This window comes from Pantoea sp. LS15 (assembly GCF_012241585.1).
In the GTDB taxonomy this organism is placed as follows: domain Bacteria; phylum Pseudomonadota; class Gammaproteobacteria; order Enterobacterales; family Enterobacteriaceae; genus Enterobacter.
In genome coordinates this window covers 1-57,671 of the sequence record NZ_JAAVXA010000011.1, presented here as the reverse complement: position 1 = coordinate 57,671, position 57,671 = coordinate 1, and the positions used below count along the sequence as shown (strand labels likewise).

48 protein-coding genes and 2 pseudogenes (1 of these 50 running past the window's edge) are annotated in these 57,671 nt (G+C 55.3%); 28 read left to right on the top strand and 22 right to left on the bottom strand.

What is annotated here, in order from left to right:
- The 12 genes in view from HED65_RS16070 to acpT are tightly spaced (at most 3 nt apart) and all read left to right on the top strand, a layout consistent with a single transcriptional unit that may run on beyond the window.
- Positions 1-912, top strand: partial view of an AMP-binding protein gene (locus HED65_RS16070; protein WP_114979320.1) — the 3' portion only. 438 nt of this gene lie to the left of the window's left edge; the window shows 912 of its 1,350 coding nt (coding positions 439-1,350); its start codon lies off the left edge, out of view; its stop codon occupies positions 910-912.
- Positions 899-1,252: an ApeI family dehydratase gene (locus HED65_RS16065; RefSeq protein WP_114979319.1), complete on the top strand. Its 354-nt coding sequence runs from the start codon at positions 899-901 to the stop codon at positions 1,250-1,252. The genes HED65_RS16070 and HED65_RS16065 overlap by 14 nt, the downstream gene beginning before the upstream one ends.
- The gene (locus HED65_RS16060; RefSeq protein WP_114979318.1) at positions 1,243-2,934 is read left to right on the top strand and encodes a glycosyltransferase family 2 protein; all 1,692 of its coding nucleotides are present in this window, start codon (positions 1,243-1,245) and stop codon (positions 2,932-2,934) included. Before HED65_RS16065 ends, HED65_RS16060 begins: the two co-directional genes overlap by 10 nt.
- A gap of 3 nt (positions 2,935-2,937) precedes the next feature.
- Positions 2,938-3,360: an acyl-CoA thioesterase gene (locus HED65_RS16055; RefSeq protein ID WP_114979317.1), complete on the top strand. Its 423-nt coding sequence runs from the start codon at positions 2,938-2,940 to the stop codon at positions 3,358-3,360.
- Entirely contained in the window at positions 3,357-3,962 is a 606-nt protein-coding gene (locus HED65_RS16050) for a LolA family protein (protein ID WP_114979316.1), read from the top strand. Before HED65_RS16055 ends, HED65_RS16050 begins: the two co-directional genes overlap by 4 nt.
- Complete coding sequence (locus HED65_RS16045; RefSeq protein WP_114979315.1) at positions 3,931-6,252, top strand: MMPL family transporter; 2,322 nt, start codon at positions 3,931-3,933, stop codon at positions 6,250-6,252. Before HED65_RS16050 ends, HED65_RS16045 begins: the two co-directional genes overlap by 32 nt.
- The gene (locus HED65_RS16040; RefSeq protein WP_114979314.1) at positions 6,252-6,830 is read left to right on the top strand and encodes a DUF3261 domain-containing protein; all 579 of its coding nucleotides are present in this window, start codon (positions 6,252-6,254) and stop codon (positions 6,828-6,830) included. Before HED65_RS16045 ends, HED65_RS16040 begins: the two co-directional genes overlap by 1 nt.
- Before the next feature lies 1 nt (position 6,831).
- On the top strand, positions 6,832-8,001 hold the full coding sequence (locus tag HED65_RS16035) for a beta-ketoacyl-[acyl-carrier-protein] synthase family protein (protein WP_114979313.1): 1,170 nt from the start codon (positions 6,832-6,834) through the stop codon (positions 7,999-8,001).
- Positions 7,998-8,471, top strand: a complete 474-nt coding sequence (locus HED65_RS16030) for a hotdog family protein (RefSeq protein WP_114979312.1) — start codon at positions 7,998-8,000, stop codon at positions 8,469-8,471. The genes HED65_RS16035 and HED65_RS16030 overlap by 4 nt, the downstream gene beginning before the upstream one ends.
- Positions 8,468-9,199 carry a 3-ketoacyl-ACP reductase FabG2 gene (locus tag HED65_RS16025; protein WP_114979311.1) on the top strand — a complete coding sequence of 244 codons (732 nt, stop codon included), beginning with the start codon at positions 8,468-8,470 and terminating at the stop codon, positions 9,197-9,199. The genes HED65_RS16030 and HED65_RS16025 overlap by 4 nt, the downstream gene beginning before the upstream one ends.
- Complete coding sequence (locus HED65_RS16020) at positions 9,196-10,425, top strand: beta-ketoacyl-ACP synthase (RefSeq protein ID WP_114979310.1); 1,230 nt, start codon at positions 9,196-9,198, stop codon at positions 10,423-10,425. Before HED65_RS16025 ends, HED65_RS16020 begins: the two co-directional genes overlap by 4 nt.
- Before the next feature lie 2 nt (positions 10,426-10,427).
- Positions 10,428-11,045: a 4'-phosphopantetheinyl transferase AcpT gene (acpT, locus tag HED65_RS16015; protein WP_114979309.1), complete on the top strand. Its 618-nt coding sequence runs from the start codon at positions 10,428-10,430 to the stop codon at positions 11,043-11,045.
- On the opposite strand, the gene arnF is transcribed toward acpT, so the two are convergent.
- Genes arnF through arnB form a run of 7 tightly spaced genes read right to left on the bottom strand, consistent with a single transcriptional unit; the run spans position 10,978 to position 18,368 of the window.
- The gene (arnF, locus tag HED65_RS16010; protein ID WP_114979308.1) at positions 10,978-11,382 is read right to left on the bottom strand and encodes a 4-amino-4-deoxy-L-arabinose-phosphoundecaprenol flippase subunit ArnF; all 405 of its coding nucleotides are present in this window, start codon (positions 11,380-11,382) and stop codon (positions 10,978-10,980) included. The two genes, acpT and arnF, sit on opposite strands and share 68 nt — an antisense overlap.
- Entirely contained in the window at positions 11,379-11,714 is a 336-nt protein-coding gene (gene arnE / locus HED65_RS16005; protein WP_209313423.1) for a 4-amino-4-deoxy-L-arabinose-phosphoundecaprenol flippase subunit ArnE, read from the bottom strand. Before arnE ends, arnF begins: the two co-directional genes overlap by 4 nt.
- Positions 11,714-13,369: a lipid IV(A) 4-amino-4-deoxy-L-arabinosyltransferase gene (gene arnT / locus HED65_RS16000; protein ID WP_114979306.1), complete on the bottom strand. Its 1,656-nt coding sequence runs from the start codon at positions 13,367-13,369 to the stop codon at positions 11,714-11,716. The genes arnE and arnT overlap by 1 nt, the downstream gene beginning before the upstream one ends.
- Positions 13,366-14,268, bottom strand: coding sequence for a 4-deoxy-4-formamido-L-arabinose-phosphoundecaprenol deformylase (gene arnD / locus HED65_RS15995; protein WP_114979305.1), 903 nt, complete (start codon positions 14,266-14,268; stop codon positions 13,366-13,368). Before arnD ends, arnT begins: the two co-directional genes overlap by 4 nt.
- Positions 14,265-16,247, bottom strand: coding sequence for a bifunctional UDP-4-amino-4-deoxy-L-arabinose formyltransferase/UDP-glucuronic acid oxidase ArnA (arnA, locus tag HED65_RS15990; RefSeq protein WP_114979304.1), 1,983 nt, complete (start codon positions 16,245-16,247; stop codon positions 14,265-14,267). Before arnA ends, arnD begins: the two co-directional genes overlap by 4 nt.
- Positions 16,244-17,227 (bottom strand): undecaprenyl-phosphate 4-deoxy-4-formamido-L-arabinose transferase, encoded by a 984-nt coding sequence (arnC, locus tag HED65_RS15985; protein WP_114979303.1) that lies wholly within the window; start codon positions 17,225-17,227, stop codon positions 16,244-16,246. The genes arnA and arnC overlap by 4 nt, the downstream gene beginning before the upstream one ends.
- 1 nt (position 17,228) lies before the next feature.
- The gene (arnB, locus tag HED65_RS15980) at positions 17,229-18,368 is read right to left on the bottom strand and encodes a UDP-4-amino-4-deoxy-L-arabinose aminotransferase (RefSeq protein WP_114979302.1); all 1,140 of its coding nucleotides are present in this window, start codon (positions 18,366-18,368) and stop codon (positions 17,229-17,231) included.
- A gap of 364 nt (positions 18,369-18,732) precedes the next feature.
- On the opposite strand from arnB, the pseudogene HED65_RS22730 reads away from it, so the two are divergent.
- Positions 18,733-18,855: pseudogene (locus tag HED65_RS22730) on the top strand (LysR family transcriptional regulator); the annotation flags it as partial.
- A gap of 32 nt (positions 18,856-18,887) precedes the next feature.
- A complete protein-coding gene (locus HED65_RS15970; RefSeq protein WP_114979301.1) occupies positions 18,888-19,682 on the top strand; it encodes an SDR family NAD(P)-dependent oxidoreductase in 795 nt (264 codons plus the stop codon).
- A gap of 5 nt (positions 19,683-19,687) precedes the next feature.
- Here the strand turns inward: HED65_RS15970 and HED65_RS15965 are convergent, their stop codons facing one another.
- On the bottom strand, positions 19,688-20,215 hold the full coding sequence (locus tag HED65_RS15965) for an NlpC/P60 family protein (RefSeq protein ID WP_114979300.1): 528 nt from the start codon (positions 20,213-20,215) through the stop codon (positions 19,688-19,690).
- Positions 20,216-20,454: 239 nt separating this feature from the next.
- Here HED65_RS15965 and HED65_RS15960 point away from each other — a divergent pair, with 239 nt between their 5' ends.
- A complete protein-coding gene (locus HED65_RS15960; protein ID WP_114979299.1) occupies positions 20,455-21,114 on the top strand; it encodes an HAD family hydrolase in 660 nt (219 codons plus the stop codon).
- 43 nt (positions 21,115-21,157) lie between these two features.
- Here the strand turns inward: HED65_RS15960 and HED65_RS15955 are convergent, their stop codons facing one another.
- The 3 genes from HED65_RS15955 to HED65_RS15945 form a co-directional block, all read right to left on the bottom strand.
- Positions 21,158-22,183 (bottom strand): TerC/Alx family metal homeostasis membrane protein, encoded by a 1,026-nt coding sequence (locus HED65_RS15955; RefSeq protein WP_028018065.1) that lies wholly within the window; start codon positions 22,181-22,183, stop codon positions 21,158-21,160.
- Between the two features lie 68 nt (positions 22,184-22,251).
- Positions 22,252-22,650: a potassium channel family protein gene (locus tag HED65_RS15950; protein WP_114979298.1), complete on the bottom strand. Its 399-nt coding sequence runs from the start codon at positions 22,648-22,650 to the stop codon at positions 22,252-22,254.
- 109 nt (positions 22,651-22,759) lie between these two features.
- Positions 22,760-23,953: a BaiN/RdsA family NAD(P)/FAD-dependent oxidoreductase gene (locus tag HED65_RS15945; protein ID WP_114979382.1), complete on the bottom strand. Its 1,194-nt coding sequence runs from the start codon at positions 23,951-23,953 to the stop codon at positions 22,760-22,762.
- A 228-nt stretch (positions 23,954-24,181) separates the two neighbouring features.
- Between HED65_RS15945 and pitA the strand changes: the two genes are divergently transcribed.
- Together pitA and HED65_RS15935 are read left to right on the top strand one after the other, a co-directional pair.
- The gene (pitA, locus tag HED65_RS15940; RefSeq protein ID WP_114979297.1) at positions 24,182-25,681 is read left to right on the top strand and encodes an inorganic phosphate transporter PitA; all 1,500 of its coding nucleotides are present in this window, start codon (positions 24,182-24,184) and stop codon (positions 25,679-25,681) included.
- Positions 25,682-25,765: 84 nt separating this feature from the next.
- Positions 25,766-26,173: a hypothetical protein gene (locus HED65_RS15935; RefSeq protein WP_114979296.1), complete on the top strand. Its 408-nt coding sequence runs from the start codon at positions 25,766-25,768 to the stop codon at positions 26,171-26,173.
- A 43-nt stretch (positions 26,174-26,216) separates the two neighbouring features.
- Here the strand turns inward: HED65_RS15935 and uspB are convergent, their stop codons facing one another.
- On the bottom strand, positions 26,217-26,552 hold the full coding sequence (gene uspB, locus HED65_RS15930; protein WP_028018336.1) for a universal stress protein UspB: 336 nt from the start codon (positions 26,550-26,552) through the stop codon (positions 26,217-26,219).
- A gap of 284 nt (positions 26,553-26,836) precedes the next feature.
- Between uspB and uspA the strand changes: the two genes are divergently transcribed.
- A complete protein-coding gene (uspA, locus tag HED65_RS15925) occupies positions 26,837-27,274 on the top strand; it encodes a universal stress protein UspA (RefSeq protein WP_003861223.1) in 438 nt (145 codons plus the stop codon).
- Between the two features lie 97 nt (positions 27,275-27,371).
- Here the strand turns inward: uspA and rsmJ are convergent, their stop codons facing one another.
- Positions 27,372-28,124 carry a 16S rRNA (guanine(1516)-N(2))-methyltransferase RsmJ gene (rsmJ, locus tag HED65_RS15920; RefSeq protein ID WP_049005596.1) on the bottom strand — a complete coding sequence of 251 codons (753 nt, stop codon included), beginning with the start codon at positions 28,122-28,124 and terminating at the stop codon, positions 27,372-27,374.
- Between the two features lie 7 nt (positions 28,125-28,131).
- On the bottom strand, positions 28,132-30,174 hold the full coding sequence (gene prlC, locus HED65_RS15915; RefSeq protein ID WP_114979294.1) for an oligopeptidase A: 2,043 nt from the start codon (positions 30,172-30,174) through the stop codon (positions 28,132-28,134).
- A 177-nt stretch (positions 30,175-30,351) separates the two neighbouring features.
- Here prlC and HED65_RS15910 point away from each other — a divergent pair, with 177 nt between their 5' ends.
- Both HED65_RS15910 and gorA read left to right on the top strand, forming a co-directional pair.
- Positions 30,352-31,194 carry a 23S rRNA (adenine(2030)-N(6))-methyltransferase RlmJ gene (locus HED65_RS15910; RefSeq protein WP_114979293.1) on the top strand — a complete coding sequence of 281 codons (843 nt, stop codon included), beginning with the start codon at positions 30,352-30,354 and terminating at the stop codon, positions 31,192-31,194.
- A gap of 71 nt (positions 31,195-31,265) precedes the next feature.
- The gene (gene gorA / locus HED65_RS15905; protein WP_114979292.1) at positions 31,266-32,618 is read left to right on the top strand and encodes a glutathione-disulfide reductase; all 1,353 of its coding nucleotides are present in this window, start codon (positions 31,266-31,268) and stop codon (positions 32,616-32,618) included.
- 10 nt (positions 32,619-32,628) lie between these two features.
- Here gorA and HED65_RS15900 read toward each other — a convergent pair whose 3' ends face one another.
- Positions 32,629-36,189 carry a response regulator gene (locus HED65_RS15900; protein ID WP_114979291.1) on the bottom strand — a complete coding sequence of 1,187 codons (3,561 nt, stop codon included), beginning with the start codon at positions 36,187-36,189 and terminating at the stop codon, positions 32,629-32,631.
- 183 nt (positions 36,190-36,372) lie between these two features.
- On the opposite strand from HED65_RS15900, the gene HED65_RS15895 reads away from it, so the two are divergent.
- The gene (locus HED65_RS15895; protein WP_114979290.1) at positions 36,373-36,669 is read left to right on the top strand and encodes a Biofilm associated protein A; all 297 of its coding nucleotides are present in this window, start codon (positions 36,373-36,375) and stop codon (positions 36,667-36,669) included.
- 36 nt (positions 36,670-36,705) lie between these two features.
- Here the strand turns inward: HED65_RS15895 and HED65_RS22540 are convergent, their stop codons facing one another.
- The 4 genes and pseudogenes from HED65_RS22540 to HED65_RS15885 form a co-directional block, all read right to left on the bottom strand.
- Complete coding sequence (locus HED65_RS22540; protein ID WP_411266780.1) at positions 36,706-38,010, bottom strand: Ig-like domain-containing protein; 1,305 nt, start codon at positions 38,008-38,010, stop codon at positions 36,706-36,708.
- 261 nt (positions 38,011-38,271) lie between these two features.
- Positions 38,272-41,382 (bottom strand): annotated as a pseudogene (locus HED65_RS15890) (Ig-like domain-containing protein); the annotation flags it as partial.
- Positions 41,383-41,518: 136 nt separating this feature from the next.
- The gene (locus HED65_RS22725) at positions 41,519-42,604 is read right to left on the bottom strand and encodes a hypothetical protein (RefSeq protein WP_223256830.1); all 1,086 of its coding nucleotides are present in this window, start codon (positions 42,602-42,604) and stop codon (positions 41,519-41,521) included.
- Positions 42,601-46,416, bottom strand: a complete 3,816-nt coding sequence (locus tag HED65_RS15885) for an Ig-like domain-containing protein (protein ID WP_223256829.1) — start codon at positions 46,414-46,416, stop codon at positions 42,601-42,603. The genes HED65_RS22725 and HED65_RS15885 overlap by 4 nt, the downstream gene beginning before the upstream one ends.
- A 212-nt stretch (positions 46,417-46,628) precedes the next feature.
- On the opposite strand from HED65_RS15885, the gene HED65_RS15880 reads away from it, so the two are divergent.
- Together HED65_RS15880 and HED65_RS15875 are read left to right on the top strand one after the other, a co-directional pair.
- Positions 46,629-47,339 carry a response regulator transcription factor gene (locus HED65_RS15880; RefSeq protein ID WP_223256828.1) on the top strand — a complete coding sequence of 237 codons (711 nt, stop codon included), beginning with the start codon at positions 46,629-46,631 and terminating at the stop codon, positions 47,337-47,339.
- Between the two features lie 185 nt (positions 47,340-47,524).
- The gene (locus HED65_RS15875; protein ID WP_114979288.1) at positions 47,525-49,174 is read left to right on the top strand and encodes an alpha,alpha-trehalase; all 1,650 of its coding nucleotides are present in this window, start codon (positions 47,525-47,527) and stop codon (positions 49,172-49,174) included.
- On the opposite strand, the gene HED65_RS15870 is transcribed toward HED65_RS15875, so the two are convergent.
- Positions 49,175-50,764 (bottom strand): STY4199 family HEPN domain-containing protein, encoded by a 1,590-nt coding sequence (locus HED65_RS15870; protein WP_114979287.1) that lies wholly within the window; start codon positions 50,762-50,764, stop codon positions 49,175-49,177.
- Between the two features lie 147 nt (positions 50,765-50,911).
- Here HED65_RS15870 and HED65_RS15865 point away from each other — a divergent pair, with 147 nt between their 5' ends.
- Positions 50,912-51,451, top strand: coding sequence for a GNAT family N-acetyltransferase (locus HED65_RS15865; RefSeq protein WP_114979286.1), 540 nt, complete (start codon positions 50,912-50,914; stop codon positions 51,449-51,451).
- 71 nt (positions 51,452-51,522) lie between these two features.
- Positions 51,523-51,861, top strand: a complete 339-nt coding sequence (locus HED65_RS15860; protein WP_114979285.1) for a lysozyme — start codon at positions 51,523-51,525, stop codon at positions 51,859-51,861.
- Here HED65_RS15860 and HED65_RS15855 read toward each other — a convergent pair.
- Positions 51,840-52,442, bottom strand: a complete 603-nt coding sequence (locus HED65_RS15855) for a response regulator transcription factor (protein WP_114979284.1) — start codon at positions 52,440-52,442, stop codon at positions 51,840-51,842. The genes HED65_RS15860 and HED65_RS15855 overlap by 22 nt on opposite strands.
- A gap of 172 nt (positions 52,443-52,614) precedes the next feature.
- Positions 52,615-53,373: an SDR family NAD(P)-dependent oxidoreductase gene (locus HED65_RS15850; protein WP_114979283.1), complete on the bottom strand. Its 759-nt coding sequence runs from the start codon at positions 53,371-53,373 to the stop codon at positions 52,615-52,617.
- A gap of 119 nt (positions 53,374-53,492) precedes the next feature.
- Between HED65_RS15850 and HED65_RS15845 the strand changes: the two genes are divergently transcribed.
- The 3 genes from HED65_RS15845 (at position 53,493) to HED65_RS15835 (ending at position 57,052) form a co-directional block, all read left to right on the top strand.
- A complete protein-coding gene (locus tag HED65_RS15845; protein ID WP_114979282.1) occupies positions 53,493-54,392 on the top strand; it encodes a LysR family transcriptional regulator in 900 nt (299 codons plus the stop codon).
- Positions 54,393-54,442: 50 nt separating this feature from the next.
- Entirely contained in the window at positions 54,443-55,468 is a 1,026-nt protein-coding gene (gene yhjD, locus HED65_RS15840) for an inner membrane protein YhjD (RefSeq protein WP_114979281.1), read from the top strand.
- A gap of 261 nt (positions 55,469-55,729) precedes the next feature.
- Positions 55,730-57,052 (top strand): MFS transporter, encoded by a 1,323-nt coding sequence (locus HED65_RS15835; RefSeq protein WP_114979280.1) that lies wholly within the window; start codon positions 55,730-55,732, stop codon positions 57,050-57,052.
- The last annotated feature ends 619 nt before the right edge of the window (positions 57,053-57,671 follow it).

The following is a 57,671-nucleotide window of genomic DNA, read 5'->3' as shown; positions in this document are numbered from 1 at the left end:
CAGCGAGTCATTAAGCCGATAATCAGTCTGGATCGTGAAGCCCGTTTACTTGCTGACCGGTTTGGCGAACGATTGACAGGCTGTCGCGTAGTGGCCTCCGTGGTGTTGCATCATCTGTATGGCCTGACGTTTCGTGTCGTCTTACCCATGGCGCTCGGTCTGCCGGCGCATGCCAGCCTGCTCAACTATGCCGAGCAACTCTCAGCCCTGCCCCACGACAAACGCTATCTTTTCATCAGCAGCCCGGCATTCCTCAAGCGGCTGGATACGGCCCTGACGCCTCCTCCCGTTGCCCTGCTTTTCTCCGCAGGTGGCGTACTGCCCTGGCGAGATATCACTGCGTTTCAGGGCTGGCTGAATATCTGGCCTGATGAAATCTACGGCAGCACCGAAACGGGCGTTATGGCCTGGCGTCACCGTCAGGATGAGACGACACTCTGGCAGCCGTTCCCCGGTGTGACGTTCCACGGCGATCGTGTGACGTCGCCACTGATCCACGAGGCGGAGGGAATAGTGCTGGATGATATCCTGCATTTCGCGGCTGACGGGCAGTTCAACATCGTCGGACGCCGTGGTCGGGTGGTCAAAATTGAAGATAAACGCATTTCGCTCGATGAGATTGAACAGCGCTTGCTGGCGCTGGACGGCATCTGCGACGCCGCCGCGTTGGTAGTGATGCACGGGGGACGCCAGAGTATTGGCGTGCTGCTGGTGCTCAATGACGCGGCGCGTTTGCACAGAAATAACGTGGGTAAAAATGCCCAGGAATCAGCCTGGCGTCGCGCCCTTCGTCCCTGCCTTGAGCCGGTTGCCGTGCCCCGCTACTGGCGGATCGTTGATGAAATCCCGGTCAACAGCATGAACAAGCGTGTGACTGCGCAGCTACAGGAGTTATTTCATGAAGATCCATGAAATCGAACGCCACCAGACGCATCCGGAGCATCTGGAGATAACGCTCTATCTGGATCCTGACCTGCTCTGGTTTAAGGGACATTTTGCCGTCCAGCCGCTGCTCCCTGGCGTGGCACAACTCGACTGGGTAATGCATTACGCCATCACCCTGATGGCTCCAGGCTACCGTTTTCACAGCATTCAGAATGTGAAGTTTGCGGCTCCACTGTTGCCAGACAACACAGTGACGCTGGTCCTTGACTGGCACCCTGCCCGTGAGATGCTCAGCTTCAGCTACCAGCGCCATGCGGGCAGTGAACGCCATACCGCCAGCAGCGGGAAGATTCGCCTATGTCAGTAACCTTCCGTCCCTGCGTGTTGATCCCCTGCTACAACCACGGTGCGATGATGGCAACGGTGCTCGCACGACTGGCACCGTTTAACCTCCCGTGCCTGGTGGTGGACGACGGCAGTGAAGAGCACACGCGTCGCACGCTTGCGTACTTAGCGGAGCAGCATCCTCAGGTCACGTTACTACGCCTGGCAAAAAACAGCGGCAAAGGCGCTGCGGTGATGGCGGGACTGAAAGCCTGCGCAGAGCGCGGCTTTACCCATGCGATCCAGGTGGACGCCGACGGTCAGCACGCCATTGAAGATATCCCCCGCTTTCTGGCGCTGGCGCAACGTCATCCTGATGCACTGATTTCCGGTCAACCTGTTTACGATGACTCAATTCCACGCGCGCGTCTCTACGGACGCTGGGTAACCCACGTCTGGGTCTGGATTGAAACCCTGTCCCTGCAACTGAAAGACAGCATGTGCGGCTTTCGGGTCTACCCGGTTGCGCCGGTGATGCAGCTTGCCGCGCGTACCCCGCTCGGCAAGCGAATGGACTTTGATACCGAAGTAATGGTCCGCCTCTACTGGCAGGGCACGCCCAGCTATTTTCTGCCCACCCGCGTCACCTATCCGCCAGATGGTGTATCTCACTTCGATGCGCTAAAAGACAACGTGCGCATCTCGCTGATGCATACCCGCCTGTTCCTGGGAATGTTACCGCGCATCCCTTCCCTACTGATGCGCCGTAGGCCGCAGCACTGGGCGCAACAGCAGGAAGTCAAAGGGCTATGGGGAATGCGCCTGATGTTACGCGTCTGGCAGTTACTTGGGCGCAAGGCCTTCACCCTCCTGCTGTGGCCGGTCACGGCCGTTTACTGGCTTACCGCCCGTTCGGCGCGTCAGGCGTCGCGGCAATGGCTGAGGCGGGTTAAGCAGGTCCTGGTACAGCGACAGCTCCCTCAGCCCCCCCGGCTGCATAGCTTTTTTCACTTCCTGCGTTTTGGTTATGCCATGCTGAACAAAGTGGCCAGTTGGCGCGGCGAGATGCACCTTCATCGCGATCTGGTGTTTGCGCCGGGTGCCAGCGAGGCGCTGGGGCTGGATGACCCTCAGGGTAAATTGCTGCTGGCCTCGCATCTTGGCGATGTGGAAGCCTGCCGCGCGCTGGCGCAGCGTGAAGGGGGGAAAACCATCAACGCCCTGGTCTTTAGCGATAACGCCCAACGCTTTAAGCAGATCATGGAAGAGATGGCTCCGCAGGCGGGTATTCACCTGATGCCCGTCACCGACATCGGCCCGGAGACCGCTATTCTGATCAAAGAAAAACTGGATCGCGGTGAATGGGTGGCCATCGTGGGCGATCGTATCGCCGTCACGCCGCAGCGCGGCGGCAGCTGGCGTGTGATCTGGAGCGATTTTATGGGCCAGCCCGCACCGTTTCCGCAGGGGCCGTTTATCCTGGCCTCCATTTTGCGTTGTTCGGTGGTGCTGATTTTTGCCCTCAGCCAGCAGGGAAAGCTGACCCTGCACTGCGAACCGTTTGCTGACCCGCTGCTGTTACCGCGCGGTGAGCGCCAGCAGGCGCTGCAACACACTGTCGATCGCTACGCCCAACGGCTGGAGCATTACGCCTTACTGTCGCCGCTCGACTGGTTTAATTTTTTCGATTTCTGGCAACTGCCCGAGATCACCGAGAAGGAGTAAAGGGTGCTGACCGATCCCCGCTTTACGACGGAAGTCGAGATGACCATCCCGTTCCACGACGTCGATATGATGGGCGTGGTCTGGCACGGCAACTATTTCCGCTACTTTGAGATCGCCCGCGAGGCGCTGCTCAATCAGTTTGATTATGGCTATCGCCAGATGAAGGCCTCCGGCTATGTCTGGCCGGTGGTCGATACGCGGGTGAAATATCGCGATGCGGTGACGTTTGAGCAACGCATCCGGGTACGGGCGCACATTGAAGAGTATGAAAACCGCCTGCGCATTGCCTATCAAATCTTCGACGCGCAGACCGGTAAACGCACCACCACCGGTTACACCATCCAGGTAGCAGTCGACGAGGCCACCCGCGAAATGTGCTTTGTCAGCCCGGCGATATTGTTTGAACGTATGGGAGTAACGCCATGAAATGGTTGCCTTTACTGGCGTTGATCTTCAGCCCGCTGGTCAGTGCCGTAACGCTGGATGAGCTGCAGCAGCGTTTCACAGAACAACCTGTGGTGCGCGCGCACTTCGAACAGGTTCGCATGATCAAAGATATGCCGCAGCCGCTGCGTTCGCAGGGCGAAATGGTGATCGCCCGTGACAACGGCCTGTTGTGGGATCAAAAAGCCCCGTTTCCAATGACGCTGCTGCTGGATGACAAACGGATGGTGCAGACGATCAACGGCCAACCGCCACAGACCATTACTGCCGACAATAACCCGCAGATGTTCCAGTTCAACCACCTGCTGCGGGCGTTATTCCAGGCCGATCGTAAGGTGCTGGAAGAAAATTTCCGCATTAATTTTAAAGACCTGGGGGAAGGGCGCTGGTCTCTGGTGTTGACCCCCACAACAACACCGCTGGACACCATTTTCTCTACCCTCGATTTGGGCGGTGCGACGTATCTGGAGTCTATTCGTCTCAACGACAAACAGGGCGACCGCACGGATATCACCCTCTCTAATCACCGATTGACACCCGCCAGCCTGACCGATGACGAACGCCAACGCTTTGCCGCACCGTAAATCGCTGCGCCCGGCACTGCTGTGGGCCACGGTATGCCTGATCCTGCTGGGTCTGCTGGTGTCGCTGCTGCCCGGCGCGCGCCTGAACAGCAGCGTGCTGGCCATGTTGCCGACACAGACGCTGGGAGCCGTTCCTCCGGCGCTCAACGACGGGTTTATGCAGCGGCTCGACCGTCAGCTTGTCTGGCTGGTCAGCTCCGGCAAAAAACCCGATCCGCGCGTTGCACAGCAGTGGCTGACGCTGCTGCAAAGCAGCGGAGCGCTGAGCGAGGTCAAAGGGCCAATGGACGCCGCCGGACAAAAAGCCTGGGGTGAGTTTTTCTGGCAGCATCGCAACGGGCTGATTGACCCCGCCACCCGCGCCCGCCTGCAAAACGGCGGTGAAGCACAGGCGCAGTGGGTTTTATCCCAGCTCTACTCGGCCTTTTCCGGCGTGAGCGGCAAAGAGCTGCAAAACGATCCGTTGATGCTGATGCGCGGCGCGCAGCTCGCGCTGGCGCAAAACAGCCAGAAGCTGCGTCTGATGGACGGCTGGCTGGTGACGCGGGATGAAGCCGGAAACTACTGGTATCTGCTGCATGGCGAGCTGGCGGGTTCCTCGTTTGATATGCAGCAAACCCACCGGCTGGTCACCACCCTGAATGCACTACAGGCGACGCTGAAAACACATTATCCGCAGGCACAGCTGCTGTCTCGCGGTACCGTGTTTTACAGCGATTACGCCAGCCAGCAGGCCAAACGGGATATCTCCACGCTGGGTGTCGCCACCCTTCTGGGCGTGTTCCTGCTGATAGTGGCGACGTTCCGCTCCCTGCGCCCGCTGCTGCTGTGTGCGATCTCCATTGCCATCGGGGCGCTGGCAGGCACGGTCGCCACCCTGCTGCTGTTTGGCGAACTGCATCTGATGACGCTGGTGATGAGCATGAGCATCATCGGTATTTCGGCAGATTACACCCTCTACTACCTGACCGAACGGCTGGTGCACGGTGGCGAAAATTCACCGTGGCAAAGCCTGGACAAAGTGCGTAATGCCCTGCTGCTGGCGCTTCTGACAACCGTCGTGGCATACCTGATTATGATGCTGGCCCCCTTCCCCGGGATCCGCCAGATGGCGCTGTTTGCCGCCGTGGGACTGAGCGCCTCCTGTCTCACAGTGATATTCTGGCACCCCTGGCTGTGCCGTGGGTTGCCGGTACGCCCGGTTCCGGCCAGGAGAATGATGTCGCGCTGGCTGACCGCCTGGCGACGTAAAAAAACGCTCGCTGTTGGCCTGCCTGTCACGCTAGCGCTCCTTTCCGCTGTCGGGATTGCTACTTTGAAGGTGGACGACGATATCGCCCAGTTGCAGGCTCTGCCGAAAACGCTTCTGGCGCAGGAGAAAACCATCACCGCCCTGACCGGCCAGCGCGTCGATCAGAAGTGGTTTGTGGTTTACGGCGCGTCAGCCCAGCAAACGCTGGAGCGGCTGGAGGCCTTTACCCCGGCGCTGACTCAGGCGCAAAAAGCGGGTGAGCTTGCCAGTTGGCGAACCCTGCCACTCAACTCAATGAAGCGTCAAAAAAGCGATCTTGCGCTCCTGCACAACGCTGCGCCTGCGGTAACGAACGGGCTGCGCAACGCGGGCCTTAACACCATATCACCGAATCTGGCGGCGATGCCTGTCAGCGTGGAGACCTGGCTTGCCAGCCCGGCCAGTGAAGGCTGGCGTCTGCTCTGGCTGACCCTGCCAGGCGGCGAAAGCGGCGTGCTCGTCCCGGTGGATGGCGTCAAAAACAGCGCGGCACTGAGTGAACTGGCTGCACAGCATGAAGGCGTCGTCTGGGTCGATCGCAAGGCCAATTTTGACAACCTGTTTGCCCTCTACCGCACGCTGCTGACGGGGCTACTGTGCGTGGCGCTGGCGGTGATCGCCTGCGGCGCGATGATCCGTCTTGGCTGGCGCCAGGGACTTATCAGTCTGGTGCCATCGGTGCTGTCGCTCAGCTGCGGGCTGGCGGCGCTGGCCGTCGTCGGGCACTCCGTCAATCTGTTTTCACTGCTGGCGCTGGTGCTGGTACTCGGCATTGGCATCAACTACACGCTGTTTTTCAGCAACCCGCGCGGTACGCCGCTAACGTCGATGCTGGCCATCACCCTGGCGATGATGACCACGCTGCTGACGCTGGGCATGCTGGTATTCAGCGCGACGCAGGCCATCAGTAGCTTTGGTATCGTACTGGTAAGCGGTATTTTTACCGCCTTCCTGCTGGCCCCGCTGGCGATGCCGGTCAAGAACGAGAGAAAACGATAATGAACGCTTTTTACCGCGCCGCCGCGCTGGCAGCGACGCTGCTACTGGCAGGCTGCAGCCATTCAACCGATACTGAAGGGAATCGCCCGCAGGCCTGGCTTCAGCCTGGCACTCAGGTGACGCTGCCACCACCGGGCATTACGCCGGCCATCCGTTCTCAGCAGTTGCTGACCGGTCGGTTTAACGGCCAGACCCAGTCGCTGCTGGTTCTGCTGGACGCCGACGGGCAAAAAGTGACGCTGGCCGGGCTCTCTTCAGTAGGGATCCGCCTGTTCCTCGCAACCTACGATGGCACCGGGATCCACACAGAGCAGTCAGTCGTGATGCCGCAGCTGCCGCCCGCCAGCCAGGTACTGGCGGATGTGATGCTCAGCCACTGGCCACTCAGCACCTGGCAGCCTCAGTTGCCGAAAGGCTGGACGCTAAAGGATACTGGAACCCGACGCGAACTGCGTAACCCCGACGGCAAGCTGGTGACAGAGATTGTCTACCTGCAACGCAAAGGTAAGCGTGAGCCGATCAGCATTGAGCAGCACGTCTTTAAATACCACATCACCATTCAATATCTGGGTGACTGAGATGATTTACATTTCCGCTGTTGGCATGGTCAACGCGCTGGGCAACTCAGCCGATGAGATCGCGGCAAACCTGAACGCCGGGGTTGCGCCGGGTATGCGTCATCGCGCCGGGTGGCTGCAAGGGTTACCCGATGCCATGCTGGGTGGCGTAGAGGGTGAACTACCGCCGATACCGGATAACCTGTCAGCACATCGCAGCCGTAACAATCAGCTGTTGTTGGCTGCGCTGGCACAGATTCAGACTGCCGTCGAGGCAGCCATTGCGCGCGTGGGTCGCGACCGCGTGGCGGTGGTGCTTGGCACCAGCACCTCGGGGCTGGATGAAGGCGATGAGTACGTGCGCCTCTCCCTGAACGGCGAGCGCAGCCCGCAATGGCAGTATCCGCAGCAGGAGCTGGGCGACCCCTCTCGCTTCCTGGCCAACTGGCTGCAACTGGATGGCCCGGCGTATACCATTTCGACCGCATGCTCTTCCAGCGCCCGGGCGATCATCAGCGGACAGCGTCTGATCGATGCCGGACTGGTGGACGTGGCTATTGTTGGTGGTGCAGATAGCTTAAGCCGGATGCCGGTCAACGGTTTTAACAGCCTTGAATCGCTCTCGCCGACGCAGTGCGAACCGTTTGGCCGCGACCGCCGGGGGATCACCATCGGTGAAGCGGCAGCACTCATGGTGCTGACCCGCGAACCGAATCAAGTTGCGCTGCTGGGGGCGGGAGAATCGAGCGATGCTTACCATATCTCTGCCCCACATCCCGAGGGGGAAGGCGCTATTCGCGCGATTACCCAGGCACTGAACGAGGCGGGAATGACGGCAGATGACGTGGGCTATATTAATTTGCATGGCACCGCCACCCCCCTCAACGATCGCATTGAGGCACACGTGATTAACGCCCTCTTTGGCGACCGGGTACCGTGCAGTTCTACCAAACACCTCACCGGCCATACGCTTGGTGCAGCCGGGATCACCGAAGCCGCATTAAGCTGGCTGATCCTGACTCGTGATCTGCCGCTGCCACCGCAGGATTTTTCCCGCTACGCGCCGGACGACACGCTGCCGCCTTGCGGTTTACTGCATCAGAGTGCGCCGCTGACAAAACCGGTGATTTTATCGAACTCATTTGCCTTTGGCGGTAACAATGCCAGCCTTCTGCTGGGGAGAGTGTCATGAGTTATTTATCCCCCAGTGACTACCTGCCTCACGACACGCCGATGATGCTGCTGGAGCGCGTTGAGCGTGTCACCGACAGCAGCGCGGTGTGCAGCGTCACGGTCGACGGGCACGGTGTGCTTGCTCCGTTCCTGAACGCTGACGGCGATCTGCCTGGCTGGTTTGCGCTGGAACTGATGGCCCAGACTGTGGGCGTCTGGTCTGAATGGCACCGTCTGCAAAAAGGCTTGCCCCACAGCGCGCTGGGCATGGTGTTGGGTGCGCGCGAGCTGGTATGCAGCGCAGGGCGCTTTGCCGCAGGCACCACGTTAACCATCACCATCGAACGCCTGATGCAGGATGAACGCTTTGGTAGCTTTGAATGCATTATCCAGACAGATAACGCCCCTCTTGCCACGGGCCGCGTAAATACCTTCCAGCCCAGCGAGGACGAACTCACCTCACTTTTCACTCAGGGAGCTCCATCATGACGCGTTCCGTACTGGTTACCGGTGCCAGCAAAGGCATTGGCCGCGCAATCGCCTGTCAGCTTGCGGCTGACGGATTCACCGTGGGCGTGCATTATCATCGTGATGCTGACGGCGCTCAGGAGACGCTGGAAGCGATTGTTCAGGCCGGCGGTACAGGCCGCTTACTGACGTTTGACGTGGGTAACCGCGAGCAATGCCGCGAGGTTCTGGAACAGGAAATCAGTACGTTTGGTGCATGGTATGGCGTGGTCAGTAATGCCGGGATCGCCCGCGATGGCGCATTTCCGGCGCTCAGCGAAGAGGACTGGGACAGTGTCATCCACACCAACCTCGACAGTTTTTATAACGTCATTCATCCCTGCATTATGCCGATGATAAGCACCCGCAAAGGCGGGCGAATTATCACCCTGTCGTCCGTGTCAGGCGTGATGGGCAATCGTGGACAGGTGAACTACAGTGCCGCCAAAGCCGGTATTATCGGTGCCACCAAAGCGCTGGCCATTGAACTGGCAAAGCGCAAAATTACCGTCAACTGTATCGCACCAGGGCTGATTGATACCGGCATGATCGAGATGGAAGAGGCTGCGCTGAAAGAGGCCATGTCCATGATCCCGATGCAGCGCATGGGACAGGCCGACGAGGTGGCCGGGCTGGCGAGTTATCTGATGTCGGACCGGGCTGGCTATGTGACACGCCAGGTGATCTCGATCAACGGGGGGATGTTATGACACGTCGGGTGGTGATCACAGGAATGGGGGGCGTGACCGCCTTTGGCGAGGACTGGCCGACCATTTCACAGCGTCTGCTTGGCTACGAAAATGCTGTACGCACCATGACGGAGTGGAAAGAGTATGCCGGTCTGCAAACGCTGCTGGCCGCCCCCATCGAGGATTTCACCCTCCCGGCACACTATACCCGCAAGCGCATTCGAGCCATGGGCCGCGTGTCGTTGCTCTCCACCCGCGCCACCGAACTGGCGCTTGAGCAGGCGGGCTTGATCGATGACGCGGTACTGACGCAGGGGCAAACCGGCATCGCCTATGGTTCATCCACGGGCAGCACAGGACCTGTCAGCGACTTCGCCTCCATGCTGATGGAAAAACACACCAATAACATTACCGGCACCACCTATGTGCAAATGATGCCGCACACCACCGCGGTCAATACCGGCCTGTTCTTTGGGTTACGTGGCCGCGTAATCCCGACGTCGAGTGCCTGTACTTCCGGCAGTCAGGCCATCGGTTACGCCTGGGAAGCCATTCGCCACGGCTATCAGACCGTCATGGTCGCCGGGGGTGCCGAGGAGCTTTGTCCGTCAGAAGCGGCGGTATTTGATACGCTGTTCGCCACCAGCCAGCGCAATGACGCGCCGAAAACCACGCCGTCACCCTTCGATACAGAGCGCGATGGTCTGGTCATTGGTGAAGGTGCTGGCACGCTGATTCTGGAAGAGCTGGAGCACGCCAAAGCGCGCGGGGCGACCATCTACGGTGAGATCGTGGGCTTTGCCACCAACTGCGATGCGGCGCACATCACCCAACCACAGCGTGAAACCATGCAGATTTGCATGGAGCAATCGCTGGCGATGGCAGGTTTACGCGCAGCGGACATTGGGTATATTTCCGCGCACGGTACCGCCACCGATCGCGGTGATATCGCCGAAAGCCAGGCCACTGCAGCCATCTTTGGCGACAGGGTCCCCATCTCCTCACTGAAGAGCTATTTTGGCCACACGTTAGGTGCGTGTGGTGCGCTGGAAGCGTGGATGAGTGTGCAGATGATGCGTGAAGGCTGGTTTGCCCCGACCCTCAATTTAAGAGAACCGGATGAGCAATGCGGTGCTTTAGATTATATTATGGGGGAAGCCCGTCAGATTGACTGCGAGTATCTGCAAAGTAATAACTTCGCATTTGGCGGCATCAATACCTCTATCATCATCAAACGCTGGGCGTAACTATGTACCAGTTTATACTGGGAAAAATCTCCACCCTTAGCGCGGACCCGCTGGCGTCAACGCTCGCAGATATGGCACCTCAGGGTGCGAGACACCGTTCCTGGCTGGCTGGCAGGACGCTGCTCGCCCGGGCATTGTCCCCTTCTCTACTGCCAGACATTGTGTACGGCGAACAGGGAAAACCCGCCTTTGCAAAAGACCATCGGCTCTGGTTTAACCTGAGTCATAGCGGGGACGACATCGCCTTGCTGGTGAGCGATGAAGGCGAAGTGGGCTGTGATATCGAAGTGATACGCCCGCGCGAGAACTGGCAGGCACTGGCGAACGCCGTTTTCAGCGTGGCGGAACATGCGGAGCTGGAGCGCGAAGCGCCGGAGGCAAAGCTACCGGCGTTCTGGGGGATCTGGACGCGAAAAGAGGCGATTGTGAAGCAGCGAGGCGGCAGTGCCTGGCAAATTGTCAGTATCGACAGCACCTCACAGAGCCACTCAGTGAGCCAGCTTCAGTTTGGCTCGCTCAGTCTCGCCGTCTGCACCCCCACCCCGTTTACCCTTACTCCCGGGGCGATTTTGCACCACGAGACGTTCGGGGCAGAAATATCACCAGCACGCCGAGAATAATAAACCCCACCCCCACCAGCCCGTGCCAGGAGAAACGTTCCTCCCAGCCTGGCAACAGGATTGCAGCGCCCCACACCAGAATATAACTGAGACTCAGCAAGGCATACGCTTTGCTGAGCGCCATACGATGTAAGGCCAGATACCAGCAGCCCATAGAGGCTACATACCCCGTTAACCCCAACAGCAGCGCACCGGTACCGGATGAGAAGTGCCACAGGGCAGAAATTAACGCCAGGACATCACTGACAGGGGGAAGCGCCTGCATGGCGCTTCGCAGCAGCAGTTGCGCAGCGCTGACTAACAGTACGCTGCATAAGGCCCAGAACGTCCCTTTCACAGGCTTCCTCCCAGCACAATAATGCCAATGATGATAAACCCAACCCCCAGCCAGTGATTCGAAGCAACGTTCTCACGCCAGACGGTCTTCGCCGCCAGCGTCACCCAGACAAAATTGAGGCTTAACATAGGGTAAGCAATGCCGACAGGCAGACGTTGTAAGACCACCAGCCAGACCAGCATCCCGCAGCCCAGTGCCAACAGGGCCAGGCCAAGCCACAGCGCAATATGTACACCACGCCGCCCGGCTTTCGCCGGACGGGTGGCTTGCTTCTGGCAAAGCTGCCCCGCGCAGCTGAGCAAGCTTGCCAGTATCAGCCAGAGCCAGGTCATCACTTCGGTAGATACTGAAGGTAGGCCAGACGACCCTGGATATACAGGCTATCCGGTTCTGGCAAATTAGCCCGCTTAAGATCGTCGCGTTTTGACAGCAGAATCACCAGCGATATGCGCCCCTGCTGGCGATGTTCCGCCAGCCACACGGCGAAATCAGATTTACCGACAAAACGGTCTTTCGCATCAGGGTAATCCAGGCCATAGCGCAGTTCGCCACTCTGACCAAACAGAATGATGTCATTACGCTTAAGCTCCCACGCCAGGCCAGAGGCCACACCGACGTTATTGGCCAGCACAAACCGGCTTTCCTGCAGCGGATCGCGCACGGTGTCGACCAGCGATTGCGGCTGTTTGGAATCCACCACCAGGTTAGGGATCGCATAACCAATCAGCAGCGCCAGACCCGCTGGACACAACGCTGCCAGCCACCAGCGTTGCTGACTCTGCCTGAGTGTAAACCAGCCCACCACGGCCCAAATGAGGAACGCGACCACCGCGCAGAAGACTTTATACAGTTCTACCGACGTCCAGACCGGGTGTTTAGAGAGCCCCCACGGCGAGACGACCAGAGCGGCCACCACGCCGATGGCACCAAACGCCAGGTTGATCCCCCCGTTAATGCGCAGCACTCGGGCGCTTTGCTCTGCCGCGAGGCAGGCATAGCGCGCCATCAGAATCGCTAGCGGGGCAAAACAAGGCAGGATATAGGTCGGGAGCTTGCCTTTGGCAATACTGAAGAACAGCAGCGGCATCACCACCCATCCCAGCAGATAGAATCCACCAGCCGTGTTTTGTCTGTCATTCCAGCCAAGACGGAACGCGCCTGGCAACAACGCTAACCACGGCAGACTACCCGCGACCAGGAATGGCAGGTAATACCAGAATGGCGCTTTGTGCTGGGCATCGCTCTGGGCAAAACGCTGAATATGCTCAACCCAGAAGAAGTAACGCCAGAAATCAGGCTCACGATGTGCAATCGCCAGTGCCCAGGGCAGAACGATAAGCACACAGCTCAGGATCGCCAGCCAGCCAAAAATCAGCACCTCTTTCCAGCGCTTCTGGGCGATGACCCACGGCAGCACGCCAATCACCGGTACAGCCAGCGCCAGGAAGCCTTTGGTCATCACTCCCATGCCGCAAGCTAGCCCAAGGAGCACGTACCCCCCTGCTTTTCCGGCTACGGTTTCAGCCTGAGAGGCCAGCCAGAAACTGCACATCGCCGCCACCAGCCACAGGGTGATGATGGGATCCAGCACGGCATAAGTACCGATGCCGTAAACCAGGAACAGCGTCAGGAAGATAAGGCCGGAGAATATGGCAACGCGTTTATCCCGCCAGAGACGCCAGGCCATCCAGATGACCAGCAGCGCCGCAAACCCGGTGGAGAATATGGCCCCGGCACGCACGGCAAGGTTGGTATGCCCAAACAACAATTGCCCGATACTGTTGATCCAGTAGCCAGCAATCGGCTTTTCAAAGTAACGCAGCCCCAGAAAATGCGGGACAACCCAATCTCCTGATGCCAGCATTTCGCGGCTGATTTCTGCATATCGCGTTTCATCAGGTTGCCACAGCAGGCGGATATCGACAGGGATGAGGTAGTAAACGATAAACAGTGCGAGAAGCGCTAAGCCATAACGGGCTGTTTTCATGGGACCGGACTCACGGTTTGTTGATAGCCAAGCCAGCCTTCCCGGCCAGCCATTTCATTACGTACTATTTTGCCCACGGGCAGGACGCTGAGATCGTCTGGCAGCAACTCACTCAGCGGGCAGAACTGAATTCCCTCCTGAGCAGCCATCGTCAGCAGTTCATCGAAATCATGCTGATACGCAATCCCTTCCACTTCTGCGTGGATGGTATACACCGGCGTACCGGTATCGCGATGCATGCGGTCCAGAATGTAGCGATTGAACTCCTCAGCCTTCACCTCGCGGCCAACCACTTCATCCCAGGTGGGAAGCGTGACCGGGATCTGCACCGTCCCGTAGCGATTTTCCCCTAACAGCGGTAAAAATGGCCCGGTACCGCGACAGTCGCTGTTGTAGCGGAATGCGAAGGATTCTTTGGCTTTCACAACACGTTGATCCGCACGCCACCCCGCCACGGCGGAACAACGCACAGGCTGGCAGGTAATGGCCTCCAGCTCCAGCATACCGCGCTCGACTTCACGGGTCAGGCGCGATATGTCCCAGACGCCAGCCCACGCTTGCCAGGCATGGTGATCCCAGGCATGCAGGCCGACCTCATGTTGCCGTGTCGCTTCACGGATAATCGCTTCATTACCCGCACCGATACGCCTGCCGGGCCATGCGGTCCCGGCCAGCAAAATATCCCAGCCATAGAGGGATGCTGCGCGTGAGCGCAGCATTTTGAACAGAAATGCCGGTTTAATCAGACGCCATAAATGGCGTCCCATGTTGTCAGGCCCCACGCTGAAGAAAATGCTGGAACGCACATCGTGCTTGCTCAGCAGTTCCAGCAGTTTGGGTACGCCGTCACGCGTCCCCCTGAAGGTGTCGACATCAATGCGTAAACCGACTTTTTTCATGAGTCCTGTTCCGAAAGCTCCACAGTGCGCAGGAAGAAATCGAGCGTCTCATCAATGGTCTGCTCCATCTTAACCGTTGGCGTCCAGTTCAGGCAGCGCTTCGCATTGCGAATGCTTGGCTTACGGTGCTCAACGTCCTGATACCCTTTGCCATAATAGCTGCTGCTTTCTACTTCGCGGAAACCGGCAAACGGCGGGAATTTATGGCGCAGTGGATGGCGCTCAAAGCTTGCCAGCAGCATCTCTGCCAGTTCACGAATGCTCGCTTCGTTGTCCGGGTTACCGATGTTGATGATCTCACCGTTGCAGCGGTTATCTTTGTTTTCGATGATGCGGAACAGCGCTTCGATACCATCGCTGATATCAGTAAAGCAGCGTTTCTGTTTGCCACCTTCGATAAGCTTGATTGGGGAGCCCTCAACCAGGTTCAGGATCAGCTGCGTGATCGCACGTGAGCTACCGATACGCGCCGCGTTCAGGTTATCCAGACGTGGACCCATCCAGTTAAACGGACGGAACAGGGTAAAGCGCAGGCCCTCTTTCTCACCGTAGGCCCAAATCACACGGTCCAACAGCTGTTTGGAGACAGAGTAGATCCAGCGCTGTTTGTTGATCGGCCCGACCACCAGATTGGAGGTGTCTTCATCGAAGTTTTTGTCGGTACACATGCCGTACACTTCAGAGGTAGACGGGAAGATGATGCGTTTGTCGTATTTTACGCAATCGCGGATGATCTTCAGGTTCTCTTCGAAGTCCAGCTCGAACACGCGCAGCGGGTTACGGGTGTACTCAATCGGCGTGGCAATGGCGACCAGCGGCAGCACCACGTCGCATTTTTTAATGTGATATTCGATCCATTCGGAATGGATGCTGATATCCCCTTCCACGAAGTGGAAACGCGGGTTATCAAGGAAACGGCTGATCGCATCAGAGCCGATATCCAGGCCATAGATTTCGTAGTTATCGTCCTTGAGCAGACGTTCAGTCAGGTGGTTACCGATAAAGCCGTTCACGCCGAGGATCAACACACGGGTGCGGCGTTTGATGGCAACAACTGGCGCACTGGTGATCAGCGCCCCTGTCACCAGACCTAAAGACTGTGCCAGTTGAGTACCCTGAACATACAGACCGTTATCGGTTTGTCCGGTAACGATCTCCAGAGCCTGCTCACCACAGCTCACGATCAGCGGGGAGACAGAAACAACGGTACCTGGTTTTGCCGCTGGAATGTCGTCGCGCACGCGGGATTTCCAGACGATAAATTTGCTGACACCCGCAAAGCTGTATGCACCCGGCCACGGGTCGGTTACCGCACGCACCAGGTTGTGCAGCTGGCGAGCGGGTTTGTTCCAGTCCAGACGACCATCTTCCGGCGCGCGGCGGCCAAAGGTGCTCGCTTTGCTCTCATCCTGTGCAGTTTCGCTGAAGGTGCCATTGAGGATGGTGGGAAGCGCATCACGCAGCAGTGTCTGCGCGGTTGCATTCAGTTTTTGATGCAACTGCAACGCCGTTTCGTCGGCATCAATAGCCACTTTCTGCTGTGCCACGATAGCGCCTGCATCCGCACGATGCACCATACGGTGCAAGGTCACGCCGGTTTCGGTTTCACCATTGACCAGAACCCAGTTCAGCGGCGCGCGACCACGGTAGGCCGGCAGCAAGGAGCCGTGAAGGTTGAATGCCCCTTTGGCGGCCAGACCTACGATCTCGTCGGAAAGCAGGTTACGGTAGTAGAACGAGAAAATAACATCAGGCGCGAGCGCGCGGATGCGATCCACCCACAGCGGGTGGTTTACATCGTCTGGCGCATAAACCGGAATACCACGCTCAGCGGCGATACGCGCTACAGAGCCGAAAAAGTTATTCTCTCCCGCCGTGTCCGGATGAGTAAAGATTGCAACAATGTCGTAGCCCGCTTCCAGCAGGGCCTGCGTGCCCGTGCACCCCATATCGTGATAGGCAAATACAACAGCTTTCATGGGTGTTTTTCCTCTTGAGATGCTTTGTGTTCCTGGCGGACAACACGTTGAATAAAGTAGCGCGGACGTGCGCGAACATCGTTATAAATACGGCCAATGTACTCACCCAGCAGACCCATCCCGACAAACTGGGCACCGATGAACATAAACAGCACGGCAAAGAGCATGAAGACCCCTTCTGCCGCCCACTGTGGGCCAAAAACCAGGCGCAGCACGACCAACAGCACGGACAGCGCAAACCCGGCCACGGCGATGATGCTGCCGAAAACGCTCAGCAGACGCAGCGGTGTGGTGGTCAGGCAGGTGATGAGGTCGTACATCAGGTTGATGAGGCGCATAAAGCTGTACTTCGACTCCCCATGCTCGCGCTCGGCATGCATAACCGGGATTTCCGTTGCCTTACGGGCAAAGGTATTAGCGAGGATCGGAATAAAGGTGCTGCGTTCATGACAATGAAGCATGGCGTCGACAATATGGCGGCGGTAGGCGCGCAGCATGCAGCCATAATCGCCCATCGCTTTACCGGTGGTGCGCTGGATAAGGCGGTTGATGGTGCGTGAGGCCAGCTTACGGAACATACTGTCCTGGCGGTTCTGACGCACTGTACCGACGACGTCATAACCCTCATCAGCTTTCGCCACCAGACGCGGGATCTCTTCCGGCGGATTTTGCAGGTCAGCGTCCAGGGTGATGATCAGATCGCCCGTGACATGGCTGAACCCGGCCATAATAGCGGAGTGCTGGCCGTAATTACGGTTGAGCAACACGGCAACAACATGGCTGCCCTCTGCCTGTGCGGCTTCGGTCAGCATCAGTGCGGAGTTATCGCTGCTGCCATCATCCACCAGCAGAATTTCATACGCTTTGCCCATGGTGTCGCAGGCGGCGGTTGTGCGGCGGATCAGTTCAGGCAGGCTCTCCTGCTCGTTATAAACGGGGATCACCACAGAAACTTTTTGTACAGGCGGTGCACTGAACATATCAATTTCCTGCAAGCTGATGGAGCGCGGTAATGACGCGGGTTGTGTCGTCATGAGTCATGTCCGGGAAAAGAGGGAGAGAACAAATACGCGCGCTATTCCATTCTGAATTCGGGAGCGATACATCAGGAAAACGCTCGCGGTAGTATTTTTGGGTGTGAGCCGCGCGGAAATGGAGGCCGGTACCGATGCCTTTCTCTTTCAGCGCTGCCATCAGGTTATCGCGTGAAATCCCGCAGCGAGCTTCATCAACACGAATGATAAACAGATGCCAGGCGTGCACATGCGGCCATGACGGAATAGTGAGTGGCTGGAACGGGGTATCGGCAAGCTCCCGCAGGTAGCGTTCAGCAATTTCCTGGCGACGTTTGTTGGCTTCTTTCAGTTTGCCCAACTGCACCAGCGCCAGCGCGGCGTTAATATCCGCCAGGTTGTATTTATAGCCCGGGGAAATCACTTCTGCCTGCGGAGCGCGACCGTGCGTCTGGCGGTCATACGCGTCGACACCCAGACCGTGGAATTTCAGGCTGCGGATCCGCTGTGCCAGTTGGGCATTGTCCGTGACGACTAAGCCGCCTTCTGCACAGGTCATATTTTTAATGGCGTGGAAAGAGAAAATCGCTGTTCCCTTCCAGCCTACATGACGGTCTTTGTAGTAAGTACCGGCAGCATGGGCCGCATCTTCAATTACCGGAATACCATGGCGTTCGCCAATGGCGTGGATGGCGTCGATTTCACACGGCGCGCCGGCATAATGAACGGGAATAATCGCTTTGGTACGCGGAGTGATGGCAGCTTCAACCGCTTCGGGTGTCACCATCAAGGTATCTTTGTCCACATCAATCATTACCGGCGTTGCACCCAGTAACACGATCATATTCAGTGTGGAGACCCAGGTCTGGGAAGGAGTAATGACTTCATCACCCGGGCCAATATCCAGCGCCATCAGCGTGACATGCATTCCTGCTGTTGCAGAACAAACGGCAATTGCATGCTTGTTCCCGGTAAGTTGACAGAATGCCTCTTCAAGTTCCTGATTCTTAGGCCCCGTGGTGATCCAGCCCGACATCAAAACGTCCTGAAGTGCCGCAATTTCCTCAGCGCCCATCGACGGCCGCGAAAAAGGCAGAAAATCACTCATTATTAATTTCCTTGCAATAAAAATGGCATGTTTTTGATATTAACCAAATGCCAGTCCGTTTATTTCAACGAACCATAAACTCATATCAAAGTAGCTCTCTTTCCTTAGGGAAAAATTAAGACAACATTTACAACGTTATAAGACAACTAGCAGTCATTTAAAAAACAACAAGTTAAATTAATATTAAATATTTTTAATGTGATCTCTCGCAACATTTTGAAATGAATTCATTTAAACCAATCATCAACAAACAAAAAAAATCCCGGCTATTCCAAAATAATATGAAATAGCCGGGAACTTTTCTTTTTAGTTAATTGTCGCGCTTATTATAGGTTTTCTGGAAAGTTTTTGGGTAATTCGCTGGCTGCGCAGGGCAACGCCGCTTCACCTGATTGTTAAGCGCTCCCTCGCCCCGCTTGATGAGCAGGTCGAAACGCTATTGCGCCTTTTTAGCCAGGAGCCGTCATCATCACCTGCTACGCTTTAAGGTCCGAACGTTAAAACGATAGGGAGCAGATGATGAAAATCGACTTTGCGGGAAAAGTGGCGCTGGTAACTGCCTCAACCGGTGGGATCGGGTTCGCTATTGCCAGAGGTCTGGCGGAAAGTGGTGCGGAAGTGATCGTCAATGGCCGTAGCACGGAATCAGTAAATAAAGGCATTCAACAGCTCCAGCAGGTAGTGCCTGGCGTACAGGTGCGTGCCGCGATTGCCGATCTCAGCACAGCAGAAGGGGTTAAAGCGCTTCTGAAGGTCGCGGGCAACGTCGATATCCTAGTCAACAACGCCGGGATTTACGGACCGCAGGATTTCTACGCCACCGACGATGAGACCTGGGAACGTTACTGGCAGACCAACGTGATGTCCGGCGTGCGCCTCTCCCGCGCCTTACTGCCGGGCATGGTGCAGAAAGGCTGGGGACGCGTGGTATTTATTTCCTCCGAGTCGGCCTGCAATATCCCGGTGGATATGATCCACTACGGCGTGACCAAAACGGCACAGCTTTCGCTGGCGCGCGGCCTGGCGAAGTTCGTGGCGGGAAGTGGTGTGACGGTCAACAGCGTGTTGCCAGGGCCGACGATGTCTGACGGTTTCGCCGAAATGATGAAAGATGAAATCGAAAAAACCGGCAAATCGCTGGAACAGCTGGCGAAAGAGTTTGTGATGGCCAACCGCCCCAGCTCGGTTATCCAGCGTGCGGCCACGGTTGAAGAGGTGGCCAATATGGTGATTTATGTCTGTTCGACCCAGGCCTCCGCCACCTCGGGCGCGGCATTGCGCGTCGATGGCGGCGTCGTGGATGACATCATTTAATGTCGTCAGGCCGTACTGCCTGCGACCCGACGGGCAGTAATGTAGTGTTCTTGCCAGTAGTCATCCGTCAGGGTGGAGACCGTTACTCCCTGGCTACTTGAGGCGTGAATAAACTGGCTATTGCCAATATAAACGCCAACGTGCTTGCGGTTCGGTCCCGTCTGGAAGAACACCAGGTCTCCTGCCTTCAGGCGATATTGCGCCACCTGCACACCGCGATGGATCTGTTCGCTCGTCGTGCGAGGTAAATTAAGGTGTGCCGCTTCGCTGAACAGATGTTGCATCAGTGCGGAGCAATCCACTCCGCGATGCGTGGTTCCGCCCCACTGATAGTGAGTCCCCTTCCACTTCTGGTATTGATCGAGAATGCGCGAGCGTAGCGGGCCTGTTTCCTGGTGAAACAGAGCCGATTTCGCTGGCGATACTGCAAATGCGCTGTTCATCGAAATCATGGACGCGGGCAGTTGAAAACTGAATGCAGAAAATGAAGCAAAACTTAACGTGAGGATTGAAATAAGCGATCTGAACGTCATATCTAAAAAAGGATCTGAGAGTGAATTATTCCTTACCTGTGAGGGCCAATGTTCCCCCGAAAAATCTTTCAATGCGGCGATAATATAGGCAGGTCATTTTTTCACCAATCTTTATGGTGACCAAAATTGGACTCATTTCAGATCGCAAGATCGAGAAAAAAGTGGTTGTGATGTAAGGACTGTCCAGGTAAAGCAGGTAAACTGATCAACAGAATGTGTATTTCAGCTAAGACGTATTTATGACCAATATGATTGCCGACGAGACGGTGGCAAAATCCAACGTGCTCTCTGTCTTTGACTTTGATGGAACATTAACGCACCACGACAGCTTTATCCCTTTCCTGCGTTTTGCCTTTGGTAAACGTTACTTCGCGGGCCGTCTGGTGCGTATGGCGCTGCCAACGCTCCACTGCGTTCGCCGCAAGCTGACGCGCGATGAACTGAAGGAAGTGCTGATTAAAACGTTCCTGACAGGCGTGGATGAGCACTGGTTACGCCAGCAGGCGGAAGCCTTTTGCGAAAAATACTGGAACAAGCTGATGCGCCCGGAAGGGGTTCTGGCGGTGGCGGCTGAGGTGAACTCCGGTGCAGAAGTAACGATCTGTTCCGCGTCTCCTGCGCTGGTGCTGCAGCCGTGGGCTGACAAACTTGGCATTAAGTTAATTGGCACGCAGCTGGAAGTGAAAAACGGTAAGCTGACAGGACGTATCACGGGCAATAACTGCCGCTGTGCTCAGAAAGTGGCAAGGCTGGAAAAGGTGTATGGCGATCTCAACGCGTATCACCTGCGCGCCTGGGGGGACACCCGTGGCGATCACGAACTGCTGGCAGCCGCGCAGGATCCACACTGGCGACATTTCCATCACCCGCGTAAGCGCCGGAATTCACCGATTAAGTAACCTTTTCTCCCTCTCCTGCATGGAGAGGGAGAAAAGCGGTGCATCAGGCCTCACGTTTCCCAGGGAACATCACACTCGCAATAATGCCCAACGCCAGCACGCCTAATACCACAAACAGGCTGGCCGTCGCGCCAATGCTGTAACCATGATGCCAGAAGTGGTCGGTTGCATTCAGACCCAGCTTGAAGGCCACGAAGAACAGCAACAACACCACGGCTTTCTCAAGGTGCACCAGATACTGTTTCAGCGCTTCCAGTACGAAATAGAGCGTACGCAGGCCGAGAATGGCGAACATCATGGCGCTATAGATAATCAGCGGTTCACGGCTAACGGCAATAATCGCCGGGACCGAGTCAAAGGCGAACATTACGTCAGAAAGCTCCACAACCGCCACGCAGAGCAGCAGTGGTGTTGCGTAGCGCTTGGCCTTCTTAACACGCCCAACCATCACATCCTGGTTTTCCGGTTTTTCAAGCTCAGCATCGACCTCTTTCTGGGTCAAAATAAAGGCATTGCTGCTGATTTTCGGCCAGACAGGATAGAAGCGTTTCACCAGACGATAAGCGAGATGACCGGAGTAATCTTCCACCTCGTCACTCTCTTCATTGCGTTTGAGCATCATCACCGCTGTCCAGCCGACGACTAGCGCGAAAATCACTTCGACGTAAGGTCCAAGACTCAGCAGGCTGGTACCAATGGCCACGAAGATGCCACGGAATACAATCGCGCCGAGCACACCCCAGTAAAGTACGCGATGACGATACTTATCCGGCACACCAAACCAGGCAAAAATGGCCATCATTACAAACAGGTTATCGACAGAGAGCACCTCTTCAAGGGCGTAACCCGTGAGGAACAGACTTGCCATCTCTGCACCGTGGTGAACATACAAGAATCCGGCGAACGCCATTGCCATCATGACCCAGAACAGGGACCACATGGCGGCACTTTTGAGCGAGATCGGTTTATCGTGACGGTGCATAAAGAGGTCGATAAACATCGCCCCAACGGCCATCACAACAAAGACAACAACGGTTTCAGTCGGGAAACCAAGATGAGCAGCAGACATACACAACACCATACAAACTGACATAAGCCAGTAACAGAAAAAGATCGTTACTTTAGCACACCCGTTGTTCAGGCGCTCATGCCACGCAAACGCTGCAGTACCGCCACCAGAACCGCCACAGACCAGCCTACCATCAGTGCGCCCACTAGCCCTTCCACACCACCGATGAGCCGCCAGTGCTCGGGTAACGTGACGTCGCCGTAGCCGACAGTGGCGTAACTGACCAGTGAAAAGTAGAAACTGGTGTTCCAGTCATTAAATGCATCAATGACAAAATAAAACGCCGCAAATAGCCCGGCTTCAAGAAGATGGGCGAAAATCATGGAGATTACGATGCCGACATTACGTAAAACAATACGTACCGCAGAATCGACTTCTAACTTAATGAATTTGAGAACGATAAACATCCACAGTGAATGGATAACCACAGTAAGGCTAAGCAAAATAATAATGCTGAGTATCTGCATGATGTGTGCTCTGACCAATAGGAATACGGCCCCGCGAACGCAGCGGGGCACCTGGTCGAAGCTTAGTTGAATGGACGGAAAAAGTTGGTGCAATAATTGCGGGGCGTGATTATTTCTCTGCCAGCGCCTGAGCACACGCCCAGGCACTTGCCCATGCCCACTGGAAGTTGTACCCGCCAAGCCAGCCGGTCACATCCATCACTTCGCCAATAAAATAGAGTCCCGGTACGTTGCGCGCTTCCATGGTGCGGGAAGAAAGTTCATTCGTGTCGACCCCGCCCAGCGTGACTTCTGCAGTGCGGTAGCCTTCCGTGCCGTTTGGCTGTACGCGCCAGTTTGTCAGGGTCTCAACCAGCATCTCCTGCTCACGGCTGTTAAGCTGCTTGAGCGAAACATCCGGGATCTGACCAAGCACCTGCAAACATTCCACCAGACGCTTCGGCAGCTGCATTGCCAGGGTGTTTTTCAGGCTCTGATTCGGGTGCGCAGTACGTTGCTCGTTGAGGAACGCGTCCAGATCGCAGTCCGGTACCAGGTTCACAGTGACAAACTCTCCCGGCTGCCAGTAACTGGAGATCTGCAGTACTGCCGGGCCGGAGAGGCCACGATGGGTGAAGAGCAGGTTTTCGCGGAATACCGTACCGTCTTCGGCGGTGATGACAGACGGAACCGAGACGCCAGAAAGTGTCTGGAGTTGTTCCAGCAGCGGTTTATGCAGCGTAAACGGCACCAAACCCGCACGCGTTGGCAGCACCTTCAGGCCGAACTGCTCGGCAATCTTGTAGCCAAACGGCGAGGCACCCAGACCCGGCATAGAAAGACCACCGCTGGCGATCACCAGGCTATCGGCGCTGACGGTTTCACCGTTGAGTTGCAGCGTGTAACCTTGCTCATCGCGCGCAACGTCCAGCACTTCCGTGCGCAGGCGCATCGTTACACCACCCTTCTCGCACTCGGCCACCAGCATATCGACAATCTGCTGCGCGGAATCATCGCAGAACAGCTGGCCCAACGTCTTCTCATGCCACGCAATTCCATGCTTCCCAACGAGGTCGATAAAATCCCACTGGGTGTAACGTGCCAGTGCAGATTTGCAAAAATGACGGTTTTGGCTCAAATAGGCCGCGGGTTCAACATACAGATTCGTAAAGTTGCAGCGCCCGCCGCCAGACATCAGGATCTTACGGCCTGGCTTTTTACCGTTATCCAGCAGCAGCACGCGACGACCCGCCTGTCCGGCCATCGCCGCACAAAACATACCCGCCGCACCGGCGCCAATTACCACGGCATCAAACCTTTCCACGTCAAAACCCTCTTTGTTAACTGCCGCGGATTGTAAAGTTTCCTCTGTGGTCACACCAGCGTAAAAAGATATTACAAAGCCATTTCATTGAAATTTAAAGAATATCCTTTCAGGCACTTTTCTCAAATCAGGTGGTATGTCAAAAAAAGTCTATATTTCACTTTGCCCGCCGTGCATTTGTCCTGGATAATGCGCCGCGTTCATGTCCTCAAAATGGCGTAACGTCCTATGCTACATTTGTTTGCCGGCCTGGATTTACATACCGGGCTTTTATTATTGCTTGCTCTGGTTTTTGTACTGTTTTACGAAGCGATCAACGGCTTCCACGACACTGCAAACGCAGTAGCGACGGTTATCTACACTCGCGCAATGCGATCGCAACTGGCGGTCGTTATGGCGGCGGTATTTAACTTTTTTGGTGTCCTTCTGGGTGGACTGAGCGTTGCGTATGCGATTGTGCATATGCTGCCAACGGATCTGCTACTTAACGTAAGTTCTGGCCATGGCCTCGCTATGGTGTTCTCAATGCTGCTTGCTGCAATTATCTGGAACCTCGGTACCTGGTATTTCGGCCTGCCTGCATCCAGTTCTCACACTCTCATTGGCGCGATTATCGGTATCGGGTTAACTAACGCCCTGATGACCGGTACATCGGTTGTTGATGCGCTGAACCTTCCTAAAGTACTGGGTATTTTCGGCTCTCTGATCATCTCCCCTATTGTGGGTCTGGTGGTTGCAGGCGGATTAATTTTCATCCTGCGTCGTTACTGGAGCAACACGAAAAAGCGCTCCCGTATTCACCTGACTCCGGCCGAGCGTGAGAAGAAAGACGGTAAGAAAAAACCGCCATTCTGGACACGTATCGCTCTGATCATTTCAGCAATCGGCGTGGCTTTCTCACACGGTGCGAACGATGGTCAGAAAGGCATTGGTCTGGTGATGCTGGTTCTGATTGGCGTTGCGCCAGCAGGTTTCGTGGTTAACATGAATGCCTCCGGATACGAAATCACCCGTACCCGTGATGCGGTGAACAACGTCGAAATCTATTTCCAGCAGCATCCTGATCTTCTGAAGAAAGCGACCGGCGTTGACCAGTTGATTCCTTCTCCGGAAGCGGGTGCCACCACTGTGCCAGGCGAGTTCCATTGCCATCCGGCTAATGCGATTAACGCGCTGGAACGTGCGAAAGGTATGCTGGGTACTATCGAGAGTTATGACAAACTGACCGTTGAGCAGCGTGGTCAGCTACGTCGCATTATGCTGTGCATCTCTGATGTGACAGATAAAGTGGCGAAGCTGCCTGACGTGAGTACTGACGACAAGCGTCTGCTGAAGAAACTGAAAAGCGATATGCTCAACACCATTGAGTACGCGCCAATCTGGATCATCATGGCTGTCGCGCTGGCACTCGGTATCGGTACGATGATTGGCTGGCGTCGTGTGGCGACCACCATCGGCGAGAAGATCGGTAAGAAAGGCATGACCTATGCGCAGGGTATGTCCGCGCAGATGACGGCAGCTGTGTCTATCGGTCTGGCGAGCTATACCGGTATGCCAGTGTCTACCACCCACGTACTCTCCTCGTCCGTGGCAGGTACCATGATTGTTGACGGTGGCGGTCTGCAGCGCAAAACCGTAACCAACATTCTGATGGCCTGGGTATTCACCCTCCCGGCCTCTATCCTGTTGTCTGGCGGTTTGTACTGGATTTCGCTGAAGCTGATCTAATCAGTTGAAGGCGACAAAAAAGCGGGTCAGGAAACTGACCCGCTTTTTTTTGGAACCAACGCAATATCCTGGAAGGAATAGACGATGCCATTCAAAACGGCTATTAAATGGATTCATCGCCTTGTTACCGTTTCGCTTTTGGCGCTGGTCATTGGTTTTCTCTGGTTAAACCACCAGCCCAGTCAGCAAAAGAGCGATGAGCTACAGCGCGTTTATAAATTATCTGATAGCGTCTGGCTCTATATGACCGTGAACAATCAGGGTGGCGCAACCGTGCCAACAATCTACCGTTACTACCTCTCGGGGGAAATATCAGGGAATGATGCCGACGTTATCCATCAGCTTGCTATGAAGCATCCTGTTATTGAAGGTACAGGCACGATTACCGCTGCCAGTATGGATACAAACGGGGAAGTGAAAATTACCTATAGCGGGAAAGTTATCTCAATTCAGGACAATATCTCAAATCTCCGGTTCTCAGTTACGCCCTGAACCAGATGAAATCAGGCGGGGCTTACCCCGCCTGCTGTGAAGCTCAATGCCAAATCATCAATGCAACCATACTGACCACGACCAGACCACATAAGGCGCTGGTCAAAATGAACTGACGACGCAGGCGCTCGCAACGACGGATAAACTCTTCATCGTGATGATCGCGGTAGCGCTGGTAGTAGATGTATCCCACCAGACGCATCTGTTTGCTGGGCTGTCCATGCGAGGTGAAGAAACCTCCACCGTCCACATACTGATAAAGCAACGGATCGCAACCACGAAGTACCACCAACAGCGCACGTAACGATGAGAAGTAGCGCGCCATATTCACTATGCAAACCACACATAGCGCCCAAAACAATGCGACGGTGCTAATCATACATCCTCCCCGGCGTCCGCCCACGAAGCAAGGCTTCTGAGCTACCGCACCCCAATGCCCTGACAGACAGTTCAGTGAAAGAATGACCAAAAATCGATCCGGTTCGCATTTTAAAATCCGAACGGCTCATTAAATAGTGTAGGAGATCCGTTAATTTTTTTGCCACAAGGTTAATCGTTATCAACACCAAAGCTTGAAAAATATGTTTAACTGGGCCGTAATGAATGTATCAGACGACGGCATTCTCGTATTAGTCATCGATAACTTAAGGAAGGAGTAACACTATGGCTTACAAACACATTCTCATCGCGGTAGACCTCTCCCCGGAGAGCAAAGTACTGGTTGATAAAGCAGTATCCATGGCGCGTCCCTACAACGCGAAAGTTTCCCTGATTCACGTTGATGTGAATTACTCCGACCTCTATACCGGTCTGATCGACGTCAATCTCGGCGATATGCAGAAACGCATCTCCGAAGAGACTCACCACGCTCTGAGCGAACTGTCGACTAACGCAGGTTATCCGATCACCGAAACCTTAAGCGGTAGCGGCGACCTGGGTCAGGTGCTGGTCGATGCGATTAAGAAATACGATATGGATCTGGTGGTATGCGGTCACCACCAGGACTTCTGGAGCAAGCTGATGTCTTCAGCGCGCCAGCTGATTAACACCGTTCACGTGGATATGTTGATTGTTCCACTGCGTGACGAAGAAGACGAGTAAGTGCGTTAAATTCCCCTCCCCCTAACCCTCTCCCGGCGGGAGAGGGAATAGATCGAGGACACAGGCCGGGTAAGGCGAAGCCGCCACCCGGCTTTTTTTATTCCGGCGTACCGGCATAAATATCAAACCGGTGCCCTTTGGTGGTCACCGCATTGGTCGTCGCAACGTCCGCCAGCGGCGGCGCATAGTCAGGGCGTTTTACCACCACACGCTTCGTCGCTAACTGGCGAGCAGGCCCCAGCAAACCATCTGCATCCAGGTCCGGTCCCACCAGCGACTGAAACACACGCATCTCTTTCTTCACCAGCGCACTTTTCTGCTTATGCGGGAACATCGGATCAAGATAGACCACCTGCGGGCGCGGAGTGATATCGGTCAGCGCCGTCAGGCTGGAGGCGTGGATCAGTTGCAAACGCTCCTGCAACCACGGGCCGATTTCCGGGTCTGCATAGCCACGCACCAGACCGTCGTCGAGTAGTGCGGCCACCACCGGATTCCGTTCCAGCATCCGCACATGACAACCCACGGATGCCAGCACAAACGCATCACGCCCTAACCCCGCCGTGGCATCCACCACATCCGGCAGATAGCTCCCTTTGATACCGACCGCTTTGGCAACCGCTTCACCACGACCGCCGCCAAACTTACGTCGGTGTGCCATAGCACCGCCGACAAAGTCGACAAAAATGCCGCCGAGTTTCGGTTCGTCGCGCTTACGTAATTCGAGATGCTCTGGCGTCATCACCAGCGCCATCAGGTTTTCATCATCGTGCTCCAGCCCCCAGCGGGCGGCCAGAACAGATAAGGCGCCGTCTCCGGCGCCTGTTTCATCGACTAAGCAGATCTTCACGTAACAATCAGCCTTTAATCCCGTAATGCTCAAGCATCGCATCCAACTGTGGCTCGCGGCCACGGAAGCGTTTGAACAGCTCCATCGGCTCTTCAGAACCTCCGCGGGTCAGGATGTTATCGAGGAACGACTGGCCCGTTTCGCGGTTAAAAATCCCTTCTTCTTCGAAGCGAGAGAAGGCATCTGCCGCCAGCACGTCGGCCCACAGGTAGCTATAGTAACCTGCCGCGTAGCCGCCTGCGAAGATGTGGCTGAACGCGTGCGGGAAGCGGCCCCAGGTTGGCCCAGGAATGACGGCAACCTGCTTTTTAATCTCAGCCAGAGTCTCGAGGATTTTAGCCCCCTGCTCCGGGCTGAACTCGGCGTGCAGGCGGAAATCAAACAGGCCGAATTCCAGCTGACGCAGGATAAACATCGCCGCCTGGTAGTTTTTCGCCGCCAGCATTTTATCCAGCAGTTCTTTCGGCAGCGGTTCGCCGGTCTCATAGTGACCAGAGATAAACGCCAGCGCGTCCGGCTCCCAGCACCAGTTTTCCATAAACTGGCTTGGCAGTTCGACCGCATCCCATGGCACACCGCTGATCCCGGCCACGCCTGCGGTTTCGATGCGGGTCAGCATATGGTGCAGACCGTGACCAAACTCGTGGAACAGGGTGATCACTTCGTCGTGGGTAAACAGCGCAGGTTTACCATTCACCGGACGATTGAAGTTACAGGTCAGGTAGGCGACCGGTTTCTGCAGGGAACCATCCGCTTTACGCATCTGTCCCACACAGTCATCCATCCACGCACCGCCGCGTTTGTTTTCACGCGCATAGAGATCGAGGTAGAAACTGCCGCGCAGTTCGTTCTTCTCGTCATACAGTTCGAAGAAACGCACGTCCGGATGCCAGACGTCAATGTCGGTACGTTCTTTCGCGGTGATGCCATAGATGCGCTTAACCACTTCGAACAGACCGTTAACGGCTTTATTTTCCGGGAAGTAAGGACGCAGTTGCTCATCGCTGATGCTATAGAGGTGCTGCTTCTGTTTTTCGCTGTAGTACGCGATATCCCACGGCTGCAGCTCATCCACGCCGAACTCCGCCTTCGCGAAAGCACGCAGTTGGGCCAGTTCTTTCTCACCCTGAGGACGGGCGCGTTTGGCCAGGTCGGTCAGAAAATCGAGTACCTGCTGCGGGTTTTCCGCCATTTTGGTGGCAAGGGATTTATCGGCATAGTTTTCAAAGCCCAGCAATTGCGCCAGCTCGTGACGCAACGCCAGGATTTCTGCCATCACCGGGCTGTTGTCCCATTTACCGGCATTCGGCCCCTGGTCGGAGGCGCGGGTGCTGTAAGCGCGGTACATCTCTTCACGCAACGCCTGGTTGTCGCAGTAGGTCATGACCGGCAGATAGCTCGGGATATCCAGGGTTAACAGGAAACCCTCCTGCTCTTTCGCTTCGGCCTGGGCTTTTGCCGCCGCCAGCGCGCTTTCCGGCATGCCCGTCAGCTCGGCTTCGTCGGTAATCAGCTTCGTCCAGCCCATGGTGGCATCGAGCACATTGTTGCTGTATTGGTTGCCCAGTTCAGACAGACGCGCGGCAATTTCACCGTAGCGGGTCTGCTTCTCTTTTGGCAGACCAATCCCGGACAGTTCAAATTCACGCAGGGCGTTATCGACCACTTTTTTCTGCGCCGTGTTCAGTTCGGCGTAGTGGTCGCCATCACGCAGGTCGCGGTAGGCCTTGTAGAGCCCTTCGTGCTGGCCGACCCAGGTGCTGTACTCGGAGCGCAGCGGCAGCGTCTGTTCATAGGCTTCGCGCAGCTCCAGGCTGTCTTTTACCGAGTTCAGGTGGCTTATCGGGGAGAGGATACGCCCCAGCACGTCGCCCACTTCGTCCAGCGGCTGACACAGATTTTCCCAGCTGTACGGCGCGCCCTGCGCTACCACGCTTTCTACCGCCGCGCGACAGTTGTCCAGCGATTGCGTAACGGCTGGAACCACATGCTCAGGGAGGATTTTAGAAAATGGCGGCAACGAAAAAGGCGTCAGTAATGGATTGGTCATAAACGCTGTCCTGTTGAATAAGATGAATGAAGCGCGCATCCGGCGCTGTGCATATGGTCCAGTAATGGGGTTAAGTGTAGAGGATTTCAATGGCTGCGCTTACCGTGCCGACGGGTAATCTGTGCCGTTCTGCTGTAAACTGTGGCAAATCGTCATTTCAGCGGAATTTCATTACCCATGCTCAGTTATCGCCACAGCTTTCACGCAGGCAACCACGCCGACGTCCTCAAACACACCGTTCAGAGTCTGATCATCGAATCACTCAAAGAGAAAGAGAAGCCGTTTCTCTATCTGGACACCCACGCGGGCGCGGGGCGCTATCAGCTGAGCGGCGAACACGCCGAGCGTACCGGTGAATATCTGGAAGGGATCGCCCGCATCTGGCAGCAGGACGATCTGCCCGCCGAGCTGGAGCCGTATATCGGCGTGGTGAACCATTTCAACCGCAACGGCCAGCTGCGCTACTACCCTGGTTCTCCGCTGATTGCCCGTCAACTGCTGCGCGAGCAGGACAGCATCCAGTTGACCGAGCTGCACCCAAGTGATTTCCCGCTGTTGCGCGCTGAATTCCAGAAAGATAACCGCGCTCGCGTGGAAAAAGCCGATGGCTATCAGCAGCTGAAAGCCAAATTGCCACCGGTTTCCCGTCGTGGCCTGGTGCTGATCGACCCGCCGTACGAAATCAAAACCGACTATCAGGCAGTGGTGACCGGTATCCACGAAGGTTACAAACGCTTTGCGACTGGTACTTATGCCCTGTGGTATCCAGTAGTACTGCGCGCGCAAATCAAACGCATGATCAAAGACCTGGAAGCGACCGGCATCCGCAAAATTCTGCAGATTGAACTGGCAGTACGCCCGGACAGCGACCAGCGCGGCATGACCGCCTCCGGTATGATTGTCATCAACCCACCGTGGAAGCTCGAAGCGCAAATGAACAACGTGCTGCCATGGCTGCACAAAACGCTGGTACCGGCCGGGACAGGACATGCCACCGTCAGTTGGATCGTGCCTGAGTAATCACAGCCATCGGTGGAAACTATTGATTTCAGGTATACAATCGCGGCAATTCACGATTAAGGATAAAAGCTATGACTAAGCATTATGACTACATCGCAATCGGCGGCGGCAGCGGCGGCATCGCCTCCATCAACCGTGCAGCCATGTATGGCCAGAAATGTGCGCTGATTGAAGCCAAAGAACTTGGCGGCACTTGCGTGAACGTGGGTTGTGTACCGAAGAAAGTGATGTGGCATGCGGCGCAAATCCGTGAAGCTATCCATATGTATGGCCCGGACTATGGCTTTGACACCACGATCAACCACTTCGACTGGGACAAACTGATCGCCAGCCGTACTTCCTACATCGACCGTATTCACACCTCGTACGACAACGTACTGGGTAAAAATAACGTCGACGTGATCCGTGGTTTTGCCCGCTTTGTGGACGCAAAAACGATCGAAGTGAATGGCGAGACGATCACTGCCGATCACATCCTGATCGCCACCGGCGGTCGTCCGAGCCACCCAAATATCCCGGGCGTGGAATACGGTATCGACTCCGACGGTTTCTTCGAACTGCCTGCGCTGCCTAAGCGCGTTGCCGTGGTGGGGGCGGGTTACATCGCAGTTGAGCTTGCCGGCGTGATTAATGGTCTGGGTGCCGAAGCGCATCTGTTCGTGCGTAAACACGCGCCGCTGCGTAGCTTTGACCCGCTGATCGTCGACACGCTGCTCGAAGTGATGAACGCCGAAGGCCCAACCCTGCACACCAACGCCATACCAAAAGCGGTAGTGAAAAATGCAGACGGCAGCCTGACCCTGGAGCTGGAAGATGGCCGCAGTCAGACCGTCGATTGCCTGATCTGGGCGATTGGCCGTGAACCCGCGAACGATAACTTCAACCTGGCCGTCACGGGCGTGAAAACCAATGATAAAGGCTATATCGTCGTCGATAAATTCCAGAACACCAGCGTACCGGGCATATATGCTGTCGGTGATAACACCGGTGCGGTTGAGCTGACTCCGGTTGCCGTTGCAGCGGGTCGCCGTCTCTCCGAGCGTCTGTTTAACAACAAGCCGGAAGAGCATCTGGACTACAGTAATATCCCGACCGTGGTCTTTAGCCACCCACCAATCGGTACTGTCGGCTTAACCGAGCCGCAGGCGCGCGAGCAGTATGGCGACGATCAGGTGAAAGTGTATAAATCGGCGTTTACCGCGATGTACACCGCCGTCACCTCACACCGTCAGCCGTGCCGCATGAAGCTGGTCTGCGTGGGCCCGGAAGAGAAGATTGTCGGTATTCACGGCATCGGCTTCGGCATGGACGAGATCCTGCAGGGCTTCGCCGTGGCGCTGAAGATGGGCGCAACGAAAAAAGACTTCGACAACACCGTGGCGATCCACCCGACGGCCGCGGAAGAGTTTGTGACCATGCGTTGATGTCAAAACGTCAGAGAGTCTCACCGCTCTCTGACGACAACTGCTGATTAAACCGGGTCATCTCTTCCTGCACGCGTTCGACGAGGATCTCAATCTCTTGCCAGGATCCCTCGTCGTGACAGGCCGTTTCCAGTTGTTCGCAGGCTTTCTGCAACGCTGCCATATTCATCATCCGTGCACCGCCGTTGATACGGTGCGCCATACGACCCACCTTGTCGCGATTTTTCTGCTCGAGCCACTGCGTCAACTTGCTGGCATCTTGTCTGTTGACCTCCACCATCTCGGCATGCAGCGTTTGCGTAGTATCACTCCCCAGGGCAGGTTTCACGCTGCTGACGGAAAAATAGCGTTCCAGCAGCGCCTGGAGTTTTTCCGCCGTCAGCGGTTTTTCCAGATATTCATTCATACCGGCCTCAAGACAACGCGCTGCCGTTTCTGTGCCGCTCATCGCCGTCAGGCCGAAGATCGGGATCGGTGGCTGGCCGTTAAGCTGTTCGGTATGGCGGATCTGCTGCGCCAGTTCATAACCGTCCATCTCCGGCATCGTACAGTCGGTAATAATCACATCGTAGCGGCCAGGATTTTGCTGCCACATCGATAACGCTTCCGCCCCTTGCGTTGCCAGTGACACCTGGTGCCCCCAGGACTCCAGCCGCTGCTGCAGCGCACGGCGCGCTGGCGGATAGTCGTCCACGCCAAGAATATGCAGGCTACGCGCCTGTTCGACCGGCGGAGGGGTCAATACTTTGCTGGTAGCAGGCACGGCGTTGAAATGCAGGCTCACCACGCAGCCCTCATGCGGTTCACTGTCGATACGCACTTGCGCACCTGCGGCATGCGCCATATGCAGGCAGGCCGGTAAGCTGAACCCGGTGTCGGTCCACTCTGATTTCAGCGTCACATGGTGAGCACGCCTGGTAATCTGCTCCAGCATTTCCCCGTCAATTCCCTTTCCCTGATCGCACACTTCAATGACCAGTGGGATCGTCGAGGCATCGGGATCTCTGCTCCCCTCATACACCTCAACATCAATCTCCTGGCACTCCGAATGCTTAATGGCGTTACGCAGCAGGCTGGAGAGGATGCGAATAATCAGCAGCGGATCAGTAGTAAAACGCTCGGTAGACAGCTCGATCAGCACATTCAGGGTGATCCCTTTCGCTTCGGCCTGCTGCCGGTAGAGCGCCACGGTACTGTCGATTAACTGCGGCAAATGCGTGCTACGCGTCGTTCCGTTCAGTTGCGGGTTATCGGCACGGAAGACATCGAACATGTCGCCGATAAGCGAAAGCAGGTTGAGTGAAGATTCCCAAATCAGGTTCAGGTTTTCATTGTGCTCATGCCGTGCATCCAGCCCCTGAAGCTCCATCTCCAGCAGGCCGGTGATCACGCTGAGCGGGGTACGCACTTCATGCCCCATGCTCTGCATAAACGCGTTCTTGCTGGCAATGGCCTGTTCCAGGTTGCTTTTGGTTTCTGAGAGCTGCGTAATCAGCTGCTCTTTTTCCGTAATATCCAGCCAGCCGCCAATTAAACCGCCAACCTCTCCCTGACTGTCATGCCACGGCACAACCCAACCCTGTAAGTAACGCGACCGTCCGTCTGTCTGGAATCTGACGGACCACTTTTGCGGTAAACCATCCTGCAGCGCCTGGTTATATTTGGCTTCAATCGCCGCGAGCTCAAAAGGTTCGATTGTATTAATGGCGGTAATTGGCAGACCTATCAGCTCCTGGCCTGACTGACCGATAGCCTCGCTCCAGGCCTGGTTATAACGCAGTAAATTCCCCTGCCGATCGCGCACATAGAGCGCCACGGGCGATGCGTCGATCAGCGCCTGGGTAAACGTCAGTTGTTCCGCCAGCTTCTGCTGCCAGACGTTGCCACGACGGAGTGCGGCACGTAAGTATTGGATCCACAGCCAGCAGCCCAGCACCACCAGCAGTAACAGCACACCCCAGACCAACGAATTCAGCAGCGTGCTTTTATCCCAGGTTTCACTGTTTTCTATCGCCGCCTGACGCCAGTTTCCCGCCATTTGCATCAGCGCCTGCGGCTGCATATCTGCCAGTGCTTTATTGATGATGTTAACCGGCTGGCTGTGCCCCGTTTGTGCTGACAAAACCAGATCGACCGGCGTGACAGGCAGGGTCACGGCCAGATGAAAGCGAGTTGGGTGATGAAGGGTCACCAGGTAGTTAGCAATAAACTGCGGTGCAATCACCCCGCGCACTTCCCCATTTTTTAACCGCTCAAGCGCATCATCCATATGGGGAACCATCACCAGCTTAATGGTGGGATACCAGGTCTCCAGCCACGGTATCAGCGGGTCGCTGGCCTGAATGGCGATTTTCTCGCCTTTCAGCTGCGTAAAATCATCCGGACGCTTGATGTCCTGATCCATCACTACCACAGCGGGTGTCGTGAGCAATGGCGGCGTTTTAGCGGTACCATCTTTCGTCTGTTGCGGCGTATCGATCACCTGCTCGACAAAAAGTGCATCAGGATAAGCGCGTTTCAGCGCAAGCATTTCAGTGTCGTTTTCAGCAGGCATGACAGTAAAGCGAATGCCGTACTGCTCATGGAACTGATTAAGCAGATCCACCACCAGGCCTGCGGACTCGCCCTCACTGACAAAAGAGATGGGACGCTGGCGCTGGTCAATAATGACCTTAATATCCCCATGCTCGCGGAGCCAGTTTTCCTCCTCCTGATCCAACCCCAGAGGATTGCTGGTGATAACAAAACTGCGGTTCAAACCCCAGTTGATCGCAATGCGCAGGCGGCTGGCTAACGGAATATGTTTGAAGACGGTGTCAATGGCCTCTGCCAGCAACGGGAGCTGACGGTCGACGCCAAAACTCATGTTCAGATTGGGTATCGCCGGGCTAAACGTCCAGCTCAACCCTCTGGCCTGATGATATTGAGTGAGATACTCCGCGCTGGCCCGGTTAATCCACAAGGCATCAAGTTGTTTAAAGGCAAGCGCACTCACCGCGGTGGTATACCATGTCTGGTAACGCAGCGTACTCTCCGGGTAATAACGGCGTAGTGCATCGCCAGCATGGCTGCCAGCGACCAGCCCAAGCACTTTGTTGCGCAGATCGAGGGGGGCTTCACCTTGTGGTTTCGAGGTCATCAGCACCGCTTTGTCCAGCAGCCATGGCGGCGTGGCTTGCAGATCAGGGCTTGGCCACAGTTCGGGGTTCCAGATTGCGACCATCTGTATTTCATGTCGCTGCAGTGCGGCGAGAGCATCATGGCTCTGATCATAGTAATGCAGCTTAATTTTGACCTTGAGGCTATCTTCCAGCAGTGCCAGATAATCTGCGGCAATACCGCTGAAGACACCGTGCCCCATTCCTTCGCTCAGCGGTGGGTGCTCTTGCCCCCATACGCCAACATGCAGCGTCGGGTTGTTACTCAGCCAGCGTTGCGCCTCATCACTGAACTGAACATGAGGGGCATTCACCTGAACACGAGGTTGTAGCACCAGTTCCTGCGCAGGCAATTGCCATACAAAGAACACGGTGAAAAACAGGCTAATTAACCGGGCTGATAAAAAGCGCATCGTAAGAGTCGATCCCTGAATGAAAACATGCTGGAGAATAAAATTATACCGCCCCTACTTACCGAACTAAGTAAGTCTTGTCTTGTTCTGGTAACACTCCTGAGAGTATAAGACCGAACTTATTGGCGTGCCCTACTCCTCCTGGTAAAAAGCCCAGGCTATGTTGTAAAGGGGCCGTTGGCGATGAATAAACATGAATGTCCGGCGATGGTAGAAATCACGGTCGACGATATTTTAATAAAAAATGAAGAGTACCTTTTTTCCGATGATCATTATGCGCAGTTGCTTATCAAAGGAAATGATGGAGAAAAAATAAACCTTGCAGATCTGTTACCCGCCGATGTCGAACTGGGCGCATGGGCGAAAGCCACAGGCTCTGTTACCGTGGATGGCGTGCAGTATGAGGTTTATCAACATTCGGGTATAGAAACAGAGGTGTTAGTCCAGGTGGGAATGCACACGGGGCTTAGCGATGTATAAACATGCGGCCCCACCAGTCAGCGGGGCCGTATAACCTCAGCGACGCGTCACCACATCAACCTGCAACTTACCACTGCGGAAATCATCCGCCAGGAAAAAGGGGACGGGCAGTTTCCACTGTCCCTGACGCACGTTCGCCATGTAACGCCAGGCGTTACCCTCTATTTTCAACACCACAGTCTCTGTTTCTCCGTCGTTTTTAGCGCTGGGCCCGGCCAGGATCGTAAAGCCAGCATTACTTCCCACATGAAAATGCTCAGCCTTCCAGCGAACAGGCGGGTGTGCAGGCCAGGGTTCAGCGTGATGAAAACCAAAAATATCATCATGATTGAGAATACTTTGCCGCACAGTGGACCACAGCACCGCCTTCAGGAAATACTGATCGGTGAAACGCGCACTCCCCTTATAGCGGGACACAAAATCACGCATCATTCCTTCGACATCCGGGATCACACCGCCGCATCCCCCCCACATGCCCGCCAGCAAAAGTTCCGTGTGGGTGAAATAATCGCGCATATGGTGAAAATAACAGGGTGAACCCAGCCATGCTTCTACACAGACCTGCTCACGCTCGGAGAGCAGTGAGTCGGCATCACGTACCAGAAAGCGCTCAACCTGTGGATCGTCCATGACCAGAAAACGCCACAACGTGGGATAAATACCTCTCTCATGACTCATGTCGACCAGTTGAGCGCCTGCGGCCTGCAGACGTTGCCAGACATGCTGCGGCACCGAATTGTCCAGATAAACACGGCAACGCCAGCCAGGAAACAGCGACGTTGCCGCTTCAATGTTTTTAATCAGCGTTTCGCAGTAGCGCGGCTGATCGCCATACAAGCTGAACGCGATGATGTTCTTCTCAGGTTGAGAGGCGTTAAATGGTCGCGGAGCAGTGGTGGGCAGCGGCCAGTGTTTGCCATGGCCGAAGCGTTGATCTGACTGCATAAGCGACTCTAACCCATAGGTGCGCATCTCCTGAGTTTTCCCCATACCCGCAGCATCCACTGAGTAAGCATGGAAGTTGTAGGTCATGTTGTAGTTGGTAGCGACCGGGTACGACCATTTACCATCCGCACCTGCCGTCACAGAACCCGATACCGTGCCGTAGTTGTCGATAACGATATACACCACACTGCCTGGTTCCGCCGTACCACGTAAATCCAGCGTACGGTCGTTGGTCACGCCGCCATTACCCACCAACCCGTTATACACACCACCCTGCACATCATCCCAGGAACCGGTGATCACTGGCGCGTTATTAACGGTATCCACGTTGATGGAATAGGTCCCAGATTTAGCAGAGACGTTACCCAAATCATCTTTGGCGATGGTATAGAACATGTGCGGTTGACCCGCAGCCGTGTTCGCCACTGCGCGTTCCCAGCTCCAGTTACCCTTTGCATCGGCTTTCACCGTATCCAGCACCGCGTTGTTATACGCGTTGTAGATATAGACGATGCTGTTCGCTTCTGCTGTACCACGCAGCTCCAGGTTAGCGTCGTTGGTCAGACCGCCGTTTGGCACCAGCCCTTTATAAATACCGCCTTCCACATCGTCGTAAGTCCCGAGGATGACCGGAGTAGCGGAGTGCGTATCCACCACTAAACCATACTGGTTGGATTCGCCCGACACGTTGCCCGCCGCATCCTGCGCTTTCACATAGAAATCATGTGATGCGTCAGACAGCTTCGGCGATGTCCAGCTCCAGTTACCGCTCGCATCGGCAGTCACCGAGGCAATCGGCTCGCTGCTACCCGGTATATAAATTTTCACCAGGCTGTTCTTCTCAGCCGTACCACGCAGCTCCGGCGTAGCATCCGATGAACGGGTTCCGTCAACGATCAGCTTACCCGCATCGTCATACATGCCGGTGATTGCCGGTACATTAGGTGCTTCGGTGTCGATGGTCAGCGTCCACGGTGCCGTCGGTGCGCTCTTCACACCGGTTGGGCTCTGGAATACCGCCGTCAGAGACAGCTCAGTGCCGTTATTCTGCTGTGGCAGCGTAAAGTTCCAGGTGTTCGCAGGCCCTACGGTGACCGAGTCAATCAGTCGGGTACCGTCGTAAATGAAGACCACATCACCTGCCACACCTTTACCGTGCAAGGTCGGCGTGGTGTCATCGGTCACCGCCGGGTTCGCCAGGTCACCCTGAACCAGACCCACGTCATCAGCAACACGATCCAGAGAACCTGTCGGGATGCGGGTATCCAGCGTCAGCTCGAACGGTGCCGTCTGCGCACTCTCACCTGCGCCGGCATCTTCGCTGGCGGTGATCTTATAGGTTGCATCCGCAGTCAGTGCCGGATTGATGGTGTATTGCCATGCACCAGTAATGGCGTCAGCGTGCACACTGTCGATGTATTTGCCATCAACATAGACTTTTACCAGAGCGCCAGCCGTCGCACGGCCCACCACTGTTGGGGTCGTGTCGTCGGTATGGCTACCGCTGCCCAGATTACCGGTGATGTCCCCCTGATCGTCCACGACGTGGCTGATAGAAACACCGTTATGGCTGGTGTCCACGGTAAAGTGGATCGGAGCAGACTCTGGACCTACGTTACCGGCTTTGTCTTCAATAGAGACTTTCCAGGTGTAGTCGCCATCCGTCAGCGCCGGGGCCGGGGTGTAACTCCAGTTACCTTTATCGTCTACCGGTACGCGCACGGTAGTGCCGTTACCCAGATCGATAATCGCAGTACCGTTTGCTTCCCCCTTACCACGGTAGGTTGGGGTGTTGTCATCGGTTGTGTCGTTATTGGCAATGAGACCCGGCGTGCCAAAGTCATCCCACAGTTCAATGTCCGTAGGTGCCAGCGGATCAACGGAATCGACAATAATCACCCACTCGCCAGTTTCCGGACCGCGGTTACCCGTCGCATCTTCTGCAACTGCGCGGAAGCTGTGTTCGCCCTGGGCCAGATCGGTGTCGAAATCAATCGTCCAGCGACCGCCCGTCACCACGGCGCTGCCGATAGGGTTCGGGTTAGTGCCATCGTACAGATAGACCGTTGTACCGTCTTGTGCGGTACCGGTAATGGTTGGACGCGCATCGTTAGTGATACCGCCGTTCTGTATGGTCCCTACATGGGCATCAACGTCGTCGATCACGTCGGTGATCGCAGGCGCTGTCGGAATACCCCCCGCCAGCAGATCAAATGAGAACGTGTCAGAAGGTTCCGAGCGCAGCCCCGCCTTGTCCTGAGCCACAACAGCGACATCGTAATGACCGTTTGCCATACCCAGTGATGGTGTCCAGGTCCAGACCCCGGTGCTCGCGTCAGCAGTCACAGAGTCGACGGTTTTCCCGTTCACAATGATAAACACCAGGCTGCCCTTCTCGGCCGTACCGGTGAAATCTGGCGTGCTGTCGTCAGTAATACCACCGTTAGCGATGTTACCGGTCTGCTGACCCGCATCATCATAGACAGTGTCGATCGTCGGTTTTGCCGGCGGCTGAGTATCCACAACAAAGTCGATCGGAGCGGACGGTTCGCTGGCGTTGCCCACAGGGTCAACGATCACCACAACGGCTTCGTGCTCACCGTCTTTCAGTGGGTTTTCCGGGGTCACTTCCCATTTACCGTCGTCACCGACAATCGCGGTGCCTACAACTTCGTCATCAATAATCAGTTCTACGGTATCGCCAGGCGCAGCACCTTCGCCGCTGAATACTGGCTGGGTATCATCGGTTACGTCACCGTTGTGAATAGGGCCAACAACCGGACCCTGATCGTCCTCAACATCACCGATTACCGGTTTGTTTGGTGCTTCGGTATCAATGACCAGTTTCCATGGCGCGGTCGGTGCGCTTTCCACACCAGTTGGGCCACGGAAGACCACGCTGACGTCCAGCGCAGTGCCGTTCGTCTGCTCAGGCAGGGTATATTCCCAGTTGTTGTCAGCACCGACAGTGGTGGAACCAATAACGTCACCGCCATCGCGAATAAACACGATATCCCCTGGGCGGCCAGTACCGTGCAGGGTTGGAGTGGTGTCATCGGTCATGCCCGGGTTCGCCACATCGCCCTGATAGCGACCTTCGTTGTCTTCAATACGGTCCAGAGAACCGGTCGGTACCACGGTATCCACGGTCAGCAGGAACGGGCGTGTCGGTGCCGGGATTTCACCAGGGCCGCTGTATTCGCCTGCAGTAATTTCATAGGTTTTACCGGATTCCAGCGCCGGATTGACCTCGATAGCCCACGCGCCAGTGGTCGGATCGGCAGTCATAGAGCCGACCTCTTTACCATCAACATACAGAGTGACCAGAGAGCCAGGCGTCGCCGTCCCCACGATAACCGGATTCACGTCATCCGTGCTGCTGCCGCTTGCCAGTGGGTTAGTCAGTGGGCCGGTGTTATCTTCAGCGTGGCTGATGGACACCGCATTACCGACGGTATCAATAGTGAAGCTAACCGGTGCGGTAGAGGGACCACGGTTACCCTGAGCGTCTACCAGGGCGACAGACCAGGTATAAGCACCGTCCGCCAGTGCAGGTGCAGGTGTCCAGCTCCAGTTGCCTTCTGCGTTTACCGGCACGCTCACGCTCTTACCGCCACCGAGATCGATCACGGCAGTCATGCCCGGCTCACCCTTACCACTGATGGTTGGGGTGTTATCTTCGCTCAGATCGCCGTTGTAAATTTCACGCGGGAACTGATAGTCGTTCCACAGTAAAACGTCAGTAGGCAGTGGTGGCAGCGTCGCCATAGTGGCGATGTTTGGTTCAGTATTGTTGTTAGAAGTAATGGTCTTTTTCATACAATTTTCCAAATGAATTCTGTTTATGATCTGATCTAAAACGTTCAGAGGCTTCAGCACAGAAGCCTCCCCTTCCTGGCATCAATTAATGGTTCTGTAGCGTGACCGTGACTCCCATCTGAACGAGGATCTCGGTATTCAGGCTATCCATCTGATAAGACTGATACTCCACGCCCCCAACATTTACCGTCCCGCCATCGGTCCAGTTCCCCGGGCCCATACCGTTCGGCAGCAGGTCGCTCAGGTTCACCGAGTCGCCCGCGTCGCCCTTCACCATCATTTGGTTGAAGTCGTTGTCGTGGAACAGGTTCTGCGTGGCGTTTTCCAGCACATCACCCGCGCTCAGCGTCAGGGTGTTGTTGCCTGTTCCCGTAATGTCGAACACTTCCACTGACTGGACAGGATGTGTCAGTGTGCTCAGATCCAGGTGCTGATCCGCCCCCAGCAGCTTCAGCGTATCGGTACCCTCTCCCCCCTGAATCACTGCATTGGTCAGGCTGGCCACGTCAGCCACCTGATACAGGTTGTCAGCCGCATCGCCGTACCAGATATCGCCCTGGTTATCCGCCAGGAACTCGCCAGGAGTGACGCTTTTCGCCGTTCCGCTCACCACCAGGTTATCGATACTGAAACCAAACCCGGAGCTGGATGACTGCTCTTCGTGGTGAATTTCCATCCGGTAAACTGGCGTATCATCCGGGCTGGTGAACGACACCGGAACGTTACGGTTACTGATAGGAGCGCTCACCGGCATAGAGCCAATCTCCTTGCCGTTAACGTCGTAGAACGTCACCACCGTAGACGGACCGGCAAAGCGTGGGTTGAAAACGAAATCGACCGTTTTCGCGCCATACTGGAAGTCAACAAACATGCTGGCTGCCATTCCGGTATCCGTTGACGTGCTGTACAAATACAGGCTGTTGGTGTTTCCCACCCCGATAATCTGTTTGTTGAACTCATAATCCGCCGTGCCGGTATCATCCGTGTGGGAGAAACGCATCCCGTGCACCCACGCACCGGCATTAATGTCCGCGAACTCCGTATCGTCTTCGAAGCTGTTGGTACTGGTGAACGCGCTGGTGCGGTAGCTGGAGCTGTTACCCGCCGCGTCAACAATCGCCGCCCCCACCGGAATATCGGTGTAGCCGCCCGGTGGCAGACTCAGGGTCACGTTGCCGTTAGCAATGTCAGCGTATGGGTCACGGTAATGTCACCGCTCTTCACCAGTACGGTGTCGCCCTCAACAATCCCGCTGCCTGGCAGCGTCACCGTCACGTCGTTACCGCTGCGCACCACGTCGGTCGGTTCATCCGGTGCCACCTGATCCAGCACCACCTTCTGTGAGGATTCGGTGTAGTTCCCGGCGATATCGACCACGCGCGTCAGTACAGTCCAGTCCGCGCTGTGCCCCTGCCCGTCGACAAACGCCCACTTGTCGCCGTCAACCATGGCTTCAAGCCAGGTTTTCCCGCCGTCAGTAGAGACCAGCACTTTCCCACCCGCTTCCAGCGGGGCCGAGAGATGGCCGCTGATCAGGCTGCCGGCCTGACCACTGTTGGTGATGAAGTCGCTGCCGCTGACACCGGAGTCATGGGTCATCTCATCAACCACCGCGTTGCTTGCCGGTGCATCGGTATCAACGATGATTTTCCATTCCGCAGACGGCGCACTTCTTACGCCGGTTGGGCTCTGGAAGACCGTTGTCAGGGCCAGTTCCGTGCCGTTGTTCTGTGCAGGCAGGGTGTAGTTCCATGAGCCATCCGGACCGACGGTAACGGTGTTAATCAGTGTGGTGCCGTCATAAATGAAGACGGTATCGCCCGCGACACCGGTCCCGTGCAGGGTTGGCGTGGTGTCATCCGTCACTGCCGGGTTCGGCAGGTCCCCCTGCACCAGACCTACGTCATCCGATACGCTATCGAACGAGCCAACCGGTATGCGGGTATCCAGCGTCAGTTCAAACGGTGCGGTCTGCGCACTGTCACCCGTGCCGGTATTTTCACTGGCGGTAATCTGGTATGTCCCGTCAGCGGTCAGCGCCGGGTTGAAGGTATATTTCCACTCACCACTAGCCGGGTCAGCGATCACGCTGCCGACAAACTTACCGTCCAGATACACTTTCACTTCGGCACCAGGCGTAGCGCGGCCCACAACGGTTGGTGTCGTGTCATCGGTGTGGCTGCCGCTGGCCAGATTACCCGTCAGCGCCCCTTCATCGTCTTCCACGTGGCTGATAGATACACCGTTGTGGCTGGTGTCCACGATAAAGTGGATAGGGTCAGAAGCTGGGCCAACGTTACCCGCTTTGTCTTCAATCGAGACTTTCCAGGTGTAGTCACCGTCCGCCAGGGCCGGTGCCGGGGTGTAGCTCCAGTTACCGCTGCCATCCACCGGGACACGCACGGTAGTGCCGTTCCCCAGATCGATGATTGCGGTGCCGTCAGGCTCGCCCTTCCCACGGTAGGTCGGGGTGTTGTCGTCGGTGGTGTCGTTATCCGCAATAATGCCTGGCGTGCCGAAGTCGTCCCACAGTTCAATGTCCGTAGGTGCCAGCGGATTAACGGAATCAACAATAATCACCCACTCGCCGGTTTCCGGGCTGCGGTTGCCCACAGCGTTTTCCGCGACCGCGCGGAAGCGGTGCTCGCCCTGCGCAAGTGGGGTGTCGAAATCAATGGTCCAGGTTCCACCGGTTACGACAGCGCTACCGATCGGCGTCGGGTTAGCGCCGTCGTACAGGTAAATCGTCGTACCGTCCTGACCCGTACCGGTGATGGTCGGTTTGTCATCGTTCGTGACGTCACCCTGCTGTACGGTGCCGACATGAGCAGCAACATCATCAATCACGTCCGTGATCGCTGGTGCCGGAGGAATACCGCCTGCCACCAGATCAAACGAGAACGCATCAGACGGTTCAGAACGCAGGCCAGCCTTATCCTCGGCAACCACTTTCACATCGTAGTGACCGTTCGTCAGCGCCGGAGATGGCGTCCAGGTCCAGTTGCCTGTTGGATCAGCGGTAACGGAATCCACTTCCTTACCGTTAACAATGATGCGCACCAGGCTGTTTTTCTCTGCGGTACCCGCAAAGGTCGGGGTACTGTCATCTGTGATATCGCCGTTAGCCAGGTTACCCGTTTTCAGGCCAGCATCATCAAACACGCTATCAATCGTCGGTTTTACCGGCGGCGTGGTGTCGACGATGAAACCGATTGGATCAGACGGCTCGCTGTCGTTACCCACCGGATCGGTGAACACGACAACCGCTTCATGTTCGCCTTCTGGCAACGGTTTCTCAGGGGTCACTTCCCACCTGCCGTCATCGCCGACAATCGCGGTACCCACCACTTCGTCGTCAACAATCAGACGCACGGTGTCGCCTGGCGTACCCTTGTCGCCACTGAATACCGGCTGGGTGTCGTCGGTGGTATCACCATTGTGAATAGGACCCACCACCGGCCCCTGGTCGTCTTCAACGTCACCAATGACCGGCTTGTCAGGGCCTTGCAGGTCTACAATGAATTCGAAATCATCAGAGGGTTCGCTGGCGTTACCTTCCGGATCGGCAATGATCACTTTCCCGACGTGATCACCTTCCGGCAGCGGTTTCTCAGGGGTCACTTCCCATTTACCGTCGTCACCAACGATCGCGGTACCCACCAGTTCATCGTCAACAATCAATCTGACGGTATCGCCAGGCGTGCCGTTTTCACCACGGAAGGTCGGCTGCGTATCGTCAGTTGCACCGCCATTCTGGATTGGCCCGACAATGGTACCGGCATCATCTTCTACTTCGCCGATGACCGGTTTTTCAGGTGTAACGATAAATTTGAAGTCATCAGATGGCTTGCTGTCGTTGCCAGCCGGATCGGTGATGATCACGGTACCTGTGTGACTGCCTTCCGGCAGTGGTTTCTCCGGGGTCACTTCCCATTTGCCGTCTTCGCCAACAATGGCGGTACCGACGACTTCGTCGTCAACGATCAGGCGTACGGTATCACCAGGCGTGGCACCTTCGCCGCTAAAGACCGGTTGTTTGTCGTCAGTCGCATCACCGTTATGGATAGGTCCTGTCACCGCGCCGACATCATCGGTCACTTCACCGATAACCGGTTTGGCTGGCGCTTCCAGATCGATGGTGAAATCAAAAGAGTCGCTTGGGGCGCTGGTACGGCCATCCGGGCTTTTACCGATCAGCACAATGCTGTGGTCGCCATGTGCCAGCGGGGTTTCTGGTGTCCAGGTCCAGGTGCCATCCGCACCCACACGGGTTTCGCCGAGCTTGACGTTGTTTTCCCAGAACTCAACGATATCGCCCGCTTTACCTTTACCGCTAAACGTTGGGGTGGCGTCATCGGTCACACCGTTTTGCGGGATCGAGCCGGTTTTCGTGCCGTAGTCGTCGTGCACATCAGTCAGTTCAGGGGTGGTAACAGGTGCAACAGTGCCTTTTTTGTCACCGCCATCGTCACGGTTATGACGAATAATGGCACCCAGGCCCACCAGCGCACCGATCCCGGCCAGCGCACCCAGCGCCAGCAAAGCTGGAGAAAACGCGGTACCCGCAACAGCCAGACCATCCAGGCTCGCAATTGCCCCTGCGCCCAACGCCTGAGCGGAGGATTCCCCATCCAGCAGGAAAGCGGCTTTATGGTCATCATCACCGTCGGTGGCGATATATTCATGCCATTGACCATCTTCGCCTTTACCCACCAGTTCGCCTGGGTTATCGAAATAGTCTTCAATGATCAGCTGCGGCTGATCTTCATCAGTGCCTTCCAGCATGACGAACAGGTCTTTGCCCACGCGTTTCAGCGTAATGTTTTCTGGCGCGACGCCATTTTTCCCTTCGGCAAGAATGTATTTTGCATTCGGGATGGCTTTGATTTTGACAGCACTGCCAACCTTTTCACTGCGCAGAACGTCAGCTTTGACAATCGTATCTTTATCAACGACTGCAATATTTACTGGCTTGAGAGTCATGTTTAAATTCTCGTGTAAATAATCGATCTGTGTCCGCGCAATGCGCCAGACGCACTTCCATACGGGATACATTCCCTGGCTGACACTATCTTCCCGGTTGGCAAGTTTTGTCTTAATAAGACCTGTCGCAAACCGGTCTTATATGTTGTTGAGAGGGGGAAAAGAGGAAAAAGAGGCGCAGTAACCTGATGGTATTTAGACCTCAGAAAATAATGGTGAAGATAAAGACAAGTCTTAGCCAACTTTTTTTAGCGCAGATGGAAAATGACATTTTTGTCACCCAATCAGGACAATCAGGAATGTCAGATAAAAAAGTCATTCTCATGGATGTCAGTTCATTACTGCGGACTGGCATCCAGGGTTTATTAGCAGAACACGGTTATCAGACGGCGGCACAATTCCCCACGATTGAGACAATGCACAGCGCGTTGCCGATGTTACATGCTGACCTGATTATTATGGAACATCTGCAACAGAGCCCCGAGGTTTTCTCTCATCTGATGCAAATAAGAAAAGACTACCCTGATATTCAGGTTCTCATTTTGTCTTCATCCTCCAGTGATTTTCATATTCAGTTGAGCCGCCGAGCCGGTGCGGCAGGTTATATAAATAAAAACAGCTCACTGGATAAAATTATTACCACCGTCAACAGGATCGCCTCCGGGGGATATTGCTATGGCCCGGAACTATGGCATCACCACGCCAGGTATCCCCGGGACGCATCGCTGTTATTATCGCTGTCTCATATTGATATCTGTATTTTGCGCTATATTTCCGCGGGCTACAGCAATCAGATTATCGCCTCGATGCTCAATATGAATAATAAAAAGGTGAGCGCGTATAAGCAGCGCATCATGGCAAAATTCAAAATAACCCGCCTGGCGGAACTGGTGGATCTGGCAAAACGGAATTATCTTTACTGAACTGCGGAAGATGCCCGGGCGACGGCATGTTCGGGCTTTTTTACATAACTTGTTGCAAAACGAATGCTCCGAAAAGAGTGATCTGCCGCACATATTCCTCCCCATCTACCGAAGCGAATGTCTACGCTTTAAAGACACCCGGAAGAACAATCTCTTTGAACACACAACCGGAGGTCCTTATCACCATGTTCAACCAGAAGACACAGGCTACCGAGAACATCGAGTTCGGGATTGAAGAAGAGCTGCGCTACGAGACCGATCCCTGTGAGTTGAAACTGGATGAAATGATTGAAGCGGAGCCGGAACCCGAGATGATCGAAGGGCTACCCGCCTCTGATGCCCTGACGCCCGCAGACCGCTATCTTGAACTGTTCGAACACGTGCAATCGTCACGACTGTTTGCAGACAGCAAAACCTTCCCCGACTGCGCGCCGAAGATGGATCCGCTGGATATCCTGATCCGCTATCGCAAGGTCAAACGTCACCGGGATTTCGACCTGCGCCAGTTTGTGGAGAACCACTTCTGGTTACCGGAGACTTACAGCACGGAATATGTGTCCGACCCCGGCCTTTCGCTAAAAGAGCACATCGACAGTCTGTGGCCAGTGCTAACGCGCGAGCCGCAGGATCATATTCCCTGGTCATCCCTGCTGGCGCTTCCGCAAGCGTATATCGTCCCCGGCGGGCGTTTCAGCGAGACCTACTACTGGGACTCTTACTTCTCCATGCTGGGGCTGGCCGAAAGTGGCCGGAACGATCTGCTGAAATGCATGGCGGATAACTTCGCCTGGCTAATCGAACGCTACGGCCATATTCCGAACGGCAATCGCACCTATTATCTCAGCCGCTCTCAGCCCCCCGTTTTTGCCCTGATGGTGGAGTTGTTTGAAGAGGACGGGGTACGCGGGGCCAAGCGTTATCTTGAGCACCTCAAAATGGAGCATGCCTTCTGGATGGACGGCGCAGAGTCACTGCTGCTTAATCAGGCTTACCGCAGTGCCGTGCGTATGCCGGACGGTTCGCTGCTCAATCGTTACTGGGACGACCGTGACACCCCGCGTGACGAATCGTGGATTGAGGATGTGGAAACGGCCCGACACTCGGGTCGTCCGCCCAATGAGGTGTATCGCGACCTGCGTGCGGGTGCGGCCTCCGGCTGGGATTACTCTTCTCGCTGGCTACGTGAACCAGGCCGGCTTGCCAGCATCCGTACTACGCAGTTTATTCCCATAGATTTGAACGCTTTCCTGTTTAAACTGGAAAGTGCTATCGCCAATATCTCGGCATCAAAAGGTGATAAAGAAACCGCCGACCTGTTCCGCCAGAAAGCCAGCGATCGTCGCGCAGCGGTCAACCGTTACCTGTGGGACGAAGAAAATGGCTGTTACCGCGATTACGACTGGCGCCGCGAGGTCATGGCGCTATTTTCTGCGGCAAGTATTGTGCCCTTATACGTTGGTATGGCAACGCATGAGCAGGCTGAGCGGTTGTCTGATGCGGTAAAAACGCGGTTGCTGACCCCCGGCGGTATTCTCGCCACCGAGTATGAAACCGGCGAACAGTGGGATAAACCCAACGGCTGGGCCCCGCTGCAATGGATGGCAATTCAGGGCTTCAAGCAGTACGGAAATGATTCGCTAGGGGATGAGATCGCCTGGAGCTGGTTGCAGACGGTGAACCATTTTTATAATCACCACCATAAGCTCATTGAGAAGTACCACATCGCCAGCAGTACGCCACGCGAAGGGGGCGGTGGTGAATACCCCCTGCAGGATGGCTTTGGCTGGACGAACGGCGTGGTGCGACGGCTGATTGGGTTGTATGGGGAACCCTAATCAGCGAATCACCTCATAAATGGCGGTCTGGATGGACTGCCATTTTTTCGTGGTGGCATCCGGTTGTGACTGCGCACGACGGGTCGCCATATCAAGATCGTGCTGCTGGCGTTTCACCACGGCTGGCACCGTACAGAATGCTTTCAGATACTCTTTACGTTTTGATGTCAGAGGCTCGCCATTCGACATGGCGTGGCTGAGCGTATTGATAAAGCGACGACACGGCTTCTCTTCAACCATGTTCTGCTGGTAGCGTAACATCAGTTCCAGCACATCGTCATAACCTGCCGACATCGCCTCTTCGGTCCATGACAGCTTCCAGTCCATGCCACCCTGTAAAAAGAGCTGAACCACGCGGGTATCGTTGCGGTTAATGGCCGAACGGAAATTATTCTCGTCCCAGGTCACACCCATACGCGTCAGTGTTTCACGCGAGGAAGGCGTCTCGCGCATTTCCTGCGGAGGCGCTGTTTCTGCGGCACTGACGGTCGCAGGCTGTGGTTTACCACTGGTCACCAGCCAGAAGCCCCCTGCCACGATGGCAATCACCATGACGCCAACCGCCCCCCATAACGCACCAGAAATAAGCTGCTCGCGTTGTTCTGGGGTGCGCGGTGCGCGCTGGGTTGGCTTTTCAATGGTGTCACGAACTTCAAACAGATCCCCGCCAGTGACCCGATCCATTTTCTGCGCCTTTTCCCAGAAGGTATGCAATTCGCTGGCATCTACCGCCATTAACCCGGTCGGATTGACGCGTGTTCTCCCCTCTTCAAACGCACGCTGAACCGGTCGGCTGATCTGCGTGTAATAGTTATCCAGCAACTGAATTTGCGCCGAACTTAATGTTTTCTGAACCGTAATGTTGTTGCGGATTTGCCGAATGTCATCGAGGAAGGTTTGCAGCGTTTTACGCGGTTCCACCAGCAGCGTCAGCATGGTCGGGTCACTGAATAGCGAAGCGTAATAGCGGCTGAACTCTTTTTTATCCACCAGCATCTGCGCCAGTTCACTGAACATCATGCCGCTCAGGACATCGTTAATCTCGCCAAGCTTCAACCAGCGTCTTACCCGGTCGGCGTTAAAAAGCGTCTTAAGATGGTTATTCAACCGCACCTGATCGGGCCAGGCCTGCTGGATGAGCCCTTTTAACATCAGCTCAATTGCACGCACCTGTTTGTGCGCCTGTTGCTGCTGGAGTTCACTGCCCGGAGCCAGTTCAGTGCTGTAGGTCAGAAGCGGTTGCTGCAGACGAAGGTGTTCCAGTGCAGTCACAAACCGCATTGCCGCAATCAGCTGGTTTTCACTCACATCCTGCCCGCTTTCATACTGCGGTACGCGCTGCTGAAGCAGGCGCAATTGCAGCGTAAATTCCGACATTTCGGCATCATTCAGATTGAGCTTCTTCGCAACGGCTCCCCAGCCCCCCAGACCTAAACGCGCACTGTCCAGTTGTTCAAGAAACCAACGTGGATCTTTGCCCTCAGAAGCATGTACATTCAGAAGAAGCAAAATTTCCACTGAGGCCTGGCGAATGACCGCGAGACAGTGTTCGAACTGTTCGCGAACGTGATGTGATGTACTGAGAGCCATTATTTTCCTTAAGCAACAACGAAGACATCCGGAATGGCACGTGACGGCCGTTTTTCTTTTTATTTATACGAGGTTAACCATACCTGACTTTCTATTGAAATAAAGTGACAACCCTAAAATCATTTAAAAAGTGTCAGGAGAATCTGAATGCCTGTTTTAAACACCCTGCGCCTTAGCTGCTCACCCCTGCATGAAAACGACTGGCCCTTTTTCCTGGCATTACAGCAACATCCTGATGTCATGCGCTTTGTTGCGCAAGATCGCCCTGTAGCAGAGATCCGCGAGGCTTTTGACGCTCGTCTGACGCCATGGATACCTGGCAGCCCACACTGGCTTTGTCTCGTCGTGCGTGATGCCACCACCCGGACGGCGCTGGGTGTCACCGGGTATATTCATCGGGAAGAGGATTGTGCTGAAGTGGGTTTTCTTTTTGCGCCCGCGGCGCAGGGGAAAGGTTACGGCTTCGAATCCCTGCAGGCACTTTGTGACTATGCCTTTCATCAGGGAGGGATACGTAGGCTGACCGCTACCGTCACTGCGGGGAATGTCGCCTCAAGACGCCTGCTGGAAAAAGCCCATTTTCGTCTGGAAGGTGAGTTACGCGAGAGCTATTACCTTGCCGGGCGCTGGCATAATGACTGGTTGTTCGGTTTATTGAGGCAGGAATACCTGAGCAATAACGCCTGATCAACAGCCATTTGGCGGATATTTCTCTGACGTTGATTCCTCTACAGTGTCGCTATTAAGAGGACACAAATATGAAAGGTCATGCACTGAAAATATCGGCTGCCGCTATTGCGTTAATAAAAAATCATCAGGGGCTTTCACTGGCGAAATATCGTGACGAAAACGGTTTATGGGTTATTGGTTATGGCCACGTTATCCGCGACCGGGAAACGTTTAACGGTCTGATCACCCCTTCTGAGGCAGAATATTTGCTTCATAAGGACATTCAGCTATGTGAGAGGCTGCTGCAGGAAAATATGGCACAGCCATTAACCCAACAGCAGCATGACACAATGGTACTGATGCTATTCAGCTTCGGTGAGATGTCCTCGCTTCCGAAAGCGGTTCTTCAGACCGTCTCCCGCGTATAGTACATGGCTGCCTGCGTTCTGTTTTTAACATCCAGCCGACGGAAAAGCGCTTCCAGATGCGCTTTTACCGTGGCCGCACTGATGTTGAGATTGCGTCCAATCTCTTTGTTAGATTCCCCTGCGGCCAGCAATTTCAGGACTTCACGCTGGCGTTCGCTCAGGGTTAATAAGGCCTGAGGTGACGACGGCTGTTTAACCCACTCTCCGGGGAAACAGACCATCCCTCTGGATACCGAATCCAGCACGGCGGAAAACCGTTCGGGGCTCGCCTTGCGGGGAATAATGGCCATGACGTTTCGCTGCAACAACTGCTCAACCCATCGGGCCTCTTTTTTCGCTAACACCATCACTACACATATTGCCGGGAAGCGAGTCATAAGCGCTTCCAGCCACCCGCTCTCCTCATCCTGAATTAAATTTCCGTCAATCATGACGATAGCAGACGGTGATGCTGATACCTGAGCCCATAAATCTTCTGCCTGACAGGCTCCTGTTATATTTATTTCTGGAATTAACGTCTGAAGACTGTGTATCACTCCATGAATAAATATTGACTGCCTGTCAAACATGATTACTCGCATCGTTTCTCTCCCTCTGAGAATAGCGAAGGGGATTCTACAGAGGCGGTATTTAAGAAAAAACTCAATGAATGGAGGCGTTACAAATCCACCCGTGTTCTTTATATCTGTCAGTATCTGGACACATTAATGTTGAGGATTTCCTTAAGAGGTTCCTTCCCCTTAAGAATAGGCATCACAGGAACATTCCACCTGATACTTCAATACGTTGCGCGTTCATCCAGCCCAGTTTATCGCTAAGCAGGGCCGCAATGGCATCGCCAATATCATCCGGTAGCCCCACCCGACCCAGGGCGGTCTGTGAAGCCAGCATCTGATTCAACTGCGCGTTGTCACGCACACGTCCACCGCCAAAGTCCGTCTCTATCGCGCCGGGAGCAATGATGTTGACGGCGATCCCGCGAGCGCCCAGCTCTTTTGCCTGATAACGGGTCAGCACTTCCATCGCCCCTTTCATGGCCGCATAGGTCCCTGAACCTGGCTGAGTAAAACGAGCCAGTCCACTGGAAACATTGAGGATCCGTCCTCCGTCATTAAGCAATGGCAGCAGGCGCTGTGTCAGGAAAAACGGCCCTTTGAAATGAATGTTTAACGCCTCATCAAACTGAGCTTCCGTCGTGTCGGTATAGGGCGCGTATAACCCCGTTCCGGCATTGTTTAATAAATAATCAAAGGTGTCGCGCTGCCAGACGGTGTTAAGGGTTTCCTGAAGCTGTTGGGCAAAATGGTCGAAACTGGCGATATCCCCGACGTTGAGCTGTAATGCTGCCGCTCTGACACCTTTTCCCTGAATTTCGCGTACAACATCCTGTGCTTCCTGCTCACTGCGGTGATATGTCAGGATAATTCCCGTCCCCTCTGCCGCCAGCTTCAAAGCCGCGTTTTTACCCAGTCCACGGCTACCACCCGTCACTAATGCGATACGTTCAGTCATCATAAACCTCGTTTTGGCTGTTATGGAGATTGAGAAAGAGCTTATTAGGTGATAGAAAATCAATAAAGATGGGATAAAACGCTTCACTGTTTCAACGGCAACAACAATGAGCTTCATCTATGGATAAAATTCACGCAATGCAGTTGTTTGTCCGCGTCGCGGAACTGGAGAGTTTTACCCGCGCGGCAGAAACATTAACGCTGCCGAAAGGCAGCGTGTCACGGCAGATTCAGGCGCTGGAAAACCGGCTTGGCACCCAGCTGTTGCACCGTACCACGCGTCGCGTGAGCCTGACACAGGACGGCATGGTCTATTACGAACGAGCAAAAGATCTGCTGGCAAACCTTGATGAACTCGACGGAATGTTTCAGCACGACCCCTCCAGCATCAGCGGGCGGTTACGCGTGGATATGCCCGTCGCCGTTGCACGAAATTTAGTCATCCCCAAACTGCCTGTTTTTCTGCAGCAGTATCCCGGTATCGAACTGGAACTCAGCAGCAGCGATCGTCTTGTGGATGTGATCCGCGAAGGGTTTGATTGTGTCGTCCGCGTCGGTACACTGAAGGATTCAGGGCTTATCGCGCGTCCACTGGGTAAACTGTCGGTGATTAACTGTGCCAGCCCGGATTATCTGGCGCGTTTTGGTTACCCGGAAACGCTGGACGATTTAGGCTCACATGCCGTCATTCATTACGCTGCCATGCTGGGCAACCGTCCTCAGGGCTTTGAGTTTTATAACGGTAGCTCAACACAGTGGATAAAAACGGGCGGGGTGTTAACCGTCAATAGCACGGAAACTTACCAGGCTGCCTGTCTCGCCGGGCTGGGCATTATTCAGGTTCCACGGGTTGGGGTGCGTGATTTACTGCGCGCGAAGAAACTGATTGAGATCCTCCCGCAATACAAGGCCGAACCGATGCCTGTCTCTCTGATTTATCCCCATCGCCGTAACCTCTCCCGCCGGGTACATCTGTTTATGGAGTGGCTTACCGAACTCACAAAAGCTTATGTGGATTAGTCGCAAGCTATAATTCAATCACATCCAGCCAAACGAAAAGGAAAAGACGCGTGACGCCGGAAAACAACCCGCAACGACCCACCCAACAGTTAGATTATGATCCCATCAAAAAGATGGAAACCGGGCCCGAAGAGGCCAAATCGCCAGGCGCCGCCAGCAAAGCGCTGGGAACCGTCACTGGCATCGTCGCGAGAATTCAGCAGTTTCCCATGGTGGCGCATTTGATACGTGCGGCCGAGCGCTTCAATGACCGCATGGGAAACCAGTTTGGTGCCGCCATCACCTATTTTTCTTTCCTGTCGATGATCCCGATCCTGATGGTGTCGTTTGCGGCGGCCGGTTTTGTGCTCGCGTCGCACCCAACGCTGCTTCAGGATATCTTCGCTAAGATCCTGAATAATGTCAGCGACCCGACTCTTGCCAGTACGCTCAAAAGCACCATCAATACAGCCGTCCAACAGCGTACTACGGTCGGCATCGCGGGTTTGCTGATTGCCCTTTACTCCGGCGTTAACTGGATGGGCAACCTGCGCGAGGCCATTCGCGCCCAGTCGCGCGAGGCGTGGGAGCGCAAACCTCAGGATCAGGAAAAGATTTGGGTTAAGTATATCCGTGACTTTGTTTCGCTGATTGGCCTTCTCGTCGCGCTCGTCATAACGCTCTCTATTACCTCCGTGGCAGGCTCCGCGCAGCAGATGATTATCTCTGCGCTCTATCTCGATTATATCGAGTGGCTGAAACCCGCCTGGCGCGGCATTGGTCTGGTGATTTCCATCTTCGCTAACTACCTGCTGTTCTTCTGGATCTTCTGGCGTCTGCCTCGCCATCGTCCGCGTAAAAAGGCGCTGATCCGTGGAACCTTGATTGCGGCGATAGGCTTTGAGGTAATCAAAATTGTGATGACCTGGACCCTGCCGGCACTGGTTAAGTCCCCTTCTGGCGCAGCGTTTGGCTCAGTACTGGGACTGATGGCGTTCTTCTACTTTTTCGCCCGCCTGACCCTGTTCTGCGCAGCGTGGATTGCCACCGCTCAGTACAAAGATGACCCGAGGATGCCGGGGAAAACGCATCGGTAATGCCTCTTCCGGGCTGAAATTTCAGCCCGATCCATCATTTCAGCATATAAATCCAGCCTGTAACTTTTATTTAACCAAAAACCAGTTTTATTGACTAATATTTAAAATCTGTGAAGCATTTCATAGACGTGTTTTGGCTGGACTGAAAATTATCCGCTTTTTGTTGCTTTTATCACCAGCCAACAGCTTTGTTACAGATTGAAATGTCGCTTTTGCTGTGCGTAATATGGCCTTTCGTTCGACAAAAAATAAGAAAATATTATGCAAGCAACAGCCACAACACTCGACTCTGGTGCAGAAAACGTTCCGGTAAATTCGCGCAATAAAGTTGTCGTCGCATCGCTGATTGGCACCGCCATCGAGTTCTTCGACTTTTACATTTATGCCACCGCTGCGGTCATCGTCTTCCCGCATATTTTCTTCCCGCAGGGAGACCCGACGGCAGCCACGCTACAATCTCTGGCCACCTTTGCTATCGCGTTTGTTGCCCGTCCGATTGGCTCTGCGCTGTTTGGACATTTTGGCGATCGCATTGGGCGTAAAGTCACCCTGGTGGCCTCATTGCTGACGATGGGGATCTCCACCGTGGCCATCGGTCTGCTGCCAACTTACGAAACTATCGGCATTCTGGCTCCCGTTCTGCTGGCGCTGGCGCGTTTTGGTCAGGGTCTGGGGCTGGGTGGTGAATGGGGTGGCGCAGCGCTGCTGGCGACCGAGAACGCACCGGCGCGTAAACGTGCGCTGTATGGTTCATTCCCGCAGCTTGGCGCCCCCATTGGCTTCTTCTTTGCCAACGGGACGTTCCTGCTGCTCTCCTGGTTGCTGACAGATGAACAGTTCATGAGCTGGGGCTGGCGTATCCCGTTTGTGTTCTCTGCCGTGCTGGTGCTGATTGGTCTGTATGTCCGTGTTTCTCTGCATGAAACCCCTGTTTTCGCGAAAGTTGCCGCCGAGAAAAAACAGGTGAAAGTACCGCTGGGCACGCTGCTGACCAAACACGTCCGCGTGACCGTGCTGGGCACGTTTATCATGCTGGCGACCTATACCCTGTTCTACATCATGACCGTTTACTCCATGACATTCAGTACCGCCGCCGCGCCGGTTGGGCTGGGCCTGCCGCGTAACGAAGTGCTGTGGATGCTGATGATGGCGGTGATTGGGTTTGGTGTGATGGTACCGATTGCAGGTCTGCTGGCGGATAAATTTGGTCGCCGCGCAAGCATGATTGTGATCACCTCGCTGATCATTCTGTTTGCCCTGTTTGTCTTCCCACCACTGCTGAGTTCCGGTAGCCCGGCGCTGGTGATGGCGTACCTGCTCATTGGCCTGAGCCTGATGGGGTTGACCTTCGGCCCAATGGGCGCGCTGCTGCCGGAGCTGTTCCCGACGGAAGTGCGTTATACCGGTGCGTCGTTCTCTTACAACGTCTCCTCCATTCTGGGCGCGTCTGTTGCTCCGTACATCGCGACCTGGTTACAGGCAAACTATGGTCTGTTCTATGTCGGTGTCTATCTGGCAGCTATGGCGGCGCTGACGCTGATTGCACTGCTGCTGACGCATGAGACTAAGCATCAGTCCCTGTAATTCACTGCGGGCTGATGCCCTCACTCCGACCCTCTCCCACAGGGGTGAAGGATCCCCATAAAATAATGCCTGCATGGACGACCCCCTCTCCATTGAGGGAGAGGGCTGGGGTGAGGGGGAACATACGGCAGTGGAGGTTATTCCGTTCACTTTACGTTCCTTGCTACTCTGTAAGGACATCACCGGTGAACGTGCCAGGGTGGCTCAATCGCCACCACCCTGGCAACCCAGGCTCCCGGCGGTAAATCGCCGCTTCGCGGTCCCCTCAGCTTATTCCTTCGGGCTATCGGGTCGGGCATGAGCCTGCATCCCTGCAGGCCACGCCCTCTCGGCGCATCCCTGCGCCTCGCCCCGGCCTTACGGAAACGCTTCGGCGATTTACAGCCGGACCAGGGCATCGCTGTAAGCCATTAATTTTCATGAAGCAATATTCATCGCTTTCGGTGAAAAAATTACTGGGGATCCCTCAGCCCTGTACAGTCCGGGGACATGGTGAACACTTGTTCGGGGACATGGTAGACACTTACAACTAAGGCATAAGAACCCGTTAATGGAGTCGCTTATGCCCTGGGATGCGAGAGATACCATGTCATTACGTACCGAGTTTGTTTTGTTCGCC

Coding starts and splice junctions, on each gene's coding strand:
- arnT (WP_114979306.1), bottom strand. CDS start 13,369: ATGAAAACAGCCCGTTATGGCTTAGCGCTTCTCGCACTGTTTATCGTT.
- uspB (WP_028018336.1), bottom strand. CDS start 26,552: ATGATTAGCACCGTCGCATTGTTTTGGGCGCTATGTGTGGTTTGCATA.
- arnA (WP_114979304.1), bottom strand. CDS start 16,247: ATGAAAGCTGTTGTATTTGCCTATCACGATATGGGGTGCACGGGCACG.
- HED65_RS15935 (WP_114979296.1), top strand. CDS start 25,766: ATGCCATTCAAAACGGCTATTAAATGGATTCATCGCCTTGTTACCGTT.
- HED65_RS16065 (WP_114979319.1), top strand. CDS start 899: ATGAAGATCCATGAAATCGAACGCCACCAGACGCATCCGGAGCATCTG.
- HED65_RS15860 (WP_114979285.1), top strand. CDS start 51,523: ATGAAAGGTCATGCACTGAAAATATCGGCTGCCGCTATTGCGTTAATA.
- HED65_RS15885 (WP_223256829.1), bottom strand. CDS start 46,416: ATGACTCTCAAGCCAGTAAATATTGCAGTCGTTGATAAAGATACGATT.
- arnC (WP_114979303.1), bottom strand. CDS start 17,227: ATGTTCAGTGCACCGCCTGTACAAAAAGTTTCTGTGGTGATCCCCGTT.
- prlC (WP_114979294.1), bottom strand. CDS start 30,174: ATGACCAATCCATTACTGACGCCTTTTTCGTTGCCGCCATTTTCTAAA.
- HED65_RS16050 (WP_114979316.1), top strand. CDS start 3,357: ATGAAATGGTTGCCTTTACTGGCGTTGATCTTCAGCCCGCTGGTCAGT.
- HED65_RS15850 (WP_114979283.1), bottom strand. CDS start 53,373: ATGACTGAACGTATCGCATTAGTGACGGGTGGTAGCCGTGGACTGGGT.
- HED65_RS15880 (WP_223256828.1), top strand. CDS start 46,629: ATGGTGAAGATAAAGACAAGTCTTAGCCAACTTTTTTTAGCGCAGATG.
- HED65_RS22540 (WP_411266780.1), bottom strand. CDS start 38,010: ATGTTCTATACCATCGCCAAAGATGATTTGGGTAACGTCTCTGCTAAA.
- HED65_RS16035 (WP_114979313.1), top strand. CDS start 6,832: ATGATTTACATTTCCGCTGTTGGCATGGTCAACGCGCTGGGCAACTCA.
- arnB (WP_114979302.1), bottom strand. CDS start 18,368: ATGAGTGATTTTCTGCCTTTTTCGCGGCCGTCGATGGGCGCTGAGGAA.
- arnD (WP_114979305.1), bottom strand. CDS start 14,268: ATGAAAAAAGTCGGTTTACGCATTGATGTCGACACCTTCAGGGGGACG.
- HED65_RS15895 (WP_114979290.1), top strand. CDS start 36,373: ATGAATAAACATGAATGTCCGGCGATGGTAGAAATCACGGTCGACGAT.
- HED65_RS16045 (WP_114979315.1), top strand. CDS start 3,931: ATGACGAACGCCAACGCTTTGCCGCACCGTAAATCGCTGCGCCCGGCA.
- HED65_RS15955 (WP_028018065.1), bottom strand. CDS start 22,183: ATGTCTGCTGCTCATCTTGGTTTCCCGACTGAAACCGTTGTTGTCTTT.
- HED65_RS16025 (WP_114979311.1), top strand. CDS start 8,468: ATGACGCGTTCCGTACTGGTTACCGGTGCCAGCAAAGGCATTGGCCGC.
- arnE (WP_209313423.1), bottom strand. CDS start 11,714: ATGACCTGGCTCTGGCTGATACTGGCAAGCTTGCTCAGCTGCGCGGGG.
- HED65_RS16020 (WP_114979310.1), top strand. CDS start 9,196: ATGACACGTCGGGTGGTGATCACAGGAATGGGGGGCGTGACCGCCTTT.
- HED65_RS15965 (WP_114979300.1), bottom strand. CDS start 20,215: ATGACGTTCAGATCGCTTATTTCAATCCTCACGTTAAGTTTTGCTTCA.
- HED65_RS15865 (WP_114979286.1), top strand. CDS start 50,912: ATGCCTGTTTTAAACACCCTGCGCCTTAGCTGCTCACCCCTGCATGAA.
- HED65_RS15855 (WP_114979284.1), bottom strand. CDS start 52,442: ATGCGAGTAATCATGTTTGACAGGCAGTCAATATTTATTCATGGAGTG.
- HED65_RS15845 (WP_114979282.1), top strand. CDS start 53,493: ATGGATAAAATTCACGCAATGCAGTTGTTTGTCCGCGTCGCGGAACTG.
- HED65_RS16060 (WP_114979318.1), top strand. CDS start 1,243: ATGTCAGTAACCTTCCGTCCCTGCGTGTTGATCCCCTGCTACAACCAC.
- HED65_RS15950 (WP_114979298.1), bottom strand. CDS start 22,650: ATGCAGATACTCAGCATTATTATTTTGCTTAGCCTTACTGTGGTTATC.
- gorA (WP_114979292.1), top strand. CDS start 31,266: ATGACTAAGCATTATGACTACATCGCAATCGGCGGCGGCAGCGGCGGC.
- HED65_RS15900 (WP_114979291.1), bottom strand. CDS start 36,189: ATGCGCTTTTTATCAGCCCGGTTAATTAGCCTGTTTTTCACCGTGTTC.
- HED65_RS15970 (WP_114979301.1), top strand. CDS start 18,888: ATGAAAATCGACTTTGCGGGAAAAGTGGCGCTGGTAACTGCCTCAACC.
- HED65_RS15835 (WP_114979280.1), top strand. CDS start 55,730: ATGCAAGCAACAGCCACAACACTCGACTCTGGTGCAGAAAACGTTCCG.
- HED65_RS15960 (WP_114979299.1), top strand. CDS start 20,455: ATGACCAATATGATTGCCGACGAGACGGTGGCAAAATCCAACGTGCTC.
- HED65_RS16030 (WP_114979312.1), top strand. CDS start 7,998: ATGAGTTATTTATCCCCCAGTGACTACCTGCCTCACGACACGCCGATG.
- HED65_RS15870 (WP_114979287.1), bottom strand. CDS start 50,764: ATGGCTCTCAGTACATCACATCACGTTCGCGAACAGTTCGAACACTGT.
- HED65_RS15910 (WP_114979293.1), top strand. CDS start 30,352: ATGCTCAGTTATCGCCACAGCTTTCACGCAGGCAACCACGCCGACGTC.
- acpT (WP_114979309.1), top strand. CDS start 10,428: ATGTACCAGTTTATACTGGGAAAAATCTCCACCCTTAGCGCGGACCCG.
- pitA (WP_114979297.1), top strand. CDS start 24,182: ATGCTACATTTGTTTGCCGGCCTGGATTTACATACCGGGCTTTTATTA.
- HED65_RS16040 (WP_114979314.1), top strand. CDS start 6,252: ATGAACGCTTTTTACCGCGCCGCCGCGCTGGCAGCGACGCTGCTACTG.
- uspA (WP_003861223.1), top strand. CDS start 26,837: ATGGCTTACAAACACATTCTCATCGCGGTAGACCTCTCCCCGGAGAGC.
- HED65_RS15875 (WP_114979288.1), top strand. CDS start 47,525: ATGTTCAACCAGAAGACACAGGCTACCGAGAACATCGAGTTCGGGATT.